Source organism: Streptomyces sp. NPDC058796 (assembly GCF_042745235.1).
Classification (GTDB): Bacteria; Actinomycetota; Actinomycetes; order Streptomycetales; family Streptomycetaceae; genus Streptomyces.
On the sequence record NZ_JBHYOP010000006.1, the window covers coordinates 1 to 55503 of the forward strand.

50 protein-coding genes and 1 pseudogene (1 of these 51 only partly in view) are annotated in these 55503 nt (G+C 74.7%); 18 read left to right on the plus strand and 33 right to left on the minus strand.

Annotated elements, in window-relative coordinates; genetic code table 11:
- Positions 1–427 precede the first annotated feature (427 nt).
- The 3 genes from ACFW47_RS16370 (at position 428) to ACFW47_RS16380 (ending at position 1956) form a co-directional block, all read left to right on the plus strand.
- Positions 428–1321 (plus strand): polysaccharide pyruvyl transferase family protein, encoded by an 894-nt coding sequence (locus tag ACFW47_RS16370; protein WP_386306116.1) that lies wholly within the window; start codon positions 428–430, stop codon positions 1319–1321.
- A gap of 58 nt (positions 1322–1379) precedes the next feature.
- The gene (locus ACFW47_RS16375; protein WP_386276347.1) at positions 1380–1688 is read left to right on the plus strand and encodes a DUF3040 domain-containing protein; all 309 of its coding nucleotides are present in this window, start codon (positions 1380–1382) and stop codon (positions 1686–1688) included.
- Positions 1689–1755: 67 nt separating this feature from the next.
- A complete protein-coding gene (locus ACFW47_RS16380) occupies positions 1756–1956 on the plus strand; it encodes a hypothetical protein (protein WP_272588314.1) in 201 nt (66 codons plus the stop codon).
- Between the two features lie 64 nt (positions 1957–2020).
- On the opposite strand, the gene ACFW47_RS16385 is transcribed toward ACFW47_RS16380, so the two are convergent.
- The 12 genes and pseudogenes from ACFW47_RS16385 to ACFW47_RS16440 form a co-directional block, all read right to left on the minus strand.
- The gene (locus ACFW47_RS16385; RefSeq protein ID WP_386306117.1) at positions 2021–2917 is read right to left on the minus strand and encodes a glycosyltransferase family 2 protein; all 897 of its coding nucleotides are present in this window, start codon (positions 2915–2917) and stop codon (positions 2021–2023) included.
- Positions 2914–3849: a glycosyltransferase family 2 protein gene (locus tag ACFW47_RS16390; RefSeq protein WP_386306118.1), complete on the minus strand. Its 936-nt coding sequence runs from the start codon at positions 3847–3849 to the stop codon at positions 2914–2916. The genes ACFW47_RS16385 and ACFW47_RS16390 overlap by 4 nt, the downstream gene beginning before the upstream one ends.
- Positions 3846–4880 (minus strand): glycosyltransferase family 9 protein, encoded by a 1035-nt coding sequence (locus tag ACFW47_RS16395; RefSeq protein WP_386276351.1) that lies wholly within the window; start codon positions 4878–4880, stop codon positions 3846–3848. Before ACFW47_RS16395 ends, ACFW47_RS16390 begins: the two co-directional genes overlap by 4 nt.
- The gene (gene rfaE2, locus ACFW47_RS16400) at positions 4877–6259 is read right to left on the minus strand and encodes a D-glycero-beta-D-manno-heptose 1-phosphate adenylyltransferase (protein WP_386306119.1); all 1383 of its coding nucleotides are present in this window, start codon (positions 6257–6259) and stop codon (positions 4877–4879) included. The genes ACFW47_RS16395 and rfaE2 overlap by 4 nt, the downstream gene beginning before the upstream one ends.
- Before the next feature lie 8 nt (positions 6260–6267).
- Positions 6268–6867 carry an SIS domain-containing protein gene (locus tag ACFW47_RS16405; RefSeq protein WP_386276355.1) on the minus strand — a complete coding sequence of 200 codons (600 nt, stop codon included), beginning with the start codon at positions 6865–6867 and terminating at the stop codon, positions 6268–6270.
- The gene (locus tag ACFW47_RS16410; RefSeq protein WP_386276356.1) at positions 6867–8084 is read right to left on the minus strand and encodes a glycosyltransferase family 4 protein; all 1218 of its coding nucleotides are present in this window, start codon (positions 8082–8084) and stop codon (positions 6867–6869) included. Before ACFW47_RS16410 ends, ACFW47_RS16405 begins: the two co-directional genes overlap by 1 nt.
- Complete coding sequence (locus ACFW47_RS16415) at positions 8081–9034, minus strand: glycosyltransferase (RefSeq protein WP_386276357.1); 954 nt, start codon at positions 9032–9034, stop codon at positions 8081–8083. The genes ACFW47_RS16410 and ACFW47_RS16415 overlap by 4 nt, the downstream gene beginning before the upstream one ends.
- A complete protein-coding gene (locus ACFW47_RS16420) occupies positions 9031–10020 on the minus strand; it encodes a glycosyltransferase family 9 protein (RefSeq protein WP_386306120.1) in 990 nt (329 codons plus the stop codon). Before ACFW47_RS16420 ends, ACFW47_RS16415 begins: the two co-directional genes overlap by 4 nt.
- A 464-nt stretch (positions 10021–10484) precedes the next feature.
- Positions 10485–11006, minus strand: a pseudogene (locus tag ACFW47_RS16425) (D-glycero-alpha-D-manno-heptose-1,7-bisphosphate 7-phosphatase); the annotation flags it as partial.
- Complete coding sequence (locus ACFW47_RS16430; RefSeq protein WP_386276359.1) at positions 11003–12037, minus strand: glycosyltransferase; 1035 nt, start codon at positions 12035–12037, stop codon at positions 11003–11005. The pseudogene ACFW47_RS16425 and the gene ACFW47_RS16430, both read right to left, overlap by 4 nt.
- On the minus strand, positions 12034–13674 hold the full coding sequence (locus ACFW47_RS16435; protein WP_386306121.1) for a carbamoyltransferase: 1641 nt from the start codon (positions 13672–13674) through the stop codon (positions 12034–12036). The genes ACFW47_RS16430 and ACFW47_RS16435 overlap by 4 nt, the downstream gene beginning before the upstream one ends.
- A gap of 169 nt (positions 13675–13843) precedes the next feature.
- Positions 13844–14836 carry a UDP-glucuronic acid decarboxylase family protein gene (locus ACFW47_RS16440; protein WP_386306122.1) on the minus strand — a complete coding sequence of 331 codons (993 nt, stop codon included), beginning with the start codon at positions 14834–14836 and terminating at the stop codon, positions 13844–13846.
- Between the two features lie 130 nt (positions 14837–14966).
- Here ACFW47_RS16440 and ACFW47_RS16445 point away from each other — a divergent pair, with 130 nt between their 5' ends.
- The 3 genes from ACFW47_RS16445 to ACFW47_RS16455 all read left to right on the plus strand — a co-directional run bounded on the left by ACFW47_RS16445 (position 14967) and on the right by ACFW47_RS16455 (position 17212).
- On the plus strand, positions 14967–15755 hold the full coding sequence (locus ACFW47_RS16445) for a polysaccharide deacetylase family protein (RefSeq protein ID WP_386306123.1): 789 nt from the start codon (positions 14967–14969) through the stop codon (positions 15753–15755).
- A 52-nt stretch (positions 15756–15807) separates the two neighbouring features.
- Positions 15808–16248 (plus strand): SRPBCC family protein, encoded by a 441-nt coding sequence (locus ACFW47_RS16450; protein ID WP_386276363.1) that lies wholly within the window; start codon positions 15808–15810, stop codon positions 16246–16248.
- 85 nt (positions 16249–16333) lie between these two features.
- Positions 16334–17212, plus strand: a complete 879-nt coding sequence (locus ACFW47_RS16455) for an endonuclease/exonuclease/phosphatase family protein (protein WP_386276364.1) — start codon at positions 16334–16336, stop codon at positions 17210–17212.
- Between the two features lie 10 nt (positions 17213–17222).
- On the opposite strand, the gene ACFW47_RS16460 is transcribed toward ACFW47_RS16455, so the two are convergent.
- The 5 genes from ACFW47_RS16460 to ACFW47_RS16480 all read right to left on the minus strand — a co-directional run bounded on the left by ACFW47_RS16460 (position 17223) and on the right by ACFW47_RS16480 (position 23880).
- A complete protein-coding gene (locus ACFW47_RS16460; RefSeq protein ID WP_386306124.1) occupies positions 17223–18374 on the minus strand; it encodes an XdhC family protein in 1152 nt (383 codons plus the stop codon).
- A gap of 75 nt (positions 18375–18449) precedes the next feature.
- On the minus strand, positions 18450–19907 hold the full coding sequence (locus tag ACFW47_RS16465; protein ID WP_386306125.1) for an NCS2 family permease: 1458 nt from the start codon (positions 19905–19907) through the stop codon (positions 18450–18452).
- Between the two features lie 201 nt (positions 19908–20108).
- Positions 20109–22493, minus strand: a complete 2385-nt coding sequence (locus ACFW47_RS16470; protein WP_386276369.1) for a xanthine dehydrogenase family protein molybdopterin-binding subunit — start codon at positions 22491–22493, stop codon at positions 20109–20111.
- Positions 22494–22495: 2 nt separating this feature from the next.
- A complete protein-coding gene (locus tag ACFW47_RS16475) occupies positions 22496–22990 on the minus strand; it encodes a (2Fe-2S)-binding protein (RefSeq protein WP_386276372.1) in 495 nt (164 codons plus the stop codon).
- Complete coding sequence (locus ACFW47_RS16480; RefSeq protein WP_386306126.1) at positions 22990–23880, minus strand: FAD binding domain-containing protein; 891 nt, start codon at positions 23878–23880, stop codon at positions 22990–22992. Before ACFW47_RS16480 ends, ACFW47_RS16475 begins: the two co-directional genes overlap by 1 nt.
- Positions 23881–24167: 287 nt before the next feature.
- Here ACFW47_RS16480 and ACFW47_RS16485 point away from each other — a divergent pair, with 287 nt between their 5' ends.
- Together ACFW47_RS16485 and ACFW47_RS16490 are read left to right on the plus strand one after the other, a co-directional pair.
- Positions 24168–25877, plus strand: a complete 1710-nt coding sequence (locus ACFW47_RS16485; RefSeq protein ID WP_386276376.1) for a PucR family transcriptional regulator — start codon at positions 24168–24170, stop codon at positions 25875–25877.
- A gap of 162 nt (positions 25878–26039) precedes the next feature.
- The gene (locus tag ACFW47_RS16490) at positions 26040–26828 is read left to right on the plus strand and encodes a hypothetical protein (RefSeq protein ID WP_386276378.1); all 789 of its coding nucleotides are present in this window, start codon (positions 26040–26042) and stop codon (positions 26826–26828) included.
- A gap of 126 nt (positions 26829–26954) precedes the next feature.
- Here ACFW47_RS16490 and ACFW47_RS16495 read toward each other — a convergent pair whose 3' ends face one another.
- The 4 genes from ACFW47_RS16495 to ACFW47_RS16510 form a co-directional block, all read right to left on the minus strand.
- Positions 26955–27593: a hypothetical protein gene (locus ACFW47_RS16495; protein ID WP_386276380.1), complete on the minus strand. Its 639-nt coding sequence runs from the start codon at positions 27591–27593 to the stop codon at positions 26955–26957.
- A gap of 381 nt (positions 27594–27974) precedes the next feature.
- Positions 27975–28799 carry a rod shape-determining protein gene (locus ACFW47_RS16500; protein ID WP_386306127.1) on the minus strand — a complete coding sequence of 275 codons (825 nt, stop codon included), beginning with the start codon at positions 28797–28799 and terminating at the stop codon, positions 27975–27977.
- On the minus strand, positions 28796–29164 hold the full coding sequence (locus tag ACFW47_RS16505) for a TraR/DksA family transcriptional regulator (RefSeq protein WP_386276384.1): 369 nt from the start codon (positions 29162–29164) through the stop codon (positions 28796–28798). The genes ACFW47_RS16500 and ACFW47_RS16505 overlap by 4 nt, the downstream gene beginning before the upstream one ends.
- Before the next feature lie 46 nt (positions 29165–29210).
- Complete coding sequence (locus tag ACFW47_RS16510) at positions 29211–29537, minus strand: TraR/DksA family transcriptional regulator (RefSeq protein ID WP_386306128.1); 327 nt, start codon at positions 29535–29537, stop codon at positions 29211–29213.
- A gap of 389 nt (positions 29538–29926) precedes the next feature.
- Here ACFW47_RS16510 and ACFW47_RS16515 point away from each other — a divergent pair, with 389 nt between their 5' ends.
- The 4 genes from ACFW47_RS16515 (at position 29927) to secD (ending at position 34531) form a co-directional block, all read left to right on the plus strand.
- A complete protein-coding gene (locus tag ACFW47_RS16515; protein ID WP_386277181.1) occupies positions 29927–30883 on the plus strand; it encodes a HAMP domain-containing sensor histidine kinase in 957 nt (318 codons plus the stop codon).
- A 2-nt stretch (positions 30884–30885) separates the two neighbouring features.
- On the plus strand, positions 30886–31614 hold the full coding sequence (locus ACFW47_RS16520) for a response regulator (RefSeq protein ID WP_386276388.1): 729 nt from the start codon (positions 30886–30888) through the stop codon (positions 31612–31614).
- A gap of 97 nt (positions 31615–31711) precedes the next feature.
- Complete coding sequence (locus tag ACFW47_RS16525) at positions 31712–32113, plus strand: hypothetical protein (protein WP_386306129.1); 402 nt, start codon at positions 31712–31714, stop codon at positions 32111–32113.
- A 78-nt stretch (positions 32114–32191) separates the two neighbouring features.
- Positions 32192–34531 (plus strand): protein translocase subunit SecD, encoded by a 2340-nt coding sequence (gene secD / locus ACFW47_RS16530; RefSeq protein WP_386276392.1) that lies wholly within the window; start codon positions 32192–32194, stop codon positions 34529–34531.
- Positions 34532–34578: 47 nt separating this feature from the next.
- Here secD and ACFW47_RS16535 read toward each other — a convergent pair whose 3' ends face one another.
- A complete protein-coding gene (locus tag ACFW47_RS16535) occupies positions 34579–35484 on the minus strand; it encodes a GntR family transcriptional regulator (protein ID WP_386276394.1) in 906 nt (301 codons plus the stop codon).
- Between the two features lie 168 nt (positions 35485–35652).
- Between ACFW47_RS16535 and ACFW47_RS16540 the strand changes: the two genes are divergently transcribed.
- Positions 35653–36498 (plus strand): (2Fe-2S)-binding protein, encoded by an 846-nt coding sequence (locus tag ACFW47_RS16540; RefSeq protein ID WP_386306130.1) that lies wholly within the window; start codon positions 35653–35655, stop codon positions 36496–36498.
- A gap of 256 nt (positions 36499–36754) precedes the next feature.
- The gene (locus tag ACFW47_RS16545) at positions 36755–37807 is read left to right on the plus strand and encodes a DUF2637 domain-containing protein (protein ID WP_386276400.1); all 1053 of its coding nucleotides are present in this window, start codon (positions 36755–36757) and stop codon (positions 37805–37807) included.
- A gap of 42 nt (positions 37808–37849) precedes the next feature.
- Here ACFW47_RS16545 and ACFW47_RS16550 read toward each other — a convergent pair whose 3' ends face one another.
- From ACFW47_RS16550 to ACFW47_RS16560, 3 genes are all read right to left on the minus strand, one after another.
- On the minus strand, positions 37850–38248 hold the full coding sequence (locus ACFW47_RS16550; RefSeq protein ID WP_386277183.1) for an ATP-binding protein: 399 nt from the start codon (positions 38246–38248) through the stop codon (positions 37850–37852).
- A 128-nt stretch (positions 38249–38376) separates the two neighbouring features.
- A complete protein-coding gene (locus ACFW47_RS16555) occupies positions 38377–40119 on the minus strand; it encodes a pyruvate dehydrogenase (protein ID WP_386276403.1) in 1743 nt (580 codons plus the stop codon).
- A gap of 28 nt (positions 40120–40147) precedes the next feature.
- Positions 40148–41872, minus strand: a complete 1725-nt coding sequence (locus ACFW47_RS16560) for a protein phosphatase 2C domain-containing protein (protein ID WP_386306131.1) — start codon at positions 41870–41872, stop codon at positions 40148–40150.
- 289 nt (positions 41873–42161) lie between these two features.
- Here ACFW47_RS16560 and ACFW47_RS16565 point away from each other — a divergent pair, with 289 nt between their 5' ends.
- Entirely contained in the window at positions 42162–43145 is a 984-nt protein-coding gene (locus ACFW47_RS16565) for a helix-turn-helix domain-containing protein (RefSeq protein WP_386306132.1), read from the plus strand.
- 62 nt (positions 43146–43207) lie between these two features.
- Positions 43208–43696 carry a DUF456 domain-containing protein gene (locus ACFW47_RS16570; protein WP_386306133.1) on the plus strand — a complete coding sequence of 163 codons (489 nt, stop codon included), beginning with the start codon at positions 43208–43210 and terminating at the stop codon, positions 43694–43696.
- On the opposite strand, the gene ACFW47_RS16575 is transcribed toward ACFW47_RS16570, so the two are convergent.
- The 5 genes from ACFW47_RS16575 to ACFW47_RS16595 form a co-directional block, all read right to left on the minus strand.
- Positions 43693–44202 (minus strand): methylated-DNA--[protein]-cysteine S-methyltransferase, encoded by a 510-nt coding sequence (locus ACFW47_RS16575; RefSeq protein WP_386306134.1) that lies wholly within the window; start codon positions 44200–44202, stop codon positions 43693–43695. The genes ACFW47_RS16570 and ACFW47_RS16575 overlap by 4 nt on opposite strands.
- Entirely contained in the window at positions 44199–45656 is a 1458-nt protein-coding gene (locus ACFW47_RS16580; protein WP_386306135.1) for an AlkA N-terminal domain-containing protein, read from the minus strand. Before ACFW47_RS16580 ends, ACFW47_RS16575 begins: the two co-directional genes overlap by 4 nt.
- A 60-nt stretch (positions 45657–45716) precedes the next feature.
- Entirely contained in the window at positions 45717–46829 is a 1113-nt protein-coding gene (gene rsgA, locus ACFW47_RS16585) for a ribosome small subunit-dependent GTPase A (protein WP_386306136.1), read from the minus strand.
- A 238-nt stretch (positions 46830–47067) separates the two neighbouring features.
- Positions 47068–48594: a cellulose binding domain-containing protein gene (locus ACFW47_RS16590; RefSeq protein ID WP_386306137.1), complete on the minus strand. Its 1527-nt coding sequence runs from the start codon at positions 48592–48594 to the stop codon at positions 47068–47070.
- A gap of 116 nt (positions 48595–48710) precedes the next feature.
- The gene (locus ACFW47_RS16595) at positions 48711–50030 is read right to left on the minus strand and encodes a radical SAM protein (RefSeq protein ID WP_386276420.1); all 1320 of its coding nucleotides are present in this window, start codon (positions 50028–50030) and stop codon (positions 48711–48713) included.
- A 107-nt stretch (positions 50031–50137) separates the two neighbouring features.
- Between ACFW47_RS16595 and ACFW47_RS16600 the strand changes: the two genes are divergently transcribed.
- A complete protein-coding gene (locus tag ACFW47_RS16600; RefSeq protein ID WP_386276422.1) occupies positions 50138–51394 on the plus strand; it encodes an FAD-binding protein in 1257 nt (418 codons plus the stop codon).
- Between the two features lie 17 nt (positions 51395–51411).
- On the opposite strand, the gene ACFW47_RS16605 is transcribed toward ACFW47_RS16600, so the two are convergent.
- The 3 genes from ACFW47_RS16605 to ACFW47_RS16615 form a co-directional block, all read right to left on the minus strand.
- Positions 51412–52680 carry an MFS transporter gene (locus ACFW47_RS16605; protein ID WP_386276424.1) on the minus strand — a complete coding sequence of 423 codons (1269 nt, stop codon included), beginning with the start codon at positions 52678–52680 and terminating at the stop codon, positions 51412–51414.
- 117 nt (positions 52681–52797) lie between these two features.
- Entirely contained in the window at positions 52798–53328 is a 531-nt protein-coding gene (locus ACFW47_RS16610; protein ID WP_386306138.1) for a hypothetical protein, read from the minus strand.
- On the minus strand, positions 53325–55010 hold the full coding sequence (locus tag ACFW47_RS16615; protein WP_386306139.1) for a PHP domain-containing protein: 1686 nt from the start codon (positions 55008–55010) through the stop codon (positions 53325–53327). Before ACFW47_RS16615 ends, ACFW47_RS16610 begins: the two co-directional genes overlap by 4 nt.
- Positions 55011–55162: 152 nt before the next feature.
- Here ACFW47_RS16615 and ACFW47_RS16620 point away from each other — a divergent pair, with 152 nt between their 5' ends.
- Positions 55163–55503, plus strand: partial view of a TetR/AcrR family transcriptional regulator gene (locus ACFW47_RS16620; protein WP_386306140.1) — the 5' portion only. It continues 244 nt past the right edge of the window; only the first 341 of its 585 coding nucleotides appear in the window; it begins with the start codon at positions 55163–55165; the stop codon falls past the right edge of the window.

The window sequence follows — 55503 nt, forward strand, 5'->3', positions numbered from 1 at the left end:
GCGGCCGTCCCGTTGGCCGGGGTGGGCCCCCCCGCTGGGCCCCCCCGGTCCAGCCCCCCTCAAACCCCCTGGGGCCGCCGGGGGGGGGGGGGGGGGGCCCCCCCCGCGCCCCCCCCCCCCCCCCCTCTCCATGTCTGCCGCGCACCGTCCCGCACGGTACGGCTCCCATCGCCCGGCTCAGCTCCACGGTGAGACGTGCGCCCGCCAGCAGGGACGGGTGGCGCGACCCACAGCCGGACCGGGAGGGCGACGACTCCGGCGAGGTAGCTCGTCACCCGCCAGAGCGCCCCGACGGCGCCGGCGCGCGGGTGACGGTCACCGTCACCGGCGCCGTGTGCACCCACCCGCGTGCGCCGGCTCCGCCGGTGATTGCCGCACCCGCCCCGGGGCACCCGTGCGCACTGTGCACGGACGAGACAGGATCCTGGTGACCGGCTGGTTCAGCTTCCTGCACGGGGAGGCGACCGCCGGGGACGTGCTGGCGCTGCGGCGGGTGGAGGAGGTGCTGGGGGGCGCCGGGCTCCCGTACGACGTCGTGTGGAGCCCCGGCTTCCGGGCAGCCGGACTGCACTTCGCGGACGTGGACCCGGCGGCGTACTCCCGGCTGGTCTTCGTGTGCGGGCCCGCGCACGGGCCGCAGGTCGAGGAGTTGCACCGGCGGTTCGCGCACTGCCTGCGGATCGCCGTCGGCGTCTCCGTGGTCGACCCCGGCTCCCCGGCCGTCACCGGCTTCCACCGGGTGCTGACCCGCGACGCCGCCGGCACCTCTCCGACCCTGGACCTGGCCGCCCGCGCGCCCGCCCTGCCCGCCCGGCCCGTGGTCGGGGTCGTCCTCACCCACGGCCAGCACGAGTACGGCGGTCAGCGGCGGCACGAGGAGGTCGCCGCCGGGCTGACCGGTTGGCTGGCCGGCAAGGACTGCGCCCGGCTGGAGCTGGAGACCCGGCTCGACGCGCACGACTGGCGGCTGTGCGGCACGCCGGCCCAGCTGGAGGCCGTACTGGCCCGGCTGGACCTGGTCGTCACCGACCGGCTGCACGGGCTGGTCCTCGCGCTGCGGGCCGGGACACCGGCGCTGGCCGTGGACCCCGTCCAGGGCGGGGCGAAGGTGACGGCGCAGGCCCGCGCCTGCGGCTGGCCGGCGCTGGTGGCCGCCGAAGGGCTGACGGACGGGGTGCTGGAGCACTGGTGGGACTGGTGCCTGACCGCCGGGCGGGAGGAGGCCGGGCGGATCGGCGCCGGATTCCGCGCGGCGGACGCGGCCGGGGACGCCGCGGACGGTCTCGTGACGGCGCTGGAGGCGGCGCCGCCGGCCGGTTAGCCACCGGTCCCCGGGGGGCACTCGGTGGACCGTCGGTCCGCCGCCGGGAGGAGACATCGTGAGCATCGGCCGACTCCCCGAGCACGAGCAACGCATACTCGACGAGGTGGAGCGGGCGCTCAGCCGCGACCGCCGGCTGGAGCGGCGCCTGCGCACCCTGCGGCTGAGCCGCCGCCCCGACCTCGCCCACCTGTTGTCCTACCGCCCGCGCACCCTCACCGTCCTCCTGCTTCTCGTCCTGTCGGTCACCTTGCTGGTCACCGGCATCGTCACGTCCGCGCCCGGCGTGATCTGGGCGTTCGCCGCGGTGTGGCCGGTGACGCTGTTCGCGTCGTTCCGGCTGCTGTGCAGGTGGACGGAGGGTTAGGGCCGGCCCCGCGGCGGTTTGTCTCGCCGCGGGGCCGGGGACCCGTGCGGCACAGGAGGTGATCGTCGTGCCCGAGCCCGGAAGCAAGAAGTACGACACCCGGCGGGCCCGGCTCCGCAAGGAGGCCGAGCGGTCGGGGATCTCGGATCAGGACGCCAACCGGGCGGCCAACGAGGAGCTCCAGGAGGGCGACGACTGGGGCAGCCGCGGACCGCGCACGGAACGCGGCCGGGGCCCGAAGGGCGAACGCCCGTCAGGCTCCGACTGACCCCCGGAACCGGCCCCGCGTCCCCTCGGCGCGGGGCCGGTCCGTGTGGTGGCCGGCGGGCGGGTCAGCCCGTGTAGCTGCGGGCCTTCGAGTCGCGCTGGGCGGGTTCCAGCGAGCGCAGGCGTGCCTCGACCTCGGGCGGCAGTACCCGGCGTTCGCGCAGCACCCACGGCAGGGCGGCCGTCGCCTCGGCGAAGGCGCGCAGGGAGGCGGCGTCGCGGGGGACGGTGCGGGCCAGGTGGAGGGTGCGGCGCAGGGCGGGACCGGCCGGGCGGCGCAGCCAGGTGAACCACAGGGTGTTGCGGATGCCGTGCGCCCTACGCAGGGTCGAGTCCCGCACGACGGAAGGGTGGTGGTGGATCGTCAGGTCGTCGGCGTACGTCAGCCACCAGCCGTCCGCCGCCAGGTCCGCGGCGAGCAGTTCCTCCTCGCCGCCCAGCCACAGCCGGGGGTGGAAGCCGCCCGCGGCCCGGAAGGCGTCGGTGCGCAGCACGGTCGCGGCGGCCAGGAACGACCCGAGGGCCGGTCCCGGAAGCCAGTCGGGGCGGGGCACGGGCGAGTCGCGCAGTTCCTTGACGATGGGATCCTCGGTGCCGTCCGGCTCGACGAGGATGCGGGCGGTGACCGAGCCGACCGCCGGATGCCGGTCGAGCAGGTCGGCGGCCCCGGACAGCGAGCCCGGCGCCCACCAGGAGTCGTCGTCGCAGAAGGCGACGTAGGGGGTGCGGACCTGTCGGACGGCCAGGTTGCGGCCCACGGCGCCGAGGTTGCGGCCGGGGCGCAGGAGTTTCACCCGCGGGTGGTGGCGGGCGACGGCGGAGGCGGTGCCGTCGGTGGAGGCGTTGTCGGTGACGATCACCGGGGGCCGCTCCGGGAGTCCGGCGAGGCGGTCCAGGGTGCGCAGGAGTTCGGGGCGCCGGTTGTGCGTGATGACGACGACGGTGGTGCGGGTGTCCGTCATGAGGTGGCTCCGTTCGCTCCGTCCAGCAGGCGGGCGGCGCGCTCCACGTGCGGGGGCAGGGGCCTGCGGGCGCGCAGGGCGGCGGGCAGGCGGGTGAGCGTCTCGCGCAGGGCGCGCCGGGCGTGCGGGTCGTGGCGGGCGTCGGCGGCGAGGTCGCGGGTGCGGGCCAGCGCGTGCGGGAGGGGACGGCGCAGCCAGGCCGTGAGCAGTTCGTTGCGCCGTACGGCGGCCGACCGGCCGGTACGGGGGCCGGGGTCGGGGTGGTGGTGGGCGGTGACGTCGGGGCAGTGGGTGACGCCCCAGCCGCGGGCGGCGAGGTCGTAGGCGAGGAGGGTCTCCTCGGCGCCGAAGAAGAGCAGCGGGTGGTAGCCGCCGGCGTCGAGGTAGGCGGTGCGGCGGGCGACGGCGGCGCAGCCGAGGAAGCCGAGCACCTGGGTGCCGGGCAGGTCGGTGGCCGTGCCGAGGGGGGAGTCGGCGAGCAGGTCGTTGAGGGGGTCCGCGTCGTCGCCGGGCCCGACCAGGGTGCGGGCGGAGAGCAGGCCGAGCCTCGGGTGGGCGTCGAAGTGCCGGACGGCGGCGGCGAGCGCGCCGGGCGCCCACCAGGAGTCGTCGTCGCTGAACGCCACGTACGGGGTGTCGAGGGCACGGACGCCGTGGGTGCGGGCGAGGGCGCCTCGGTTGAACGGCAGGGAGACCACCCGGACCTGCGGGAAGTCGCGGGCGAGCATGGCGGTGGTGCCGTCGGTGGAGGCGTTGTCGACGACGAGGACCTGGGGCCGCTCGGGCAGGGCGAGCAGGTTCCGCACGGTGACGGCGAGGCTCGCCGAGCGGTCGCGGGTGGCGATGACGACGCCGACGGGGGCGGTTTCGGCGCGGTCGGCGCGGGTTCGTTCACGGGTGGTCGAGGGGCCGTGGCCGGTGGCGTGGTTCATGGTGCCTCTCCCAGGGCGTCAAGGGCGTCGAGCGCGTCCAGGACGTCGTCGGTGCCGATCCGCAGCAGCGCGGGGTCGGCGTCGTGGCCGTGCGGGTCACCGTCGGGGCCCGGGTGCCACAGGGCGCGGTGACGGGGGTGGTCGGGCGGTCCCCAGCGGCGGGGCGGCACGGGGCCGAAGAGGGTGACGGAGGGGGTGGCGTGGGCGACGGCCAGGTGGGCGATGCCGGTGTCGCCGCTGACGACGGCGCGGGCGCCGGCCACGAGGGCGGAGAGCCGGTCGTAGGGCAGGCCGCCGCCGAACACGTCCGTGTCGGGCAGGCCGGCGCGCTTCGCCAGCCGGGCCACGAGGTCGCCCTCGTCCGCTCCCCCGGTGACGACGACCCGCCGTCCCCGTGCGCGCAGCGCTTGCGCCACTTCCGCGTACCGTTCCACGGGCCAGCAGCGGGAGGGGGCGCCGGCACCGGGGTGCAGGACGACGGCGCCGGGGGCGGGGGACGCCGCCTGCGGGCGGGGCAGGCGCAGGTCGGCCGGGTCGGCTTCGATGCCGTACGCCTCCAGCAGCCGGCACCACCGGTCCCGCTCGTGTTCCTCCGCGTACCAGGGCGGCCCGTCCACCTCCGGCGTCTGAGGGTGCGCGAAGGCCAGGAGTTTCCGCGGGCGCAGTGCCATGAGCAGGCGGTGGCTGGGCGGCCCGTTGCCGTGCAGGTCCACGGCGACGTCGGGCGGCGGGCCGGTCCAGTCGAGGGAGCGCGGGACGGCACGGCCGGGCTCGGCGGCGGGCAGCAGCCGGTCCACGGCGCCGGTCGCGGCGGCCACGGGCGCCAGCTCGGCGGGGGTGGCCAGCACCAGTTCGTGCGCGGGGTACGCGCGCCGCAGCGCACGGAGCGCCGGCACCCCGGCGAGCAGGTCCCCGAGCCCCAGGGCCCGCAGCACGAGCACCCGGGGCCGCGAGCCGCCACCGGGCTCGCCCGAGGCGGGGTGCGCCGGGCCGGCACCCGGTGCCCGCCGCCCCGGTGTGCCGCGGGTCATCGCACGCCCTCCGCCGCGCGTGCCATCAGGGCCGTCGAGGAGCGGCCGTCCAGGTAGGGCAGGAGGACCGCCTGGCCGCCCCATTCCTGGAGGAGGGCGGCCTCGGGGAGGTCCGCGCCGGCGTAGTCGCCGCCCTTGACCCACACGTCGGGGCGCAGGTCGCCCAGGAGGCGTTCGGGGGTGTCCTCGTCGAAGACGGCGACCGCGTCGACGCACGCGAGGGCGCGCAGGACGCGGACGCGGTCGGCGAGCGGGTTGACGGGGCGGCCGTCGCCCTTGCGGCGCTGGACGGAGGCGTCGGAGTTGACGCAGACGACCAGGCAGTCGCCCAGCCGCCGGGCGGCCTGGAGGAGGCCGACGTGTCCGGCGTGCAGCAGGTCGAAGCAGCCGCCAGCGGCGACCACCGTGCCGTGCTGGGCGCGGACACGGTCGGCCAGGGCGTGCGGGTCGTCGGTGTCGGGGGCGGCGGCGGTCGCCGGGCCGTCGGCGGCGGGGGGCAGGGCGCCCGCGCCGCCGGCGGCGACGAACGCCGTAGCGGCGGCGACCGCACCCTCCACGGCCTCCCCCACCAGCGCCCCGTCGGCGAGCAGCCCGGCGGCGGTGGCGGCGAAGCGGTCGCCGGCGCCGCAGGAGTCGCCGTGGTGGGCGGCCGGTGCGGGGACGAGGAGCGGGTGTTCGCCGTAGGAGAGGAGGGCGCCGCGGGAGCCGAGCGTCACCGTCACCGCGGCCACCCGCCATTCCCGTACGAGGGCGGCGGCGTGCTGCGCGGCGGCGCGCAGGCCGCCGCCGGGACGGCCGTCGCGGGGTGCGAAGCCGTGCGCCTCCTTCTCGGCGGGTGTCACCAGCCGGGTGCCGGGCACCGGCGGGCCCCCGCGCGGGTGCGGGTCCCAGACCAGTGGCGGGCGCTCGGCCAGTACGTCCCGCAGGGCGTCGGCGGCGCCGCGGCCGTAGTCGGAGACGAGGACGGCCCGGGCGGAGCGCAGCGCCGCGCGGGCCTCGTCGGTGGCCTCGTGCACCCGGCCGCCGCCGCGGTCGAGCCGGACGACGGGACGGTCCTGCGCGAGGACCCGGGTCTTCTCGGGCAGGGTGCCGGTCAGGGGCAGCGGGATCAGCGTCAGCCAGGGCTCCAGCAGTTCGCGCAGGGCCCGGCCGGCCGGGTCGTCGCCCAAGCCGGTGATCAGCGTGACGTCGCGGCCGTCGCGGGCGGCGAGGTAGGCGGCGAGGGCCGCGCCGCCCGGCCGTACGCGTTCCGCGCACTCGGCGACCACCGGGACCGGTGCGTCGGGGGCGAGCCGGTCGGCGGAGCCGGTCAGGTCGCGGTCGAGCAGGGCGTCGCCGACCACCACCAGGGGCGCCTTGCCGGTCGTGCGTCCCGTCATCCGTCGCGTCACCTTCCCGCCCCCTGTCCGTCCGCGCCCCGTTCCAGGGCCGCGTCGAAGGCCGCGCAGATCATGTGGACGGCGACCAGGTGGATCTCCTGGACGGTGGCCGTCGAGGCGGCGTCCACGCACAGCGACTCGTCGCTGCCCGCCATCAGCGGGTTGGGCGCGCAGCCGGTCAGCGCCCACACCCGTACGCCGGCCGCGCGGGCCGCGTCCGCCGCGGACAGCAGGTTGGCGCTGGCGCCGGACGTGGACAGCAGCATCAGGACGTCGCCCTCGCGGCCGTGCGCGCGGACCTGGCGGGCGAACACCTCGTCGACGCCGTAGTCGTTGGCGATGGCGGTGGTCGACGAGGTGTCGGCGTGGAGGGCGATGGCGGAGAACGGGGGCCGGTCGTCGCGGTAGCGGCCGACCAGTTCGGCGGTCAGGTGCTGGGCCTGGGCGGCGCTGCCGCCGTTGCCCGCGGCCAGCAGCCGGCCGCCGCCGCCGAGGACGGCCGCGAGCCGTTGGCCCCAGCGCTCGGTGACGTGCGCCGAGGCGCGGAACGCCCCCAGCGCGTCCTGGAGTTCGTCGCAGTGCCCCACGACGGGCGGGTGCACGGTCATCACGCCACCTCCTTCGACAGTGCGTGGTCGGCGAGGGTCAGGCGGTACACCTGTTCCGCGCCGTCGGCGACGCGTGCCCAGGTGTAGTGCCGAAGGACGCGTTCGCGGCCGTTCCTGCCGTACTGGCGGCGCAGCCGTTCGTCGGCGAGGAGTTCGCGGGCGGCTTCGGCGATGGCACCGGGGTCCTGCGGGGTGACGAGGCGGCCCGTGGTGCCGTCGGCGACGGAGTCGCGGTGACCGCCGACGTCGGTGGCGAGGACGGGCACGCCGCAGGCCATCGCCTCCAGCGGCACGATGCCGAAGGGCTCGTAGACCGGGGTGCACAGCACCAGGTCGGTGCTGCGGAGCAGGGCCGGCATGTCCTCGGGGTCGACGGCGCCGAGCAGCCGGACCCGGTCGGCGACGCCGGTGCGGTGCGCGAGCGCGGTCAGGCGCTGGGCCTCGGGGTCGGCGTCGAGGCCGCCGGCGGGCGGGCCGCCCGCGATGAGGAGTTCGGTGTCGGGTACGTCGGCCAGGGCGCGGATGGCCTGGTCGTAGCCCTTGCGCGGCACGAGCCGGCCGCAGGCGAGCAGCCGGTGCCGTTCCTTGCGGGCGGGGGTGCGGCCGGTGTCGGCGGTCGGGCTGAAGTGCTCGGCGTCCACGCCGCAGGGCACGACGGAGACCTGGCGGGGCGGTACGCCCATGTCGCCGAGTTCCACGACCTCGTCGGTGCAGGTGGCCAGTACCCGTTCGCAGGAGCGGCCGATCTGCCGCTCGATGCCGATGCGCTCGTAGGGGCTGGTGTCCCGCATGCCCTGGTGGCGCCGCTTGACGGTGCCGAGGGCGTGGAAGGTCTGCACGAGCGGGATGCCGAGGGGCCGGGCGCCGATCTGGGAGGCCATCCCGGACATCCAGAAGTGGGCGTGCACGACGTCGGGGCGCTCCCGCGCCCAGGCGCGGGCCAGGTGGGCACCGAAGGCGGGCATGTGCGGGAAGAGTTCGTCCTTGGGGACGGCCGCGGGCGGTCCGGCCGGCACGTGCTCGACGACCGCGCCGCCGGGCAGCGGCACCCGGTCGGGCAGGTCGGTGGCGTCGCGGCGGGTGTAGACCGTGACGTCGTGGCCGCGCTTGGCCAACTCCTCGGTGAGGCGGGCCACGTAGACGTTCTGTCCACCGGCGTCGACGCCGCCGAGCGCGGCGAGCGGGCTCGCGTGCTCGGACACCATGGCGATCCTCATCGGGTCACCTCCTTCAGCAGCCGCTCCCAGTCGTCCAGGAAGCGGGACAGCCCGTAGCGGGACAGGGCCGCCGCACGGGCCCCGTCGCCGACGGTCCGCGCGTGCAGCGGGTCGGCGAGGAAGTCGCGTACGGCGTCGGTCAGTACGTCGATGCGGTTGGAGACCACTCCGGCGCCCGGGGGCACGGCCTCGGTCACCTCGGTGGTGGCGAGGGCGACCACGGGCATGCCCAGGTGCATGGCCTCGAGCAGGGAGAGCCCGAGGGAGGTCCAGCGGACGGGGTGGACGTAGACCCGGCGGCGGGCGAGTTCGGTGTGCAGGTCGCTCTGGGGCACGTCCTGCGTGCGGCAGCGGTCGGGGGCGACGCCGATGTGCTCGGCGAGGCCTTCGGTGCGCATGCCGAACACGTCGAGCGGGGCGGCGCGGGCGAACTCGGGGAGCAGGTCGGTGCCGGTCGTGCGCCCGCGCCGGATCGGCTCGTTGACGACGACGGCGGCGCGTTCCAGCTCGCCGGTCCAGCGGTGGCCGGGGTCGACGATGCCGTGCTCGATGACAGCGGTGTCCACCGGCCCCGCGTCCCACATCAGCCGGTTGAAGTGGGTGACGTGGACGAGGGTGGTGACATCGGGGAGGTCCGCGGCGGGGTGGCGGGTGTCGGGCACGTCCCCGTCGGGGGCGTTGTGCTCCAGGTACACCAGCGGAGGGCGGCGGCCGAGCCACGCGTCGACCAGGGCGAGTTCGTGCGGTCGCTGGATGATCACGAGGTCGATGTCCTCGTCCCGCAGCCGCTCCGGCGGTACCTCGACCACGGAGTCGGGCCAGTCCCAGGTGCGGGCACGGCCGAGGCCGTCGGGTCCGCGGTCCGGGGTGACGGGGACGAGGTAGGTGTGCGGGCCCTGCACGAAGGCCGTGGTCCACGACCCGTGCACATGCCAGATGAGGATCCTCATGCCTCCCCCAGGAGTTTCTCTACGGCGGCCGCCACGTCGGTGGCCGTGACGGTGTTCAGGCAGGGGTGGCCGGGGACGGGGCAGTCCCGGGCCCGGGTGTCGGCGCAGGGTGCGTCCTGGTCGCCGAGCAGGAGGTACGGGACTCCGTACGGCCGCCAGCGCTCCGCCGGTACGACGGGGGCGAACAGGGACACGACCGGGGTGCCGACGGCCGCCGCGAGGTGGGCGGGCGCGGTGTTGCCGGTGACGACGACGGACGCGCCCGCGAGGACGCCGGACAGCTCCGGGGCCTGCGTGCGGCCGCCGAGGTCGGTGCCGTGGTCGCCGGCGACGTACGCGGTGAGGTCGCGTTCGTCGGGGCCGCCGGTGACCAGGACGCGGTGCCCGGCGGCGGCCAGTTCGCGTACCGCCTCGGCGCTGCGCTCGGCGCTCCAGGCGCGGGCGGGGACGCTGGCGCCCGGGTGCAGGACGACGTACGGCCCGGGGCCGGTCAGGTCGTCGGTGCGGGGCGGTGTGCGCACCCGCAGCCGCCCGTCGTCGGGCCGCGGGAAGCCCGCCGCCTCGGCGAGGTCCAGCGCCGCCTCGGCCTCGTGGGCGTGCGGGGCGCGCTGGTGGCGCAGGTCGAGCAGGGAGCCGGGGTAGTCCACGCTGTCCGCGGCGATGTGGCGGACCCCGGCGAGGCGCAGCACCAGGGCGGTGGGCAGCGGGGACTGGTGGAAGGAGGTGAGGACGAGTGCCGTGTCGGCGTCGATCCGTTCCACCAGCGCGTCGATGTCGGCCCGGTCGACGTCGGGCGGCCGGAACCCGCCCCACGGCGCGTCCCAGACCAGCACCTCGTCCACGCCGGGCAACAGGCGGGCGGCGGGCGCGCCGCGCGATCCGCACAGCATGGTGACGTGACCGGCGCGGGCGGCGACGGCGCGCACGGCGGGCCCGGCGAGCAGCACGTCGCCGAAGCTGTCGAGCCGGGTGACCAGTGCCTTCATCGCGGCCTCCCACGGGTGTCCACAGCGGTACGCGAGCGGGCCGCCCGGCGGGGGTGGTGAACGGAGCCCGGGGCGTCCGGGGTTCCGCCCCCGCCGGTGCCCGCCCTCTCGTCCGGCACGGTGACCGAGCGCTCCCCCGCGCCGTCGCGGCCGTCGGTTCCCGGGGCGGCCAGGCCGCCTCCCGCACGGTCACCGGGGCCTCGGCCGTTCCGGCCGTGCTCCGGCTCGCCCGAGGCGGCGGCCTGGCCACCCGGGCCGCCGGGGAACTCGCCGCCCGTGGCGGTGTTCGCGTCGTACTCGGCCCGGCCGGTGGCCGCTTGCCCCCTGCCGCCGACGGTCCCGCCCTCGGCCGGGCCGGCCGCCGGCTCGTCCGGCGCCGGGTCCCCGGAGGTCGTCGCCCCGCCGTCCGCGCCCGCGTCGTACGCCGCCTCGATGGGGCGCTCGTCCGCCAGGACGTGGCCCGTGGGCGGGCCGGCCAGTACCGCGCGTACCGCGGTCAGGAGGTCCGGGGCGACGTGGGCGGCGGCCCTCGTCTCCTCGGGACGGGTGCGGTCGTTGGGGACGAGGATGCCGTGGGCGCCGGCGCGTTCGGCGGCCTCCACGTCGGCGCCGATGTCGCCGATGACGACGCACTCGGCGGGGCCCGCGCAGACACGGCCGGCGGCCCAGAGGATCATGCCGGGCTGCGGCTTGCGGCAGTGGCAGCCGTCGTCGGGGCCGTGCGGGCAGACGGCCCACACGTCGAAGGGGCCGACGAGCTCGTCGATCCGCCGGTTGACGTGGCGGACGTCGGAGTCGGTGACGATGCCGCGGGCGACGCCGGACTGGTTGGTGACGACGCCGACGCGGATGCCGTGTTCGCGCAGCAGCGCCACCGCCTCGCGGGCGCCGTCGACGGGGCGGACCCGGTCGGGGTCGCCGTTGTAGGGCACGTCGTGGACGAGGGTGCCGTCGCGGTCGAAGAGGACGGCCTTGACGGGGCTCATGCCGCCACCTCCCGCCAGGCGGGGGCGGAGCGGTGCCGCCACTCGCCGGTCAGCCGGTGCCAGGTCGCGGCGGGCGGGATGAGGGCGCTGGTCGCCAGCATCGTGACGACCTCGTCGCGGGTGCGCGGTCCGGGGGCGATGCGGGCCCAGGCGAACTCGGCGGTGCCCGCGGCCCAGCCGAGCCCGGCGACCGCGGCGGCCCGGGGTCGGCCGGCGGCGGCGAGGGCGAGGGCGGCGAGTCCGGCGGCGGTGATCGCGGCGTGGCGGCGGATGCGGCCCCTGGGGGCCACCGCCTTGGCCCACCAGTCGGGGCCGTGCAGCCGGCGCATCAGCGCGTCGTCGGCGTTGCCGCGCTGCTGCTTGAGGGACGCCCAGCGGGAGGCGTCGCGCACGGGGTGGCGGGTGGTGCGGCGGCCCCGCCGGATGCGCCAGCCCGCGTCGAGGACGCGCAGCGCCAGGTCGGCGTCCTCGCGGAAGGCGCGGGGGAAGCGTTCGTCGAAGCCGTGGACCTGCTTCAGCACGTCGGTCCGGTAGGCCATGTCGGCGGTGATCCACTGCGCCCGTGCGAGCCCCGCGGTGCCGCGCTCCCAGTCGGTGGGGCGGCGTTCACCGGGCAGCGGCACGGCGATCACGCCCTGTACGGCACCGATGTCGGGGGCCGCCTCGGCGAGGTCCTGGACCAGCTGGTCGCACCAGTGCGGGCCGACCTGGACGTCGTCGTCGAGGAAGGCGGTCCAGGGTGAGGTCACCGCGCGGATTCCGGTGTTGCGGGCGGCGGCGGGACCGCGCCCCCCGCTGCGCAGCACCACCGTGCGCTCGCGCAGGTCGCCGAGGACGGTCAGGGGATGTTCCAGCGCCCGCGGGTCGGCGTCGGGATCCGGCCGGTCGTCGACGAGGACGATCTCGTCGGGGCCGGGCCCGGTCGCGGCGGCCAGCGCGGCCAGGCAGTCGGCCAGCGTCGCGCGGGCGAGCGTGGGGACGACCACGGCGTAGCCGGTCATGGCGCCGCCGGTCACGGGATCGCCGCTCATCCGAACGCCCTCCCCCGGCGCACCGCGAACGGACCGATGGCCAGCAGGTCGACGGGCGCGGAGCCGAAGCACTCCAGGGCGTCGCGCGGGTCGTCGACCATGGGCCGCCCGGCGGTGTTGAGGCTGGTGTTGACGACGACGGGCAGTCCGGTGCGCTTCTCGAAGGAGGCCAGCATCCGCGCGACCAGCGGCTCGCGACGCTCCTCGACGGTCTGGATGCGGGCGGTGCCGTCGACGTGCACGACGGCCGGGATGCGGTCCCGCCAGGCGGACGCGACGTCGTGCACGAAGAGCATGTACGGGCTGGGGACCGGGCCGGTGAAGATGTCGGCGGCGCGGTCGGCCAGCACCATCGGCGCCACGGGCCGGAACTCCTCGCGTCCCTTGACGTGGTTGAGGCGTTCGAGGTTCTCCGCGCGACCGGGGTGGGCCATCAGGGAGCGGTGCCCGAGGGCGCGCGGGCCGAACTCGCTGCGGCCCTGGAACCAGGCGACGACGCCGTCCCGGGCCAGCTCCTCGGCGACCGTCTCGGCGATGTCGTCCGGTTCCTCGTACGGGATCGCGGCCGTCTCCAGCCAGGCCCGGATCTCGTCGTCGCTCCAGCCGCGGCCGAGGTCGGCACCGGGCATGGGCTCGGGGGCCGCGCCCTCCTGGGCGGCGGCGACGTGCAGGGCGCCGCCGAGGGCGGTGCCGGCGTCACCGGCGGCGGGCTGCACCCACACGTGGCGGTACGGGCCGCGCGCGGCGATCTTCGAGTTGGCGACACAGTTCAGCGCGACGCCGCCCGCCATGGTGAGGGCCTGGCCGCCGGCCTCGCGGTGCAGCCAGTGGACGAGTTCGAGGAGCAGTTCCTCCAGGACGGCCTGGGTGCTCGCGGCGAGGTCGGCGTGGTCCTTGGTCCAGTCCTCACCCTTGGCGCGCGGCGGCGCGAGGGCCGCCCAGTCGACGCCGTGGGCGCGGAAGCCGCCGTCGCCGGTGGCGTGGACGTACTCGCGCAGTCGGTCCGCGAACCGGGGTTTCCCGTAGGAGGCGAGGGCCATCACCTTGTACTCGTCGCTGCTGCGCAGGAAGCCGAGGTGCTCGGTCAGTTCCTCGTAGACCAGGCCCAGCGAGTGCGGGAGCGCCTGCGTGGCGAGGGTGTCGAGCTTGCCGTCGCGGTAGCGGCCGGCCAGGTGGGAGGCGGACTCGCCGCGTCCGTCGAGGACGAGGACGTCGTTGTCGGGATGCGGTGAGGCCGGTCCTGCGGAGGCGGCGTGCGCCACGTGGTGCGGGACGAAGACCACCTGGTCGGGGTCGAGCCCGGGCAGCGCCTCGGCGAGGAACTCGGGCGCCCGGCGGGCGTACTCCAGCCGCAGCGGGTCCCAGGGGTCGTCGAGGCCCATCTCGCGGGCGGGCCGGGCGAGCTTCGGGTCGAAGGAGTACGCGACGGCGTCCAGCTCCTCGGGCCGCACCCCGGCGTGCTCCAGGCACCACCGTGCCGACAGCTCCGGCACCTCCCACGCCGAGAACGGCACCGGCCGCTTGCCGTGCTTGCGGCGGCTGAAACGCTCTTCCTCGGCGGCCGCGACGGTCCGGCCGTCGACGACGAGCGCGGCGGCCGGGTCGTGGAACAGGGCGTTGATACCAAGGATGCGCATGGGTGGTGCTCCGTCCCGGGCGACTGCTGGGGTCTCTCCGACTTCTGTGGTCTCTCCGGTCTCGCGGGTGCCGCGGTGCGGCTGGGTCAAACACTTGGAGACAACTCAGTTCCAGGAATGAGCCGACACATCACGGAATGTGATGATCTGCGGGTCCGCTCTCCGGGGTCTACGCGGCGACGGAGTGCGCGAACCAGCCGATGGTCCGCTCCAGCCCTTCGCTCCAGCCGACCCGCGGCTGCCAGCCGAGCCGTTCCCGGGCCAGGGTGGTGTCGGGCCTGCGGCGGCCGGGGTCGTCCACGGGGCGGTCGACGAAGCGGATGCGGGAGCCGGAGCCGGTGAGCTCGACGACGCGGCGGGCCAGCTCCAGCATGGTGATCTCGTCGGCGCCGCCGATGTTCACCGGCCCGGTCTCGCCGGACGCGGCGAGGGCCAGGACGCCCTCGACGGTGTCGTCGACGTAGCACAGGGAACGGGTCTGGCCGCCGTCGCCGGCGACGGTGAGCGGCATGCCGTCCAGGGCCTGGGCGATGAAGGTGGGCACGGCACGGCCGTCGCCGGTGCGCATGCGGGGGCCGTACGTGTTGAAGATCCGCACGATGGCGGCGTCGGTGCCGTGCACCTGGCGGTGGGCGGTGACCAGGGCCTCGGCGAAGCGCTTGGACTCGTCGTAGACGCTGCGCGGGCCGATCGGGTTGACGTTGCCCCAGTACGTCTCGCGCTGCGGGTGCTCCAGCGGGTCGCCGTAGACCTCGGAGGTGGAGGCGAGCAGGAAGCGGGCGCCGTCGGCGCGGGCCCGCTCCAGGGCGTTGCGGGTGCCGGTGCTGCCGACGTCGAGGGTCTCCAGCGGCAGCCGGAGGTAGTCGGCGGGCGAGGCCGGGCAGGCGAAGTGCAGGACCAGGTCGAAGCGTCCGGGCAGGCGGCGCAGGGCGGCCGGGTCGGTGGCGTCGGCGTGGACGAACCGGAAGCCTCGGTGCCGCTCCAGGTCGGCCACGTTGGCCCGGGAGCCGGTGGCCAGGTTGTCGAGGCACACGACGTCCGTGCCGGCGTCGAGCAGCCGGCCGCACAGGTGGGACCCCACGAATCCGGCGCCACCGGTCACCAGGGCCCGGCGCCAGACGCGTCCGTTCAGGGGGCTGTCGCCCACGGGGCTCTCGCTCACGGGGTCCTCCTCACTCTCAGCGTCACTTGCGTGTCGGCTGAGTAACCCGGTGAGGACCCCCACTACCTCGAACGTTCATTCGACACAGGAACTATAAACCGCGTATATACTCGCTGTGTATAGTCCTCGCATGCTTTCGCTGACCAGGAAGATGACGAAAACGGGGACCGGGTTGCGTGCCGCCGTAACCCTCGCGGCAGCCGCCTCACTGACGCTGGCGCTGAGCGGCTGCACGAAGCTGGAGACGACCTCGCCCAGCTCCGTCCGCGGCGCGGCGGGCCCTCAGGCGCGGGCGGCCGGCTTCGGCACCGTCGACTGCCGCCACACCAAGTGCATCGCGCTGACCTTCGACGCCGGACCGAGCGAGAACTCCGCCAGACTGCTCGACATACTCAAGGAGAAGCAGGTCCCGGCGACCTTCTTCCTGCTCGGCAAGCGGCACATCGACACCTATCCCGAACTTGTCAGGCGCATGGCTGACGAGGGTCACGAGGTGGCCAGCCACACCTGGACCCACAAGATCCTCACGGACGCCGAGCCGGACGAGATACGCGAGGAACTGGAGCGCCCGAACAAGGAGATAGAGCGCCTGACCGGGAAGCGCCCCACCCTGATGCGCCCGCCGCAGGGCCGCACGGACGACACGGTTCACGAGATCTGCCGCGAGCTGGGGCTGGCGGAGGTGCTGTGGAGCGTGACCGCGAAGGACTACAAGACGAACGACTCCGACCTGATCACGGAGCGCGTGCTGGACCAGTCGTCCCGGGACGGCATCATCCTGCTGCACGACATCTACGACGGCACCGTCCCGGCGGTGCCCGGGATCATCGACGCGCTCAAGGAGCGGGGGTACGTGTTCGTGACGGTTCCTCAGCTGCTGGCGCCGGGGAAGGCCGAACCGGGCCAGGTCTACCGCTAGGGCACGCCGGTCGGGGCCTGGTTTCGCCGGTCGCGGTCCTTACGATCGTCGCGTGGTCATCTTCTCGCTCGAACGCACCGCCCCGCTCCCCCTGGACGAGGCCTGGCGCAGGCTCACCGCGTGGCAGCGGCACGGCGACTCCGTGCCGCTGACCCGCGTCACCGTCGCCACTCCCGGCCCCACCCGAACGGGCACGGTGATCGTGGCCCGCACGGGCGCCGGCCCGCTCGCCTTCGACGACCGGATGGAGGTGACCGTCTGGGAGCCGCCGGAGGACGACTCCCCCGGCCGGTGCCGGCTGGACAAGCGCGGCCGGCTGGTCGGCGGCTGGGCGGAGATCGAGGTACGGCCGGGGCCCGGCGGCCGCAGCCGGGTGGTGTGGCGCGAGGAGCTGACGGTCCGTCTCCTTCCGCCCGCCTTCGACGGTCTCCTGGGCCGCGCGGGACGGTACGTCTTCGGCCGCACGGTCAACCGGCTGCTGCGGCACCCGTGAACCACCGGTGGCGCACGGGGGACGGGACGCCGTCGGACCGGCGCCGCACGTCCCGCGACGGCCGTTTCCCGCGTACCGTGCCGGCATGTCTCTCAGAGCGCGCACTTACGTCCAACTGTCTCTCTCGGGTGCCCTGTTGAGCCTGGCGGTGGCGGCGCCGCCCGCCTCGGCCGGGCAGGGGCACACCGTGCCGCTGCGCATCGCCACGTACAACGTCCACGCCGGAACGGGCTCGGACGGGGTCTTCGACCTCGACCGGCAGACCGCAGCACTGCGTGCCCTCGACGCGGACGTGATCGGCCTCCAGGAGGTCGACGTGCACTGGGGCGCGCGCAGTCAGGACCTCGACGTCGCCGAGGAGCTCGCGCGACGGCTCGGCATGCGGGTGTCGTTCGCACCGATCTACAGCCTCGACCCGGTGGAGGCGGGCGGCCCGCGGCGTGAGTACGGCGTGGCGGTGCTGTCCCGCTTCCCGGTCCGCTCGGAGACGAACCACGAGATCACCCGCCTGTCCACGCAGGACCAGAACCCGGTGCCGGCCCCGGCGCCCGGTTTCGGGGAGGTCACCCTCAAGGTGCGGGGAGTGCCGCTGCAGGTGTTCGTGACGCACCTCGACTACCGGGCCGACCCGGCGGTGCGGGTGGCTCAGGTCGCCGACACACGGCGGATCATGGCGCGGGAGCGGGCGGCCCTGCCCGGGGCCCGCCAGGTGCTGCTCGGCGACTTCAACGCCGAACCGTCGGCTCCGGAACTCCAGCCCCTGTGGCAGGAGCTGGACGACGCCGGGGCCGGAACCGGCGGCACGTATCCGGCCGCGGCCCCCGTGAAGCGGATCGACTACGTGGCGGTGGGCGAGGGCGTGCGGGTGCGGGGCGCCGCCGTGCCGGAGGAAGCGGTGGCCTCGGACCACCGGCCGGTGGTCGCGGACGTGTCCCTCACCAGGAAGGGACCGGGGCGGGACTGACGGGCCCGGCTCAGGCCACCGAGCCGATGCGGCCCGCCGGGGACGACGGACCGTCGTGGTGGATGGGGGTGCGGGCGCCGGTCAGCGAGGCGCCCGTGCCGCCTCGGCGGGCCGCGACGATCTCGGCGGCGATGGACAGGGCCGTCTCCTCCGGGGTGCGGGCGCCGAGGTCGAGGCCGATCGGGGACCTGAGGCGGGCCAGCTCCAGGTCGCTCACGCCGACCTCCCGCAGGCGTGCCTCCCGGTCCAGGTGGGTGCGGCGGGAGCCCATCGCGCCGACGTACGCCACCGGCAGCCGCAGCGCCAGCTTCAGCAGCGGTACGTCGAACTTGGCGTCGTGCGTCAGGACGCACAGCACCGTACGGGCGTCCACAGCGGTGCGCGCCAGGTACTCGTGCGGCCACTCGACGACGATCTCGTCCGCGTCCGGGAAGCGGGCCCGCGTCGCGAAGACGGGGCGGGCGTCGCACACCGTGACGTGGTGGCCGAGGAACTTGCCGGCCCGTACCAGGGCCGAGGCGAAGTCGATCGCACCGAAGACGATCATGCGGGGAGCGGGGACCGAGGACTCGACCAGCAGGGTGAGCGGAGCTCCGCAGCGCGAGCCCCGCTCACCGATGTCCAGCGTGCCGGTGCGGCCGGCGTCCAGGAAGGCGCCCGCCTCGGCGGCCACCGTGCGGTCCAGCTCCGGGTGGGCGCCGAAGCCGCCCTCGCGGGAGCCGTCCGGGCGGACGACGAGCGCGCGGCCCCTCAGCTCCGCCGGTCCGCTCACGATCCGCGCCAGCGCCGCCGCCTCTCCCCGGGCGGCGGCGGACAGCGCGGTCGCGAGCGCGGGCCGGGCGGGATCGTCCGCCCGCGCCGGCACGACCAGGATGTCGACGGCCCCACCGCAGGTCAGACCCACGGCGAAGGCGTCCTCGTCGCTGTATCCGAAACGCTCGAGCACGGTCCGGCCGTCCTGGAGCACCTGCCGGCACAGCTCGTACACGGCCCCCTCCACGCAGCCGCCGGAGACCGAGCCGACCGCCGTGCCCCCGGCGTCCACCGCGAGTGCGGCGCCGGGCAGGCGCGGGGCGCTGCCGTCTACGGCCACCACGGTGGCCACGGCGAAGTCGCGTCCCTGCTCGACCCACCGGTTCAGCTCTTCGGCGATGTCCAGCATCCGTCGGTCTCCTCGTACTGCTCGTACTGCTCGACTCCTCGTACGGCGGTGGTGGAAGGGTTCCCGCCGCGGCGGCTAGTGCACCCCCATCCAGCTCTCGATCGGGTTGAGGGCGAAGTAGACGATGAAGATCACCGTCAGGCCCCACATGAACGCGCCGATCTCGCGCGCCTTGCCCTGGGCGACCTTGATGGCGACGTACGAGATGACACCGGCGGCGACACCGGTCGTGATGGTGTACGTGAACGGCATCAGGACGACGGTCAGGAAGACCGGGATCGCGGTGGCACGGTCGGCCCAGTCCACGTGCCGGGCGTTCATCATCATCATCGCGCCGATGACGACCAGCGCGGCCGAGGCGACCTCCTGCGGCACGATCGCGGTGATCGGCGTGAAGAAGAGGCAGGCCGCGAAGAACAGGCCGGTGACCACCGAGGCGAGCCCGGTGCGGGCGCCCTCGCCGACGCCGGTCGCGGACTCCACGAAGACGGTCTGGCCGGAGCCGCCCGCGACACCCCCGATGGCACCGCCGGCGCCGTCGATGAACAGCGCCTTGGACAGGCCCGGCATGCGGCCCTTGTCGTCGGCGAGCTTGGCCTCGGTGCCGACGCCGATGATGGTGGCCATCGCGTCGAAGAACCCGGCCAGCACCAGCGTGAAGACGATCATGCCGACCGTCATCGCGCCGACGTCGCCCCAGCCGCTGAACTCCACCTCGCCGAAGAGCGAGAAGTCGGGCATGGAGACCGCGCTGCCGTGCAGCTCGGGGGCTCCGTTGGCCCACTGCTTGGGGTCGATGACGCCGGTGGCGTTGAGCAGGGCGGCGACGATGGTGCCGGTGACGATGCCGATCAGGATGGCGCCCGGGGTGTTGCGTGCCTGGAGCATGAAGATCAGGAGCAGGGTGCCCGCGAAGAGCAGCACGGGCCAGCCCGCGAGTTCACCGACGGGGCCGAGCTGGAGCGGGGTCGCCTTGCCGGCGTGGACGAAGCCGCCCTTCACGAAGCCGATGATGGCGATGAACAGGCCGATGCCCATGGTGATGCCGTGCTTGAGCGCCAGCGGGATCGCGTTCATGATCATCTCGCGCAGCCCGGTGACCACGAGCAGCATGATGACCACGCCGTACATCACGCACATGGCCATGGCCTGCCCCCAGCTCATCTGGGGAACGACCTGTCCGGCGAGCACTCCGGACACCGAGAGTCCGGCGGCCAGGGCGAGCGGCACCTTGCCGATGAAGCCCATGAGGAGCGTGGTGACCGCCGCGGCGAGCGCCGTCGCGGTGATCACGGCCTTCTGGCTGAGCGTGTTGCCCGCGACGTCCTCGCCGCCGAGCAGGATGGGGTTGAGCAGGACGATGTACGCCATCGCCATGAAGGTGGTGATGCCGCCGCGCACCTCACGCGCGACCGTCGATCCCCGGTGGGTTATGTGGAAGTACCGGTCGAGCCAAGACCGGCCGGAGGGGACGCGGGAACCCGCGCCCGCGTCCTCGGCGGTGGTCTTGGGCTCCACGGACTGCTGGGTCATGGGGCCGTCTCCCAAGGTTCATAGGGGCACCCGCGCGAGCCGCTGGGGCGGCCGCGGGATTTGGGATGTGCACGACCCGGGGGACGGCCCGAGACGAACGCATGGTGTGGTGCTGCTGGGTCCGCGAGCGGCGGGGACCCGGGTTGTGCTCCGGGCGGCGCGGAGTGTGTGACGTTCCGTGCGCCGCCCGGAGGGTCTGTTTCACGCCGTACCGGTGAGGTGTTCCGGCCGTACCGGCGTGCGGTCGAGCGCCAGCCCGGTCGCGTCCCTGACGGCCGCGAGGACCGCCGGGGTGGACGACAGGGTGGGGGCCTCGCCGACGCCGCGCAGCCCGTACGGCGCGTGGTCGTCGGCGAGTTCGAGCACGTCGACCGGGATCGTCGGCGTGTCGAGGATCGTGGGGAGCAGGTAGTCCGTGAAGGAGGGGTTCTTCACCTTGGCGGTCTTCGGGTCGACGACGATCTCCTCCATCACGGCGATGCCCAGGCCCTGGACGGTGCCGCCCTGGATCTGGCCGAGTACGGAGAGCGGGTTGAGCGCCTTGCCGACGTCCTGCGCGCAGGCCAGCTCGACCACCTTGACCAGGCCCAGCTCGGTGTCCACCTCGACGACGGCGCGGTGCGCGGCGAAGGAGTACTGGACGTGGCCGTTGCCCTGGCCGGTGCGCAGGTCGAAGGGTTCGGTCGGGCGGTGCCGCCACTCCTCCTCGACCTCGACCGCCTCGTCCTCCAGGACGTCCGCGAGGTCGGCCAGGGCCTCGCCGCCGTCGGTGACGACCTTGCCGCCCTCCAGGAGGAGTTCGGCGCTCGCCCAGGCCGGGTGGTAGGTGCCGAACTTGCGGCGGCCGAGCTCCAGGACCTTCTCGCGGACCAGCTCGCAGGCGTTCTTCACGGCACCGCCCGTGACGTACGTCTGCCGGGAGGCCGAGGTGGAGCCGGCCGAGCCGACCTGGGTGTCGGCCGGGTGGATGGTCACCCGGGTGACGCCCAGCTCGGTGCGGGCGATCTGCGCGTGGACGGTGACGCCGCCCTGGCCGACCTCCGCCATGGCGGTGTGCACGGTGGCGACCGGCTCGCCGCCGACGACCTCCACGCGGACCTTGGCGGTGGAGTAGTCGTCGAAGCCCTCGGAGAAGCCGACGTTCTTGATGCCGACCGCGTAGCCGACGCCGCGTACGACGCCCTCGCCGTGCGTGGTGTTGGACAGGCCGCCGGGCAGCTGCCGTACGTCGGCGCCCTCGCTGGACTCCCACTGGCGCTCCGGCGGCATCGGCATCGCCTTGACGCGGCGCAGGAGTTCGGCGACCGGGGCCGGCGAGTCGACCGGCTGGCCGGTCGGCATGAGCGTGCCCTGCTCCATGGCGTTGATCCGGCGGAACTCCACGGGGTCCATGCCGAGTTCCCCCGCGACCTTGTCCATCTGCGCCTCGTAGGCGAAGCACGCCTGGACCGCGCCGAAGCCGCGCATCGCGCCGCAGGGCGGGTTGTTGGAGTAGAGGGCGAGCGCCTCGATGTCCACGTCGTCGATCACGTACGGGCCGGCCGACAGCGAGGCCGCGTTGCCGACGACCGCCGGGGAGGCGGAGGCGTAGGCGCCGCCGTCCAGGACGATCCGGCACTTCATGTGCGTGAGCCTGCCGTCGCTGGTGGCGCCGTGCTCGTAGTGGAGCCTGGCCGGGTGGCGGTGGACGTGGCCGAAGAAGGACTCGAAACGGTTGTAGACGATCTTGACGGGCTTGCCGGTGCGCAGGGCCAGCAGGCAGGCGTGGATCTGCATGGACAGGTCCTCGCGCCCGCCGAAGGCGCCGCCGACACCGGACAACGTCATCCGCACCTTCTCCTCGGGCAGGCCGAGCACGGGGGCGATCTGTCGCAGGTCGGAGTGGAGCCACTGGGTGGCGATGTAGAGGTCGACGCCACCGTCCTCGGCGGGGACCGCGAGGCCGGACTCGGGGCCGAGGAAGGCCTGGTCCTGCATGCCGAAGCAGTAGTCGCCCTCGACGATCACGTCGGCGCGCTTCGCGGCCGCGTCGGCGTCGCCCCGCACGATCGGCTGGCGGTGCACGATGTTCGGGTGCGGAACGTGGGCCATGTGGTGGTCGGCGCGGTTCTCGTGGACGAGGATCGCGTCGGCGGCGGTCGCGGAGGCCTCGTCGGTGACGACGGGCAGTTCCCGGTACTCCACCTTGATCTTGGCGGCGGCGCGGCGGGCGGTCTCCGGGTGGTCGGCGGCGACGATCGCCACCGGCTCGCCGTGGTGGCGGACCTTGCCGTGGGCGAGGACCGGGGTGTCCTGGATCTCCAGGCCGTAGTGGCGCACGTCGGTCGGCAGGTCGTCGTACGTCATGACGGCGTACACGCCGGGCGTGGCGAGCGCCTCGCTCGTGTCGAGGGAGACGATCTCGGCGTGCGCGACGGTGGAGCGCAGGATCTGGCCCCAGAGCATGTCCTCGTGCCACATGTCGGACGAGTACGCGAACTCGCCGGTGACCTTGAGGACGCCGTCCGGGCGGAGCGTGGACTCGCCGACGCCGCCCCTGGTCTGCGACCCCTGGGTGAGTTTGCCGGGCACGCCGTTGGCAGCCATGCTCAGACCCCCTCGGAGCGGCGGGCGGCGGCCAGACGGACCGCGTCCATGATCTTCTCGTAGCCCGTGCAGCGGCAGAGGTTGCCCGAGAGCGCCTCACGGATGTCCGCGTCGGACGGGCTCGGGTTGCGCTCCAGCATCTCGTCGGCGGCGACCAGCAGACCCGGCGTGCAGAAACCGCACTGGACCGCGCCCGCGTCGATGAACGCCTGCTGGACGGGGGCCAGTCCGGTGCCCTCGGCGCGCTGCCCGGCGTGGTCCGCCAGGCCCTCGACGGTGACGACCTCTCGGCCCTCGGCCTGGCCGGCGGCGACCAGGCAGGCACAGACCGGGACGCCGTCCAGGCGGACCGTGCAGGAGCCGCACTCGCCCTGTTCGCAGGCGTTCTTGGAGCCGGGCAGGCCGAGCCGCTCGCGCAGCACGTACAGCAGGGACTCGCCCTCCCACACGTCGTCGGCTTCGTGCGGGCGTCCGTTGACGGTGAGGTTCACGCGCATCACGCGGCTCCTTCCGTGGTGCGGCCGGTGGAGCGGTACGACTCCCAGGTCCAGGTGAGCGTCCGGCGGGCCATGACGCCGACCGCGTGGCGGCGGTAGGCCGCGGTGCCGCGGACGTCGTCGATCGGGCTGCAGGCGGCTGCGCACAGATCGGCGAACTGCTTGGCGACGGCCGGGGCGATGACCTTCCCGCTGCCCCAGAGGCCGCCTTCGTCGAGCGCCGCGGTCAGGAACTCCTCGGCGGCCGTCGCCCGGATGGGGGTGGGCGCCGCCGAGCCGATGCCGGTACGCACGGTGCGGCTCTCCGGGTGCAGGGCGAGGCCGAAGGCGCACACGGCGATGACCATGGCGTTGCGGGTGCCGGCCTTGGAGAACTGCTGCGGCCCGTCGGCCTTCCGCACGTGCACCGCGCGGATCAGCTCGTCGGGCTCCAGAGCGTTGCGCTTCACGCCGGTGTAGAACGCGTCGATCGGGATCATGCGCCTGCCGCGCACCGACTCCGCCTCCACCTCCGCCCCGGCGGCGAGCAGCGCGGGGTGGGCGTCGCCGGCCGGGGAGGCGGTGCCGAGGTTCCCGCCCACGCCGCCGCGGTTACGGATCTGCGGGGAGGCGACCGTGTGCGAGGCGAGGGCGAGACCCGGCAGCTCGGCGCGCAGCTCCTCCATGATCCTGGTGTAGGGCACGGAGGCGCCGAGCCGTACGGAGTCCTCGCCGACCTCCCACTCGAAGAGGTCGCCGACGCGATTCAGGTCCATCAGGTACTCGGGCCGGCGGTGGTCGAAGTTGATCTCCACCATCACGTCGGTGCCACCCGCGATCGGCACAGCGGTGGGGTGCTCGGCCTTCGCGGCGAGCGCCTCCTCCCAGCTGGCGGGGCGAAGGAAGTCCATGACCGGCTCTCTTCATCGTCGTCTGGCGGGCCGTACGGAACAAGCCAGTCCGTGTGCTGCGGGCCCGGCTCGTTCATGTGCTGTTCACGTGGAGTGGGCCCAGTACACCGCCCGCTGCTCCACCAGGGTCAGTCGCAGAAACACCGAAGGAGTTGGCTGGCCAGGGAGGTCATCTTGTAGATTCGTATGAACGGAGGCTCTCGGTAACCTCCTCGCTTTCCTCCGGAAACGGGCGACACAGCCGCGTGACCTGGAACACTTCGAGACAAAGAACGGCGGCGACGAGAATGCGGCTGCGCGCACTGCTGGACACCGACGCGCTGGGCCTCAAGCTGCTCGGCGGCGAGGGCGAGCTGGACCGCTCCGTGCGGGGCGTGATGACCACCGACCTGCGGGACCCCAGCCGCTACCTGTCGGGCGGCGAGCTGGTCCTGTCCGGCCTGGCCTGGCGCCGGGACGCCGACGACTCCGAACCGTTCGTGCGCATCCTGGTGCAGGCCGGCGTCGCCGCGCTCGCCGCCGGTGAGGCGGAGCTGGGGAGCGTGCCCGAGGACCTGGTGGTGGCGTGCGCGCGGCACCGGCTGCCGCTGTTCGCGGTGAACGAGTCGGTTGCCTTCGCGACCATCACCGAGCACGTGGTCCGGCAGGTCTCGGGCGAGCGGGCCGGGGACCTGGCGGCCGTGGTGGACCGGCACCGCCGGATGATGACCTCGGGCCCGGCGGGCGGCGGCCCGGACGTGGTGCTGGACCTGCTCGGCTCCGACCTGGACCTGCGCGCCTGGGTGCTGTCGCCGACCGGGCGGCCGGTCGCCGGACCGAAGGACGCGGGCCCCGCCCTCCCCGCCGAGGTGTGCGCGAAGCTGGCGGCGGAGCATCTCGCCGCCACCCGTGCGGGCCGGCGCGCGCCGCACCGGGTGCCGCTGGGCGGGACGACGTACAGCGTCTTCCCGGTACGCGGCTCGGGGCACCCTCCGGCGACGGCCGCCGCTGCGCGCGCGCCGCAGGCGGCCGTGCCCGGACGGGACGTGCGCGAGACGGTGCTCTCCGACTGGCTGCTGGCGGTGGAGGCGGACGCCGGGGACTGGGCCGAGGAACGGCTCGACCTGCTGTACGGCGTCACCCAGCTGATCGCCGTCGAGCGGGACCGGCGGGACGCGGCGCGCACGGTGCGGCGGCGGCTCGCGCAGGAGGTGCTGGAGCTGGTGCAGACGGGCGCGGCACCGGCCGAGATCGCGGCCCGGCTGCGGGTGGCGGCGCCGGTGCTGCTGCCGGGCCTGGGCGCGGCCCCCCACTGGCAGGTGGTCGTGGCCCGCGTCGAGTGGGAGGAGGAGGACGCGGAGACCGGGGCGGTCGCCCAGACGCTGCTGGAGGAGATCCTCGTCGACCCGCTCGCCACCGGCCCCGAGCACTCCGACCGGATCGCGGTGGCGCACACCGGAGGCGAGGCCGTCGCCCTGGTGCCGCTGCCGGCGGTCTCCACGGCGCACGACGGCTCGGAGACCGGCATCCTCGCGGACGCGCTGCTGGAGTCCGTGCGGGAACCGCTGTCGGCCGGGCTGGACGGCGACGGGCGGGTCACCCTCGGTGTCAGCGCGGCCGTGCACTCGGCGGAGGGGCTCCGCGGCGCGCTGGAGGAGGCCCGGCACGCGCGCCGGGTCGCCGCGGCGCGCCCCGGCCGGGTCTGCGCGGCCGGCCACCAGGAACTGGCGTCGCACGTCCTGCTCCTGCCCTTCGTCCCCGACGACGTCCGCCGGGCCTTCACCGCCCGGCTGCTGGACCCGCTGCGGGACTACGACCGCCGCCACCGCGCCGAACTGATCCCGACGCTGGAGGCCTTCCTCGACAGCGACGGCTCCTGGACGCGCTGCGCCACCCGGCTCCACCTGCACGTCAACACGTTGCGCTACCGCGTCGGCCGGATCGAGCAGTTGACGGGGCGTGACCTGTCGCGCCTGGAGGACAAGCTGGATTTCTTCCTGGCCCTGCGCATGAGCTGAGGCGCGAGCCGCGTGCGGCCCCTTCCCGGCGCCAAACCCCGGCGCCGGGAAGTCCCACGACTTTGTGAAATCTTTCACCCACCCCCTTGGCCGGGCCGCCGTATCCGTGCTGAGATGCCGCCACCACTCGAGAGCTCGATGGCGTGCTAAGGGGAGGGCGACGTGGCGCATTCCGCCATGGCTGGTTCTGGTTGGGGAACGACCGAAGGTGACGATCCGCTCCAGACGGCCGTGTGGCGGTTGCGTTCGCGCGCCTGCTGGGCCGATGCGGCGGCGCTGCTGGAGCCGGTGACGGCGGCGACCGCGCTGCAGCGGACGGCGCTGCTGGTGGAGCGGTGCCTGTACACCGAGCAGGGCTGGGCGGACGCCGAGGACGCGCTGCGCACCGCAGAGGCGCTGGCCCACAGCGACGACGAACGCGGCGCCGCCGCCTGCGAACGCGGTCAGCTCGCGTACGCCGCGACCGTGCACGGGGTGCGCGACCGCTCCGACGAGGCGCGGGCCGCGCTGGGCCGGGCAGCGGCGCTGATCCCGCCGGGGGTCGCGGGGCGGGCGCTGCTGGACTTCCGGCGCGGGCTGCTCGCGGAGAATCTGACCCGGTCGCCGCAGGCCGCCCGCGCGGCGTACCGGCGGGCCCACGCCGGCGCGACCGCGCACGCCGACCCGCTGCTGCAGTCCTTCACCTGGCGGCACCTGGCAGGCCTCGCCCTGCGGGAAGGGGAGTTGGCGGAGGCACGGCACGGGTTCGCCGAGTCGCTGCGGATCCGCGAGGAGCTGGGGTACCTCGTCGGTACGGCACCGGCACTGGTGTCGCTCGCCGACGCGGAGTCCGAACCGGAGGCGTCGCGACTGCGAGAGGAGGCACGACGCCTGTTCCGGCTGCTGGGCGGGGTACCGACGTGGCTGGCCAGGCACCTGACACCCCCCGCGACCGGCGCGGCGACGGCCTGACCGAGGTGGTGGTGACGGGGTGGGCCGGGAGCGGCCGGCTCCATCGTGGGCACGGGAAGGTCCAGCCCATGGCGCGACGGGCGGGGGGCCGCGCGGGGTGGTCGCGGGGGCGGATTCGACGCGCCGTCAGGGTGTGCTGCTCCAGCGCGGGGCGGTGTCGGCCCAGGCGGCGTCCCACTCGACGAGGTTGCGGCGGTGCAGCACCAGCCCGGTGACGCCGTGGACCGCGAGGCCGGTGATCACGACGCCCAGGAAGGCGAGGATGGCCCAGCCCATCGTGCGGCTGCGGATCTGGCCGGTGGTGAGCGGCGGCTCGGTGAGCTCGCCGGCCGCGTCCACCCAGACCAGGACGGTGCTGTCCGCGGGCAGTCCCGGCTCGACGTCCGTCTTCCCGGTCCTGGTCGTCCCGTCGGGGCCGGTGTACCGGACCTTGACCGGGTACCGGGTCTCCCTGGCCTCGTCCGACCCGGGCTCCGGGTGGCGCGGGGCGTCGTGAACCAGGACCGCCGGACGGTGGTCCCGGGTCCGGGCCTCGTGCTCGGCGGTGCTCCGGTAGTGACGGTGGGCGGTGTCACCGGCCGCGTACATCGCCCCCGGTGCCGCGAGCAGCACGGCGAGCACCAGCCCGAGGCCGATCCAGGCGCGCATGCGGTCGGTGCGGCGCCGGAGGGGGTTGCGGCGCCACCGCCAGAGCAGTAGGCGCGGGTCCCCTCCAGGGACGGGATCGGGCGGCGGTGGCTGGGCGCGAGGTGTCTCACCGGCCACGGTGGTGCCTCCTTCCGGGCTCGGGGCAGCCGGATCGGGCCGTCGGTGCGGGTGCGCCGGCCGACCGGCGGCGGGTGAAAGAACGGTTCGGGACGAGGCCGGGGCGCGGAAGTGCCGGGGCGGGCGTACGAGCCGGCAGCCGGCCGGTGGCCGACCCGGCGGGCGCCGGTCCCGGGAGTGTGACCGGCGCCCGCGCGGGCGCTGAGGGGGACGCGGTCGCGGGTTCGACGCGGACGACCGGCCCGGTGGTGTGGCTCCGCGGCGCGCAGCGGTGGCTGCGGCGCTCGGCCGCCGCACCGGTCCGCGGCCGGGAGACACCCGCGCGAAGCGCCGGGCCCGGTTCCGTCGCCGGGCAGAACACGCCGGCGTCCGCCGCGCCGGTCAGTGCGGGTGTTCGTCCGGTGGGTCCGTGCCCGCGGTGGACGGGTGGGAGTGCGCCGCCCCCAGCAGCTTGGCGGCGCCGCGGACGGCGGCCGTGTGCGGGGCCGGTACGGCCCGCAGGGGGACGTGCAGTCTGCGGGTGAGGTCGCAGGTGATCTCGGGGCGCAGGGCGCCCCCGCCGGCCAGCAGCGGTCCCCTGCCCAGGGCGTCGACGGTGAGGGACGTACGGTTCTGGCGCAGCATCGAGGTCGTCATGTCGGCCACCGCCTCCCCGATCAGCGCGGCCGGCGTGGACTCGCCGAGGTCGCCCGTGCCCAGGGCGGTGCGGCGCGCGTCGAAGACGGCGCCGTCCACCAGGAGCACCACCTCGGTGAGGTGCGCCCCGATGTCGATCACGAGCAGCGGCCGCGCCAGGTCCGCGCCCGCCGCGAGGGCCACGGCCCGCGCGCTGGGCACGGTCAGCACGCTGCGCGGACGCAGCACCTCCACGGCCGTACGGGCCTCGTTGCGGTAGGCGTACCCGTCCAGCACCGGGGCGGTGACCACGACCAGGGGACGGGTGAAGCGGGGCAGCCGGTGGCCCAGCAGCCGGTCGAGCATCCGGGCGGTGCCCGGGGTGTCGACGATGGAGCCGCGCTGGATGGGATAGACCGCGCCGGCCCCCGGGAAGGTCACGGTCGGCACGTCGAGGATCATGCCCCGCCCGGCGACCCAGGCGCGGGTACGGGCGCTGCCCATGTCGAGGGCGACGCCGGTGCAGTGCCGGCACATCGGCCAGGGCCGGTGCGGGGCGCGGGCGGTACGGGACCGCCGGACCACGGTCATCGTCCCGCCTCCCGCACCTGCTGGCAACGAGCGCAGTAGCGGGCCTGCGGCACGATCATCAGGCGCTCCCGGTCGACGGGACGCCGGCACAGGTGGCAGTGCCCGTAGCGGCCCTCCGCCATGCGGGCGAGGGCCGCCTCGACGTCGGCGAGCACCATGCGGGCGGAGGCCGCGAGCTTGACCCGGACCTCGGTCCGCGCGGCGCTCGGCCGGCCCGGCTCGCCGGCGCGGGACGGGGCGGCCGCGATCTGCCGCAGCTGCTCCTCGCGGAACCTGCGCTGCTCGTGGAGGCTCTCCTCGAGCGCGGCGAGGTCCGCGGGCGACAGGTACGTGTCGCGGTCGTCGATGATCTGCTTGTTCACCACTTCACCCCTTGGGCAGGGCGGGAGACGAAGACTGGACGGACGACGGTCAGGCGGCGGCGCGGCGCTGGCAGGCGACGCAGTACCGCGTGTAGGGGAGGATCTCCAGCCGCTCCCCCGGCACCGGCTTGCCACAGCCCAGGCAGGCGCCGTAGGTGCCGGCGTCGATACGGGCGAAGGCCTCGTCGATCTCCTTGAGCACCCGCGCGATCGCGTCCTGCTGCGCGGACATCAGCTGGTCGTCCGCCTGGCCGCTCTCCTCCAGGGCCTGAAGCTGGGTCATGCGGGTGCTGCGGGCGTGCTCGAGGCGCTGGCGTGCCTCGTGAGCGGTCAGCCGCTCGGGGCGGGGTTCGATGCGGGAGGCGTCGAGCGACACGGTGCGTCCTTTTCTCGCAAGGTTCTGCGGATACTTCTCGGAAGGTTCTGCGGGTACGGCGAGAGCCGGGCCGATCGGACCCGGTCAGCCTCAACTCTGGCCCCGGCGGCCGGGGAAACCCATCGGGCGCAGACCCCATTTGCCGGGGGCCGCGGGATCCACTCGGCGACGTGCCGTGACCCCCGTATGGGTGTGCCGCCGCCGGGAAATGGGGGTCGGACCCCATCGACCCGGCGGCGCCCGGCGAGGCACGCTGGTCGCTTGCTCGGTCGCGACCAGGGTCTGCTTCGCCGGACGGGCCCCGGGACCGCGGCTCCCACCGAGGGTGCGCGATGACCGACAGTGGAGGCGTACCAGTCGACGCGTCGCAGAAGGAGGCGTACCCCCCGGTGTCCCTGTTCTGGCGGATCTTCGGGCTCAACTCGGTGGTGCTGGGCTTCGCCACGGCACTGCTGCTGTGGGCACCCGTGACCGTCTCCGTGCCGGTGCTGCTGACCGAGGCGGTCGTCCTCGTGGGCGGCATGGCCGTCATGCTGGTGGCCAACGGCGCCCTGCTGCGCTGGGGCCTGGCGCCCCTGGACCGGCTCACGAAGCTGATGACCACCGTCGACCTGCTGCGTCCCGGCCAGCGGCTGCCGGTGTCCGGCGGCGGTGACGTGCCCGAGCTGATCCGCACCTTCAACGCGATGCTCGACCGGCTGGAGCACGAACGGGCCACGAGCAGCGCCCGAGTGCTGCTGGCCCAGGAGGCGGAGCGCCGCCGTATCGCCCAGGAGCTGCACGACGAGGTCGGGCAGAGCATGACCGCGATCCTGCTGGTGCTCGGCCGCGCCGCGGACGACGCCGCCGAGCCGCTGCGCGCGGAGCTCCAGCAGGCGCAGGAGATCACCCGGGAGAGCCTGGACGAGGTACGCCGGCTGGTGCGCCGCCTGCGGCCCGGCGTCCTGGACGACCTCGGCCTGATCAGCGCCCTGTCCTCGCTCACCCACGACTTCGCCACCCACACCGGGCTGCGCGTCGTCCGCCGCTTCGACGCCGACCTGCCCGCCCTGGACCAGGAGACCGAGCTGGTCCTCTACCGCGTGGCGCAGGAGAGCCTGACCAACGCGGCCCGCCACGCGGACGCCGAACGCGTCGAGGTGAGCCTCGGCCGGGCCGACGGCGCGGTCGCCCTCACCATCACCGACGACGGCCGGGGCACCGCGGAGGCGCTCTGCGAGGGCGCCGGCATCCGCGGGATGCGGGAGCGGGCCCTGCTCATCGGCGCCGCCCTCGACATCACCTCGGCAACCGGCGCCGGCACCAGCATCCGGCTCACCGCACCCGTCCCCAGGAAGCAGCCCTGACCATGTCCGACCCCTCCCTGCCCGACCCGTCCCTGCCGGAGCCCGCCCCGCCGGTCCCCTCCGCCGCGCCCTCGTCGGGCCCGTCCAGGATCCGCATCCTGCTGGCCGACGACCACGCGCTGGTGCGGCGCGGGGTGCGGCTCATCCTCGACCGGGAACCGGACCTGGAGGTCGTCGCCGAGGCCGGGGACGGGGCGGAGGCCATCGACATGGCGCGGGCGCACGCCGTGGACCTCGCGGTCCTGGACATCGCGATGCCCCGCCTGACCGGCCTGCAGGCGGCCCGTGAGCTGGCCGCGCTGAAACCGGGGCTGCGCATCCTGATGCTGACGATGCACGACAACGAGCAGTACCTCTTCCAGGCGCTGAAGTCGGGCGCCTGCGGGTACGTCCTGAAGTCCGTCGCCGACCGTGATCTGGTCGCCGCCTGCCGGGCCGCGATGCGGGACGAGCCGTTCCTGTACCCGGGTGCGGTGACCGCCCTGATCCGCAACTACCTGGACCGGGTCCGGCACGGCGAGGAGAACGCCGACCACATCCTCACCCCCCGGGAGGAGGAGGTCCTCAAGCTCGTCGCCGAGGGCCACTCCTCGAAGGAGATCGCGGAGATCCTCTTCATCAGCGTCAAGACCGTCCAGCGGCACCGGGCGAACCTCCTCCAGAAGCTCGGCCTGCGCGACCGACTGGAACTGACCCGGTACGCCATCCGCGCCGGGCTCATCGAGCCCTGACCCGCCCAGCCGACCGCCAACCCGCCAACCCGCCAACCCGCCAACCCGCCAACCCGCCAACCCGCCAACCCGCCAACCACACGAAAAGGGACGGTGCATGCGCCCCACACCTCGCACCGCCCCCAGTCACCGCCTCGCGGCGACGCTCACCGCGCTGCTGGCCGTCCTGCTGACCCTGGCCCCGGCCGGGCCGCTGGCCGGGGCGGGCCTCGCCCTGCCGGGGACGGTCCCCTCGGCGACGACCGTCCCCCGCCCGGACACCGGTTTCCACGCCGACGACGGCTGCGCCACCACCTGTGCCACCCAGGCCAGGGCACGGCACGACCACCTCGGTGAGCGTCCGGCGCCCCTGGACCGCCTCGCCACGGCCACGCGCCCCACGGGCGCCGCCCCCGCAGCTCACCGGCGGGCCACGGCGCCGTCCGGCTCCGTACCCGTCTCCCCCGGCCGCACGAGCCACGACCGCGGACGGGCGCCTCCCGCCTCCTCCGGCACCTGAGGCACCCGTACTTCCCATTCCTTCTCTCGCCGCGGCCGCGCTGGGCCGCTGTCGTGGCGTGCCTGCCGGAGGCCCGTGTTGAAACGTTCCCGTCCCCGCTCGCGCCCCAACTCCCTGAGGGGCCGGGCGCTCGTCGCCCTCCTCGTGATGGCCGGCGCCGTGGCCATCGCCCTGACCATGCCGGTCCGCCTCGGGCTCGACCTGCGCGGCGGCACCCAGATCGTGCTGGAGACCAAGTCCACCGAGACCACCAAGGCCGACCGCGAGGCCACCGACCGCACCGTGGAGGTGCTGCGCGGCCGCATCGACGCGCTCGGCGTCGCCGAACCGACCATCGTCCGCTCCGGTGACAACCGGATCGTCGTCGAACTGCCCGGCGTCCAGGACCCGAAGCAGGCCGCCGACGTGCTGGGCCGCACCGCCCAGCTCACCGTCCACTCGGTGCTCGGTGCGGCCGAGAGCACCGAGCAGGACGCCGGGCCGGAGTCCGGTACGGAAGGCGAGCGCCTCCTGCCCGACGAGGACGGACAGCCACTGCGGCTGAAGTCCGCCTCGCTCACCGGCGAGGACGTCAAGGGCGCCGACGCCCGCTTCGACCAGCAGGGCGGAGCCGGCTGGCACGTCACCGTGGACTTCAAGGACTCGGGCGGCGACCGCTGGGCCAAGGTGACCGGCGAGGCCGCCTGTCACCCGGCCGGCGACCCGCAGCGCCGGGTCGCCATCGTGCTCGACGACAAGATCATCTCTTCGCCGCAGGTCGACCCGTCGGTGGCCTGCGGGGCGGGCATCACCGGTGGCTCCACCCAGATCACCGGCTCCTTCGACGACGCCGAGGCGCGCGAACTGGCGCTGCTCGTCAAGGGCGGTGCCCTGCCCGTGCCGGTCGAGACCATCGAGCAGCGCACCATCGGCGCGACGCTGGGCGACGAGGCCATCTCGGCCGGTGCGTGGGCCGCCGTCATCGGCACCGCGCTCACCGCGCTGTTCATCATCGTCGTCTACCGCCTCATGGGCGCGCTGGCGACCGTGGCCCTGCTCTGCTACGGCCTGATCTCCTACGCCGCGCTGGCCGCGGTCGGCGCCACCCTCACCCTGCCCGGCCTGGCGGGCTTCGTGCTGGCCATCGGCATGGCGGTGGACGCCAACGTCCTCGTCTTCGAACGCGCCCGCGAGGAACAGGCCTCCCGGACCCGCCCGAGCACCCGCTCCTCGCTGACCGCCGGTTTCCGCAGCGCCTTCAGCGCGATCGCCGACTCCAACATCACCACGCTGATCGCCGCCGCCCTGCTCTTCTTCCTGGCCTCCGGCCCGGTGAAGGGCTTCGGCGTCACCCTGGGCATCGGTGTCCTCGCCTCCATGCTCAGCGCCCTGGTGATCACCCGGGTGCTCGCCGAGTTCGCCGCGAGCCGTCCGGCGGTCTTCCGCCGGCCCCACATCACCGGCATCTCGACCACCGGCCCGGTCCGGGACGCGCTGCTGCGCCGCGACCCCTTCCTGATGCGCCGGCCGCGCCGCTGGCTGGCCGTGTCCGCCCTGGTCATGGTGGTGGCCGGCTCGGGCATCCTGGTCCGCGGGCTCGACTTCGGCATCGAGTTCACCGGCGGACGGCTGATCGAGTACTCCACGGCCACCCAGGTCGACGCCGACCGGGCGCGGGACGCCCTCGCCGACGCGGGCTTCCCCCGCGCCGTCGTCCAGTCCTCCGGAGACGGCGACCTCACGGTACGCACCGAGGAGCTGACCGACGCCGAGGCGGAGAAGGTCACCGAGACCGTCGGCGAGCTGGGCGGTGACACCGAGAAGGTCCGCGACGAGCTGATCGGCCCCAGTCTCGGCGAGGAGCTGCGGCGGGACGCCTTGATCGCCCTGGGTCTGGCCCTCGGCGCGCAGCTGCTGTACCTCGCCGTCCGTTTCCGGCTGCTGTTCGGCACGGCGGCGGTGAGCGCGCTCGCCCACGACGTGGTCATCCTGGTCGGCGTCTTCGCGTGGCTGGGCAAGCCGATCGACGGGGTGTTCCTGGCCGCGCTGCTGACGGTGATCGGCTACTCGGTCAACGACTCGGTGGTCCTCTTCGACCGCATCCGGGAGCTGCTCGCCGGCAAGGACCGCAGGACGCCGTTCGCCCGGCTCACCAACCGGGCGATCCTGCAGACCCTGCCGCGCACGGTCAACACGGGCATGGGCGCGGTGCTCATCCTCGCCTCGCTGGCCCTCCTGGCCGAGGACTCGCTGACGGACTTCGCGCTCGCGCTGCTGATCGGCGTGGGGGTCGGGACGTACTCCTCGGTGTTCACCGCGTCCCCGCTGGCCATCGAGATGCACGACCGCGGCAGCGGGTCCCGTCGCACCCGCCGCAAGGGGCGGATCACGGAGAAGACGGTGCCGGCGAGCCGCACGGAACGGCAGGAGGTGTCGTAGGCGGCCCGCCCTTCCCATGGGAGGTCCGCCCTTCCCTGGGGGAGCGCTCAGGGCGCCGCGCCGAAGTGCTCCCCCACCAGGGCCCGCACCAGGTCCTGGTCGCCGGCGATCAGCGCGTCCAGCAGTGCCGTGTGTTCGTGCGCGTCGGAGATCAGGTCGGCCCGCCCCCGCCCCGCGGGGGTCCCGGCCCGCGGCCACTGGGCGCGACGGTGCAGGTCGCCGGCGACGCCGACGAGCTGTTCGTTGCCGGCGAGCGAGAGCACCGCGCGGTGGAAGGCGCGGTCCGCCTCGGCGTAGGTGGCCGGGCAGCCGGAGGACGCGGCCCGGACGGCGGCCTCGGCGAGGGGCCGCAGCCGCGCCCACCGCTCGGCGGGCACCGTACGGGCCAGGCGCAGCCAGACCGGGGCCTCCAGCAGCGCCCGGACCTCGGCGAGCTCGGCCCGTTCCCGGTCGCCGCGCCGGACGACGCGGAAGCCGCGGTTGGGGACGACCTCGACGGCGCCCTCCACGGCCAGCTGCTGCATGGCCTCGCGCACGGGCGTGGCCGAGACGCCGAACCGTTCCCCGAGCGCGGGCGCCGAGTAGACCTCGCCGGGCCGCAGCTCGCCGGCCATCAGCGCGTTGCGCAGGGCGTCGAGTATCTGACCGCGCACGGAGGAGCGCTGGACGAGGACGCGCGGCCGGGGCGCGGGGGGTTCGCTGTGCGTGTGCTCACCGCGCACGGCCCCGCCCGGCTCCCCAACGCCGCGGTCCCGCCCGTCTCCGCCGTCCCGGCGCTCACTGCCGTCCCGGTCCTCGCCCCGGCCCGGATTCCGCTGCTCCCGGTTCACGTCCGCGGCACCGGGCTGCGCCGGGACCCGCGCCGCTCCGGACGCTCCCGGCGTTCCGGCCGGTCCGGCGACCCGCAGGCGCTCCGTCCCCGTCCCCCCGGGCCCCTGCGCGCTCGGCTCCACGGGTCCTCCTGAGGGACGTGTCGGTACTTGAGGTCATTACGACGGGTTGTCACTTGTCCGTCAAGCACCATAAAGGCACGGGCCGCCAGTTCAAATCCCGGGGATCTTCGGTAAGGTAAGGCTTACCTCAAGCTGTCCTTCGTTTCCGACGTGGATCGGTGGTCCCGCATGCCTGTCACCCGCACGGCCCTCACGGACGCCTACGCGCGCCTGACCGAGGTCCTTCCGGGGCTGGGCGTCACCGAGCTGGACCCGGCCGGCGAGGTCCCGGCCGGCGGCGGCTGGGTCGCGGCCGGCTCGCTCGCCTCGGGCGGCGCGGAGCTGGAGGCGTTCCTAGCCTGGGACGACGCCCAGGTGCTGCGGGACTACGGGCAGCGGGCCCGCCCGGACGTCGTGGCGAGTTTCGGTCTGCACCGGTACGCGTGGCCGGCCTGTCTGCTGATCACCGTGCCGTGGTTCCTGCACCGCCGGGTCCCCCGCTACCCCGCCACCCAGGTCGCCTACGACCGCTCCGCCGCGGGCCTCCCCCTCGGCCGGATGGCCGTGCGCGCCGCCGGCTTCGCCTGCCTGCCCGGCGACCCGGCCGCCGCTCTGCCCGGCGCCCGCGTGGTCGCCGACGAGGAGGCACTGCGGGTGGAGGTGCGGGCGGCGGTCGCCGAGCACCTGGAGCCGGTACTGGCCGGATTCGGCCCCCGGATGCGGCGGCGCGGACGCGCCCTGTGGGGCATGGCGACCGACGAGGTCGTCGAGGGCCTCTGGTACGTCGCCCATCTGCTCGGCGAGCAGGAGCGGGCCCGGCGAGAGCTGGAGCTGCTGCTGCCGGGCGCGACCAAGCCGTACGTCGGCGACGCGGCGTTCCGCGAGCTGACCGGACCGGACGGCGAACCGCTGCACACCCGGGACCGCGCGAGCTGCTGCATGTTCTACACGGTGCGCCCCGAGGACACCTGCGCGACCTGCCCGCGCACCTGCGACGCGGACCGCGTCGGGAAGCTGCTCGCCGCGGCGGGCTGAGCCGCCCCCGGCCGAGAACCCGGGCCCCGTTTCACAGCCCCCTCAGGCGGCACGGCGGTTTCCCTTGGAACCACCCGCACGGGTGGTCTTAATCGAACTCATCTGCCACCCCACGCAAGGCAGTTCGAGCAGAACACCGCCCCGGGCGCCCCCTCTCACTCCCATGGCGGTCTCTTGCCGCGAAACCCCCTGAGGCCCGCCGGGTTTGGGCCACCATGGCGGGCGTTACGCCCTATCCCAAGGCAAGGGACCCCAGATGAGATTGACCGACATATCGCTGAACTGGCTGCTTCCGGGCGCCGTGCTGCTCCTGGGCATGCTGGCGGCGGTGGCGGTGCTCGCGCGAGGCAAGCGTTCCTCGGGGAAGGACGAGGGCGCGGACGACTCGTGGGAGCGCATGGAGGAGCGGCGCAGGCGCAAGGAAGCCCTCTACGGCAGCGTCTCCTATGTCCTGCTCTTCTGCTGTGCCGCGGTCGCCGCGGCGCTCTCCTTCCACGGTCTGGTCGGCTTCGGCGAGCAGAACCTCGGTCTGAGCGGCGGCTGGCAGTACCTGGTCCCGTTCGGGCTCGACGGGGCGGCGATGTTCTGCTCCGTCCTCGCGGTGCGCGAGGCCAGCCACGGTGACGCGGCGCTCGGCTCCCGCATACTCGTGTGGACCTTCGCGTTCGCGGCGGCGTGGTTCAACTGGGTGCACGCGCCCCGCGGCATCGGTCACGCGGGTGCCCCGCACTTCTTCGCGGGCATGTCCCTGTCGGCGGCGGTCCTGTTCGACCGCGCCCTGAAGCAGACCCGCCGGGCCGCGCTGCGCGAGCAGGGCCTGGTGCCCCGCCCGCTGCCGCAGATCCGCATGGTGCGCTGGCTGCGGGCCCCCCGGGAGACGTACCGCGCCTGGTCGCTGATGCTCCTGGAAGGCGTGCGCAGCCTCGACGAGGCCGTCGAGGAGGTGCGCGACGACATGCGCAAGAAGGAGGAGGCCAGGCAGCGCCGGCGCGAGCAGGAGCGTCTGGAGCGGGCCCAGCTCAAGGCGATCAGCCGGGGCCACGGCCACCGGGGCTTCCCCGGGCGCGGCGGCCGGCAGGTCGAGGTCGAGGTGCAGCAGGTGGAGCGCGGCACCGAACGGGCCACCGCGGAGCCTGCCATATCGACCCCGGAGCCCCTGCCCGTACGCCGGCGGCCCTCCTTGCAGCCCGTGCGGAACGGAGCTGACCCGGTCACCGTCGACCTCACCGCGGAGGACGACACGCAGGCCCTGCCGCGGCTGGACTCCCTGGAGCGCAAGCTCAAGGACCTCGAGCAGCAGTTCGGTTAGGTGCGGCCGGAGCTGACGGGTCGCCGGGACCCCGGCTGCCCGTCACGCCGTCTCGGCGTCCAGTTCGAACCAGACCGACTTGCCCGTCCCGCAGGCCCGCACGCCCCAGTCGTCGGCGAGGGACTGCACGAGGAGCAGGCCCCTGCCGCCGGTGCTCTCCTCCGGGCTCGGCGTGCGCGGCCGGGGCAGGCCGTCGGCGCGGTCCCGCACCTCGACCCGCAGCGCCCGCGGTCCGACCGTGGCGGTCAGGACCGCGCCCTCGTCGGTGTGGACGAGGGCGTTGGTGACGAGCTCGCTGGTGAGCAGCTCCGCGATCTCCGACCGTCCCGGACCGCCCCAGTGCCGCAGCAGCTCACGCAGGGCCCGCCGGGCCTCGGGCACCGCCCGCAGGTCCGCCCGTCCGAGTCGTTGCCTGAGCTCCGGCACCGCCTTCCTTTCCATGTCCCCCGTCGACGTGCTGATGTCGTTCCCTCCCTGTTCGAACAACTTCACGGGGGAAGCCTTGCCCGTTCGGACCCCGGGCAGTCATGTCGATTCGCCGACGTCCCCCACAAGGGCCGTGCCGTCGGTCACGGGCGCGGCACGTTCCGCAGGTTCGAGCGGGCCATCTGGAGCATCCGCCCGACACCGCCGTCCAGCACGATCTTGGAGGCGGACAGCGCGAAGCCGGTGACCATGTCGGCGCTGATCTTCGGCGGGATGGACAGGGCGTTGGGGTCGGTGACGACGTCGACCAGGGCCGGTCCCTTGTGCTTGAACGCGGCCTTCAGCGCCCCGGCCAGGTCCTTCGGCTTCTCCACCCGCACCCCGAAGGCGCCGCAGGCCTCGGCGACGGCGGCGAAGTCGGGGTTGGCGTTGGCCACGCCGTGCGAGGGCAGGCCCGCGACCAGCATCTCCAGCTCGACCATGCCGAGCGAGGAGTTGTTGAAGAGCACGACCTTCACGGGCAGGTCGTGCTGGACGAGGGTGAGGAAGTCGCCCATCAGCATCGTGAACCCGCCGTCGCCGGACATCGACACGACCTGCCGGCGCCGGTCGGTGAACTGGGCGCCGATCGCCATCGGCAGCGCGTTCGCCATCGAGCCGTGCGAGAAGGAGCCGATGACGCGGCGCTTGCCGTTGGGCTGGATGTAGCGGGCCGCCCAGACGTTGCACATGCCGGTGTCGACGGTGAACACGGCGTCGTCGTCGGCCATCTCGTCGAGCACGGCGGCGACGTACTCGGGGTGGATCGGGACGTGCTTGTCGACCTTGCGGGTGTACGCCTTGACCACGCCCTCCAGCGCGTCCGCGTGCTTCTTCAGCATCCGGTCGAGGAAGCGGCGGCTCTTCTTCTCCTTCACCCGCGGGATCAGGCAGCGCAGGGTCTCCTTCGCGTCGCCCCACACCGCGAGGTCCAGCTTGGAGCGGCGGCCCAGGTGCTCGGGCCGGACGTCGATCTGGGCGATCTTCACGTCGTCGGGCAGGAAGGCGTTGTACGGGAAGTCCGTGCCGAGCAGGATCAGCAGGTCGCACTCGTGGGTGGCCTCGTATGCGGCGCCGTAGCCGAGCAGGCCGCTCATCCCCACGTCGTACGGGTTGTCGTACTGGATCCACTCCTTGCCCCGCAGGGCGTGCCCCACCGGGGACTTGATCTTCCCGGCGAACTCCATCACCTCGGCGTGCGCGCCCGCCGTGCCGGCGCCGCAGAACAGGGTGACCCGGTCTGCGTCGTCGATCAGCCGCACCAGCCGGTCGATCTCCTCGTCGCCGGGGCGGACGGTCGGCCGGGAGGTGACGAGTGCCGTCTCGGCGGCCTTCTCCGGCGCGGGCTCGTCGGCGATGTCACCGGGCAGCGAGACGACGCTGACGCCGCCCTGGCCGACGGCGTGCTGGATGGCGGTCTGGAGCAGCCGGGGCATCTGCTTGGGGCTGGAGATCAGCTCGCTGTAGTGGCTGCACTCGCGGAAGAGCTGGTCGGGGTGGGTCTCCTGGAAGAAGCCGAGGCCGATCTCGCTGGAGGGGATCTGCGAGGCGAGGGCGAGGACGGGGGCCGCGGAGCGGTGGGCGTCGTAGAGGCCGTTGATGAGGTGGAGGTTGCCGGGGCCGCAGGAGCCGGCGCAGGCCGTGAGCTTGCCGGTGATCTGGGCCTCCGCCCCGGCGGCGAAGGCGGCGGTCTCCTCGTGCCGCACGTGCACCCACTCGATGCCGGAGTGGCGGCGCACGGCGTCCACGACCGGGTTGAGGCTGTCGCCGACGACTCCGTAGAGGCGCTTGACTCCGGCACGGGTGAGGATGTCGACGAACTGTTCCGCGACGTTCTGTTTGGCCATGGCTCCAGCTATGGCACACCGAGCGGCGTCACGCCTCCCAAACGGCGGCGGCCGTACGGTCGTCGGCGTAACCCTTGACCCGGACGCGGCTGTCGGCGAGGAACTCCGCGAGGCCGGGCGGGGTGCGGCCGGACCACCGCCGGGCGAGGAGTCCGCCCAGTTCGGGCTGGCTGAGCAGCGGCTCGGCGAGGCCCGCGGTACACATCAGCAGCACATCACCCGGGCGGGCTACGGAGGCGCGGAAGCGGAAGGGTTCGCGGGGCGGGCCGGCGGGCGGGACGTGGTGGGGCCCGGGCGGGGCGGTGACGCCGAGGTCCATGGTGAGCCGGTCCCCCTCCGGCGTCTCGGCGGGCGGCGACCCGAACCCGACGACGGGTTCACCGGTGACCTCGCCGACGCTCGGCTCCATGTTCTGCCAGGCGCCGTCCCGCAGCCGCAGCAGTCCGCCCGCGCCGACGCCGAAGTACACCCGCGTACGGCACCCGGGGTCGGCGGGCAGCAGCAGGCAGCGCAGGGTGGCCGCGTACTCGTCGGGGCTCAGGCCCTGGTCGGCGGCGCCCGCGCGGAGCCGGCCGAGGCTGCGGTCGGTGAGCCGGTGCAGCCCGGACTTCAGCTCGCCGCGGCGCCCGGCCCGCAGGTCCTCCCCGAGCCGGTCGTGGCTGCGGCCCACGGCCCGCCCGATCCACCGGCACACCTCGGCCGCCGCCCGGTGCGCTCCGGCGCTCGCGCGGGCCCCGGTGGCCATCGCGACCAGCACCAGCGCCTGCTCCCCCGCGCCGAAGCGGGCGACGAGCAGCGCGTCGCGGCGCGGGTCGCCCCGGTAGCGCGCGGAGTCGCCCCGCACGGAGACGGCCCGCAGGGTGCAGCTCCCGTACCGGGCGCCGTCCAGCACCGTGTCCGCCACCAGCCCGTCCAGCCCGTCGGGGTCGGCGGGCGGCAACGCGGTGGGCTCGGGGTCGTAGGTGGGCGGCCCGGAGCCGACGTAGTCACGGTCGGCGGGCGCGGGCGGGACCGAGGGGAGGAACGGGGGCGGCAGCGGCGGCAGCACGGGAGCGCCCCCGGCCGGCGGCGGTGGCGCGAACTCGCCGGAGCCCGGCACGGAGGCGCCGGCGGGCGGCTCCGAGAGATCGGCGTCCCCGGTCCCCGAGGTCGTACGCCCACGAGTCCACACCCGACGCCCGCCGCCGGGCGGAGCCAACGGCGCGGCGGACGACGCGGTGCCGTCGGCCGCCGGGACCGGCGGGGGCTGCGCAAGACCGGAAGGCGGTTCGGCCGCGGACCGCGTGGGGCCGGGCTGTGCGCTCTCCGGGGAGGACGGGGCGGGCTGTCCGGCCCGCCGCCCGGTCGCGGCGGCCGGGAAGTTCGCCGGTCCGGTGGGTACGGCGGGCGGAGGCTCCCACGGGGCCCGGGGCGGGGGTGGGCCGGGGCGGCTCGGTGCGGTGTCGGCGAGGGGAGGCGGCCCGGTGCGGGGTGCGGGGACGCCGGGGGGCGCGGGCGGCGCCCACCCCGGCGGGGCCGGGCCGGGCTCACGGCCGGCCGGCGGCGGGGAGTCCGCCCGCGGCGGAGGCGGTGGCGTCGGCCCGCCCCGTGTGCCGTGGTCCGAGCCTCGGGCCACCGTCCCCGCCGCCGAGGTGAAGCGGTCGTCCAGGGAATCGGGCGCGGCCGTGGGGCCGGTGTCGTCGGCGGAGTCGTCGTACAGCTGCGCCCACCAGTCGTCGTCATGACCGGCGGGACTTCCCCCCTGCTGACTCATGCTCCTGATTGTCCACCGACGGAGCCGGATGAGAACGGGGCATCGGGAAAATCCGGCGCACCGGCGTGCGCCGGGACGGCGTGTCGGGGGACGGGTCGAACGGTATTGCGAGGCGGGGTGGCCGAGCGGTCCCACCCCCCACGGGAGAACCGCCCGGCGACGCCACCTTGGCAGAGTGACCGGCGGTACGGCGATGATGTCCCGAGGCGGGTTTGCGCCGTGGCCGTTTTCCGCCACGGCGGCACCGCGGGCGTTGGTGAGGTTTGTGCTCGGGGAGGGGCGAGGGCTGATGCTGGGAGTGCTGGGGCTGGAGGACACGCACGAGTCGGCGTACCGGGCGCTGGTGTCCGTGGGCGCGGCCGACGTGCCCGATCTGGCCCGCCGGCTGGCGCTCGGCGAGCAGGACACGGAGCGTGCGCTGCGCCGGCTGGAACAGAACGGTCTCGCGGCCCAGTCCTCGGCCCGGCCGGGCCGCTGGGTCGCCGCGCCTCCGGGGGTGGCGCTGGGCGCGCTGCTCGCCCAGCAGCGGCACGAGCTGGAGCGGGCGGAGCTGGCGGCGGCGCTGCTGGCCGAGGAGTACCGCGCGGCGGCGGCCGAACCCGCGGTGCACGACCTGGTGGAGGTGGTGACCGGCGCCGCGGCGGTCGCCCAGCGCTTCCTCCAGCTCCAGCTCGGGGCGAGCGAGGAGGTGTGCGCGCTGGTCACCGGCAATCCGGTCGCCGTGACCGGCATGGAGAACGACGCCGAGGAGCAGGCCACCGGACGCGGCGTCCGCTACCGCGTGGTCGTGGAGCGGGCGGTCCTGGACCTGCCGACCGGCATCACCGAACTGACCGCCGCGCTCGGCCGCGACGAACAGGTGCGGGTGGTGGACCGGGTGCCGACCAAGCTGGTCGTCGCCGACCGGTCCCTCGCCCTGGTCCCGCTCACCGCGCGCTCCTCGGAGCCCGCCGCGCTGGTCGTGCACGCCAGCGGCCTGCTGGAGCTGCTGTCGGGTCTGTTCGAGGCGGTGTGGCGGGAGGCGCTGCCGCTCAGGCTGGGCGCCTCGGGGGTGTCCGAGCGCGGACCGGACGGTCCCGACGCCACCGACCTGGAGATCCTCTCCCTGCTGCTGGCCGGCCTGACCGACGCGAGCGTCGCCAAGCAGCTCGACCTCGGGCTGCGGACCGTGCAGCGCCGGGTGAAGCGGCTGATGGAGCTGACCGGCGTCACCACCCGGCTCCAGCTGGGCTGGCACGCCTACGAACGGGAGTGGGTGTCCAGGAAGCGCTGACCGGCGCCTGCCGCACCGCCCGCACTTCTGCGGACCGCGCCCGGCTCCGGCACCCTGGACAGATGGGAGCGTGGGACCTCCTGCTGTCCGGGCTGGTGATACTGCTCGGACTGTACGGGGTGCTGTTCCCCGGCATGCCCGGGTCGTGGCTGGTGTGGGCCGGGGTCCTGTGGTGGGCGCTGGAGGACCCGCGGCCGCTGGCGTGGGCCGTGCTCGTCGGCGCCACCGTCGTCCTGCTCCTGTCCCTGGCGGTGCGCTGGTCGCTGCCGTCCCGGCGCCGGCGGTTGCGCGCGGACGACGCCACCCGACGGCTGACGCTGTACGGGGGCGCGGGCGCGGTCCTCGGCTTCGTCCTGATACCGGTGGTCGGCGCGGTCCCCGGTTTCATGGGCGGCATCTACCTCGCCGAACGGCTGCGGCTGGGCCGGCACGGCGAGGCGAGGGCGGCGCTGCGGACGGCGATGCGGGCGGGCGGTTACAGCGTGCTGACGGAGTTCTTCGCCTGCCTGCTGATCACCGGAGCCTGGCTGGGAGCGGTACTGGCCGGCTAGCGCGGCGCCGGCAGGGTGCCCTCCAGGGCCAGCAGCCGCGTCTTGCGCTCCAGGCCGCCCGCGTACCCGGTGAGGGAGCCGTCGGCGCCGATCACCCGGTGGCAGGGGCGCAGGATCAGCAGCGGGTTGGCGCCGATCGCGCCGCCGACGGCGCGGACCGCGGGCCGGGAGGCCCCGATGCGGGCGGCGATCTCGCCGTACGTCGTGGTCGACCCGTAGGGCACGTCGTCCAGGGCGGCCCACACCCGCTCCCGGAAGGCGGTGCCCTCGGCCCGCAGCGGCAGCCGGAACTCGGTCAGCTCCCCGGCGAAGTAGGCGGCGAGCTGCTCGACGGCGGCCCGGAAGGGCCCGGCGTCCCGCCGCCACCCCTCCTGGACGGCCCGGCCGCCCTTCTGTCCGGCCACGGACAGGGAGGTGAGCGCGCCGTCCGTGTCCGCGGTGAGGAGCAGCGGGCCGACGGGGCTGGGCAGCTCACTCCAGAGGGTGTCGGTGGTCGTGGTCGTCATCGGTCGTTCTCCCACTCTCCTGCTGCACGCAGGTGGTTCAGGGCGTACGAGCGCCAGGGGCGCCAGGTGTCGGGTACGGCCGCGCCGGGCGGGGCGACGTCCGGGTCGCCGAGGGCGCGGGCCCGGACGACGGCCGCGGTGGCGGCGTCCACGCCGGGTACGGCGAGCAGCGCGCGTTCGGCCTCGTCCCGGTCGGCGCCGGGGTCGAGGCGGACGGCGCCGTCGGCGAGGGCGGCGGCGAGGGCGCCCGGGGTGCCGTGCGGCTCCGCCTCGGCGAGGACGCCCGGTTCCGGGAAGAGGTGGGTGAGGGTGCCGCACGGCGCGTCCAGCGTCTTGCCGTACCGCTGGACCAGCCGCTCGGCCTCCGCCCGTCCCGCCAGCGCCCGGACGGCGAACTCGTCGGGATCGGCGGTGCCCGGCGAGCGCAGTCCTGGGCGGGCGGCGACCAGCGGGGCGAGACGGGGGTCGGCCCCGAGGCGTTCGTCGACCGCGTACGGGTCGGCGTCGAGGTCGAACAGCCTCCGCAGCCGCTGTACGGCGGTGGTCAGGTCGCGCAGGTCGGTCAGGTGGAGGCGGGCGTCGAGCCAGCCGCCGCCGGTGCGCGCCCCGCCCGGGCGCTCGTCGACGGCGACGATCCCGGTGCCGTAGGGCAGGCGCAGGGCGCGCCGGTACACGCGGCGGCCGGTGGGGCCGCTCACCTCCTCGACCCCGGCGACGGCCTCCCGCCGGAGCAGGTCGAAGACCGGACCGGCCAGGTAGGGCCCTCGGTGGGCGAGGCGCAGCGGGATGCCGGCGGAGGGAGCGCCGGTGCGTGAGCGGGCGGGCGCGGCGGCGCGCAGCTCGCTCGGGGTGGCCGCGTACACGGCCCGGATCGTCTCGTTGAACTGCCGCACGCTGGCGAATCCGGAGGCGAACGCGATCTCGGTGACCGGCAGGGCGGTGGTCTGCAGCAGGACCCGTGCGGTGTGCGACCGCTGGGCGCGGGCCAGGGCCACGGGCCCGGCTCCGAGCTCGGCGGTGAGCTGGCGCTGCACCTGGCGGGCGCTGTAGCCGAGCCGGCCGGCGAGTCCGGCGACGCCCTCGCGGTCGACGACGCCGTCGCCGATCAGCCGCATGGCCCGGCCCACGACGTCGGCGCGGACGTTCCAGTCGGCCGAGCCCGGCACGGCGTCCGGGCGACACCGCCGGCAGGCCCGGAACCCCGAGCCCTGCGCGGCGGCGGCCGTCGCGAAGAACCGCACGTTGCTCCGCTTCGGCGTGACCGCCGGGCAGCTGGGCCGGCAGTAGATGCCGGTCGTCTCGACGGCGAAGAAGAACACCCCGTCGAACCGGGCGTCCCGGCTGCGTACGGCCTCGTACCTGCTGTCCCGCGCCTTCTCGTGCGCCACGTCGTCCGTCTTCACGCCGTCCAGTCTCCGCCGGCCCGGGGGCCCGGGCTGGCGGAAATCGGACATCGCGTCGGCGAATGTGGCGCAGGTCGCCGACCTGTCGGCCGGTCCCGCCGCCCGGGTCCGCTACCGCAGACGCCCCCGCTTGGCCTCCATCGCCGCCTTCCCGACGGCGCCCCGGCGCTTCCACTCCTTGCGGATCTCGGCGCGCAGCCGGGCGTCGGTCTTGGCCACGATGCGCTGGTTCTCCCGCATGAGCTTGCGGTAGCTCTCCAGCCGCCGTTCGGGCAGTTCGCCGCTGTCGATGGCGGCGAGGACGGCGCAACCGGGCTCGCTCTCGTGGGCGCAGTCGTGGAACCGGCAGTCACCGGCCAGCTCCTCGATCTCGGCGAACACCTGGCCGACGCCGCTGCCCGCGTCCCAGAGGCCGACGCCCCGCAGCCCGGGGGTGTCGATCAGCACTCCCCCGCCCGGCATCACGAGGAGGTTGCGGGTGGTGGTGGTGTGCCGGCCCTTGCCGTCCATGTCCCGGGTGGCCCGGACGTCCATGACGTCCTCGCCGAGCAGCGCGTTGGCGAGGGTGGACTTGCCCGCGCCGGACTGCCCGAGCAGTACCGCCGTACCGCCGCCGACCACGGCGGCCAGGACGTCCAGCCCTTCCCCGAGCGCGGCGCTGACGGGCAGCACCGGCACGCCGGGCGCGGAGGTCTCCACGTCCTGGACGAGGTGGGCGAGCGTCACCGGGTCGGGCACCAGGTCGGCCTTGGTGAGGACGACCAGGGGCTGCGCCCCGGACTCCCAGGCCAGCGCGAGGAACCGTTCGATCCGGGCGAGGTCGAGTTCGACGGCCATCGACACGGCGACGATCGCGTGGTCGACGTTGGCCGCGAGGATCTGCCCCTCGGACCGCTTGGAGGAGGTGGAGCGCACGAAGGCCGTACGGCGCGGCAGGTACGTGCATACGTAGCGCGGGGTGCCGCCCGGTTCGACGGCGACCCAGTCGCCGGTGCAGACGGTGCGCAGGGGGTCGTGCGGGGTGACGAACGCGGTGTCGGCCCGCAGGACGCCGTCTGCGGTGACGACGTCGCACTGGCCGCGGTCGACCCGCACGACGCGGCCGGGCAGCAGCCCTTCGGCGGCGTGCGGCGCGAACGCGTCGGCCCAGTCCTCGTCCCAGCCGTAGGGGGCGAGGGCGGAGTGGGCGGTGAAGACGGAGGTGGAACGGGACGTGGAAGTCAAGGGTTGGCCCTTCAGAGGGGCGGCCCCGGCGACAGGACTCAGCTGGCTGAGGTCAGCCGGTGGCCAAGGAGGTGGACGTGATGGGTTCCTGGATGCGGGCAGCGCCCGTCGCGATGACAGCCATCGGTCGACACCTCCTCACTCCTGTGTTCCGCGCCCACGGCGATCACCGTGTGACGTGCGTCAGATTAGCCCGTGGGTACCTCCGCCCGTCAACGCCTTTTTGGCCGGCCTGTCGTCAGGCCCGTTCGCACTCCCGGCCGTTCAGCGTGAAGGCGTACGGCGGGGAGTTCCTGCCCCGCCAGGAGGCGACGAAGCCGAGGGCGATCCGGCCGCCGGCGGGGACGGCCTTGTTGTAGTCGGCGGCACCGGCGGTGACGCGGGCCCCTTCCTGGACCTGCCGTGCGTCCCACATCCGCTCGACGCGCTGGCCGTCGGGGAAGGTCCAGGCGACCTGCCAGGAGTCGAGGGCACTGCCGGTCGTGACGGTGACGGTGGCCTGGAAGCCGTCGGGCCACTGGTTGACCAGGTCGTACCGGACGCGGCAGGGAGACGGGGCGCGGCCGGGTTCCGCCGGACCGTCGGCCCGCGCGGTGGGTGTGGCGGGTGTGGTTGGTGTGGCGGTGCCCTGGGGTTCCGGGTCGGGGTTCTCGCTCTGCGGGGGCCGGTCCGGTGCGGCCGCCGGGTCCTCGGCGGGGGACAGTGACGCCTCCGGCGGCTCGGTGGCCTCCGTCGCCGGTGCGGAGCCGGGGACGGCGGCCGGGCGGCGGTCCACGGTGCCGGTGGGCACCGCGGTGGCCGTGGGCGCGGCGCTGTCCTCGGCGGTGGTGCCGAAGGGGTGCAGGGAGACGGTGAGCGCCAGCAGGGACACCGCGACGGCGGTGCCGAGGAGGCCGCCGCGGACGACGCGGGCCCGGTGGCCGGCGTCCGCGGCCCGGTCGCTGTGGTCGTCGTCCGCCGCCGGGTGGGCGGCGCCGAGCCGCGCCTCGGCGGCGCGGCGCCGGTGCTCCAGGTAGGCGAGGCCGCCCCAGCCGATCACGCCCGCGGCGAGGGCCGCGGGCAGCCCGGCGCCGTGCGGGCGCAGGCATCCGGCGGCCTCCGCGCAGTCGGGGCAGGTGGCCAGGTGGTGGGAGAGGTCTTCGGGGACGTCGGCGGCCGGTGACCTGGTGACCGCGTCCAGGAGCCGGGCGTACGCGCGGCAGCCGGTGTCCGGGGTCGCGTCGAGGTGGCCCCGGCGGCAGCGGTCCCGGAACAGTTCCCGGGCCCGGGCGAGTTCGCCGGAGACGGTGGCCGGGTCGAGACCGAGCCGGCGGGCCACCACGGACGGCGGCAGGGCCTCCACGTCGGCCAGCCACAGCAGTTCCGCGTCGGGTGCCTGCATGTCCTTGAGGCCGCGCAGCGCGAGCGGACGGCGCGGCGGGGGGCCGGTGTAGCGGGCGGCCCGGGCGGAGTTCAGCCACAGCCGCAGGCCGGGGTCGAGTCCGTGGCCCCGTCCCGCCGTCTCCCAGGCGGCGGCCGTGGCGCGCACGGCGGTCAGCAGCAGCGGGACGCGCGGCAGCCGGGAGGGGCTGCGGGCGGCGCTCCGGGCCACCGCGGCGTCGGCGGCCCGTACCTCGCGCATACCGTGCCCGAACGCCTCGGTGGCCAGCCGGACGGCCTCCGGTGATCCCGCCGTGCACAGACGGGCGTACGACAGCACCGTGTCCCAGCACTCGGCGAACAGCGCGGCCTCGGCGGCGTCCTGCGGGCTCGGCGGGTCGGACATCGGACTCCTGCATCCACGGGCGAGGCCAACTCGTCACGCGATCGGCGGAGTTGGCGACCGGTGTCGCGGCAAGCGCAGAGCTTGGCACGTCCGCGGCAGGGCTGACAAGCGCCCGGTCACACCTCCACAGGCGCGTCCTCCGGGAGGCTGTCCATGAAGGAGCTGACGGAGAAGACCGCGTTGCCGGCACCGGGCGGGCCGTAGCCGGGGGGCGAGGAGAGGCCGAAGTCCTCCATGGTCTGCCGGTAGGCCTGGAGCAGGCGGATGTGGTACTCCAGCGGCGCGCCCTGCGGGTTGGCCTTGCCCAGCGGGGTGGTGGGCTCGGGGCACCAGGTGGTGAAGCGGGGCGTGATGCCGTGCGACATGAAGAAGCGCAGGCCCTCGGTGGTGGAGTCGATGGCCTCGTCGACCGTCTTGAAGCCGAACGGCTCGGCCATCTCCACGCCCGCGACGAAGTTGGGGATGACGTTGCGCGCGCCGAAGACCTCGGTGGAGTCCAGGATGCGCTTGTGCCACTCGTCGCGGCCGACGTAGCGCTCCTTGCCGGGGCAGTACATCTTGAACAGGTACTCGTCCCACACCTCGAAGTTGGGGTGGTAGATCTGCACGCCGTAGTCCTTGAAGCGCTGGACGTCCGGCTTGGGCAGGGCCTGGGCGACGACCTTGCCGATCCAGCGGCCGGGGAAGTGCTCCTCGATGGCCTTGGCGTACCGCCCGTAGAAGTCGGCCTCGTCCAGACCCTGCACCTTCGACGTGATCGCGCCGCCGGTGAGCGTGTACGCGGTGGAGATCCTGGCGGTGTCGTACTTGTTGATGATCTCCAGCGCCTCGAGGACCTCGTCGACGTCCTTCACGCCGGTGTACGGCCGCCCGGCCGCCTTGTGCTGGCGCCAGTTGTGGTTGATGTCGCAGTACTGGCACTCTTCCTTGGCGCCGAAGTACTGGCAGACGCGGAACGCGGTCAGGTAGATCAAGTAGCCCCACTGGATGGTCGGGGCCACCTCCATGACCGACTTGCCGTTGGAGAGCTTGTGCCGGTAGTACTCCGGCATGGGCGGCACGCCGACGTCGGAGATCCGCTTGCCGTCGAGGTAGAGGCCGAGCTGGTTGTGCTCGTCGGCCGCGACCCGGTAGGGCGAGGACGGGTTCACCCGTACGGAGACGACGGTGCGGCGCAGGTCGTAGGGGCCGCCGGTGAGGATGATCTCCTCGGGCGGCCGGCGCAGCGCGGCCTCGCCCAGCTCGGGCAGGGTGCCGTGGTCGAAGGAGAAGATGAAGTACGACTTCGGCTTGACCTCGCCGTCCTCGTTGTCGCTCAGCGCGGAGGGGTCGAAGGCCACCCCGCCGCGGAGCAGGTCCTCCTTGAAGACGGCTTCCCGCGGTACGTGCGGAAAGCGCTCCATCAGATCCTCGACCAGCGCGGTACGGCTGCCCATCCCGTTGTCTCCTCCCGGCTCAGGCGTTCGACTTCTCACGGTATGCCCCCGCCGGTGCGGCTTCCCGCGCGGGGGCCCTCCAGACGCGCCGGGTAGGTTTCCGCGGTATGACCGACATCACCGTGACCAATTGGGCCGGCAACATCACCTACACGGCCAAGGAACTGCTCCGGCCGCACACCCTGGCCGCGCTGCGGGCCCTGGTGGCGGACAGCGCGCGGGTGCGGGTGCTGGGCAGCGGGCACTCCTTCAACGAGATCGCGGAGCCGGGCGCCGAGGGGGTCCTGCTGTCGCTTGCGGACCTGCCGTCGGAGGTGGACGTCGACTCGGCGGCCCGCACGGTGCGGGTGGGCGGCGGGGTCCGGTACGCGGAGCTGGCCCGGGTGGTGCACGGGCGGGGGCTGGCGCTGGCGAACATGGCGTCGCTGCCGCACATCTCCGTCGCCGGGTCGGTGGCGACCGGCACGCACGGTTCGGGGGTCGGCAACGGCCCGCTCTCCTCGTCCGTGCGCGAGGTGGAACTGGTGACGGCGGACGGCTCGGCGGTGACCGTGGCGCGCGGCGACGAACGCTTCGGGGGCGCGGTGACCTCGCTCGGCGCGCTGGGCGTCGTGACGGCCCTCACTCTCGACCTCGAGCCGGCCTACGAGGTCGAGCAGCACGTCTTCACCGAGCTGCCGCTGGAAGGGCTGGACGCGGCGACGTTCGACGCGGTTGTGTCGGCGGCGTACAGCGTGAGCCTGTTCACGGACTGGCGGGCGTCCGGCTTCCGGCAGGTGTGGCTGAAGCGGCGCACCGACCGGCCGCTGCCCGACTTCCCGTACGCCGCGCCGGCCGCCGAGAAGAAGCACCCGGTGCCGGGCATGCCCGCGGTCAACTGCACGGAGCAGTTCGGTGTGCCGGGGCCCTGGCACGAGCGGCTGCCGCACTTCCGTGCCGAGTTCACGCCCAGCAGCGGCGCCGAGCTGCAGTCGGAGTACCTGATGCCGCGCCGGCACGCCCTGGCCGCCCTGCGCGCGATGGACGCGATACGGGAGGTCCTCGCGCCGGTGCTGCAGACCTGTGAGATCCGCACGGTCGCCGCCGACGGGCAGTGGCTGAGCCCCTCCTACGGGCGGGACACCGTGGCCGCGCACTTCACCTGGGTCGAGGACACGGCGGCGGTGCTGCCGGTGGTGCGGCGGCTGGAGGAGGCGCTGGCCCCGTTCGCGGCCCGCCCGCACTGGGGGAAGGTGTTCACGACCCCGTCCGGCGAACTGCGCGGGCTCTACCCGAGGCTGGACGACTTCCGCGCGCTGACGCGGGACCTGGACCCGGCGGGGAAGTTCACCAACGCCTTCGTGCGCGGGGTGCTGGCCGGCTGAGTGCGTCCCGGCGGCGCTCAGGTCCGTCCGGCCCGGCGTACGGGTGTGAAGAGCGCGGCCGCTGCGATGAGGACGCAGCAGGCGCCGGCCGCCAGGGCGACCGGGGCGGTGCCGCGCCGCTCCGCCGCCCAGGTCAGGACGGCCGCGCCGATGGGGGCCACCGAGTACTGCAGGGTCCAGAAGGCGGAGGTGACCCGGCCGAGCAGGTGCTCGGGGGTCACCTCCTGGCGCAGGGACATCGAGCAGGTGCCCGCCATGCCGACGCAGGCCAGGAAGGCGGCGCTCAGCAGGGCCACGGTGGCCACGTCGGTGGCCCGGCCCATCCCCGCGAACGCCAGTCCGCACACGGCGACCGCGCCGGTCCAGGTCGGGCCGAAGCCCAGCCGGCGGCGCACCCGGGCCACCAGCAGCGCGCCGGTGATGGTGCCGAGGGCGCCGACCGCCATGACCGTGCCGACCGTGCCGTCGTCGTGGCCGAGATCGTGCTTGAGGTGGTAGATGATCAGGTCGTTGAGACCGAGGGTGAGGAAGCTGAAGCAGCACAGCAGGACGGTGAGCGCGCGCAGCACCGGGTGCCGGTAGAGGAAGGCCACGCCGGTGCGCAGGTCTTGGCGCAGCCCGGGGCGCTCCCCCTCGTCCTGGGGCCGGTCGTCGGCCGGGCGGGGCCGGAAGCGGACGATTGCGACGAGGGCGGCCGAGACTCCGAAGCTGGCCGCGTTCACGCCGACGGCGGCGGCCGGGCCGGACCAGGCGGCCACCACGCCCGCGCACAGCGGCCCGAGGACACCGGCCGCGGCGGCGGTGGCGTTGAGGCGTCCGTTGGCCTCGGTGAGCTGCTCGGTGCCGACCAGGGAGCGCACGACGGTGACGTAGCCGACGGCGAAGAACATGCCGACGGCCTCGCACAGCGGCAGGACGACGTAGAGGAGCCAGACCTGCGGGCCGAGCAGCCACACCAGGGGGATCAGCCCGTACAGGACCATCCGTACGAGGTCGCAGCCGATGAGCAGCCTGCGGCGGTCCACCCGGTCGACCACGGTCCCCGCGAACACGGCCGCGAGGACCGCGGCGGCGCCGCCGACGGCCGTCAGCAGCCCCATCCGCGCGATCGACCCGGTCGCCTCCAGCACCAGCAGCGGCAGGGCGATCAGCGCGAAGGAGTCGCCGAGGACGGAGAGGGTCTGCGCGGCCCAGAAGACGCCGAAGTCCCGTTGCCGCCACAGCGGGCGGCTCTCCCCGGAGGAACGCCGGGCCGCTCGTCCCGTGTCCCGTGCCCCGTGGGTCACCGGGCCGCCGCCGTCCGCCGCCGCCACCCCATGCCGGTCGCCCCCCCGCCGCCCGCCGCCAGGTCCGCGACCACCTTACGGAGCTGTCGTGCTCCGTGCTCGAGGGTTACGGAACCGTCAGTGGTCGGCGCAGCACGGTGTCGGGTCCGGGTCCTCGAACGGTACGAGTGTGCCGCCCGCGGCGGGCATGGCGGCCAGGACGAGGCGGCCGTCCTGCCACTGGGGGCGCACGTGGTCCCGGGTCACCAGCGGGGTCCGCGGGGCCGGTTCGCCCGGCGTGCCCAGTACCGTCACACGGTCGATCGCGGAGTGCGCCAGCAGCTCGGCGACGGTCACCGTGCCGGTCAGCGCGTCCGCGCCCGGGTAGAGGACGGCCCGGCCCACGGCGTCCCAGGCGCCGTCGCGGACCTCGTGCCCCTGCTCGGTGAGCCGGTCTCGGGCGGCGCGCAGGACCGGCTCCTCGGCGGCGGCCAGCGACAGGGCGACGCGCGGGCGGCCGTCCCGCACCAGGTGCGTGCAGCCGAAGATCCCGTCCGGGAGCCCGAGTTCGGCCACGCATGCCCGGAGCAGGTGGTCGGCCTCGCGCAGCGTCGTCGCGTCGGTGTCGACGCCGATGGCGTGCGGCAGGGGGGCGGCGGACGGTGTCATGACGGCAGGATCCACACCGGGTTGGAGTAGAACCACAGGTCGCGCCACGGGTCGGCGTCGCCGACGACGTCGATGGCGGGGCCCGCCGGATCGACCTGGGCGCCCAGCGCGCCGACGGCGGAGCGGTTGCCGTCGGTGCCGCGGGTACGGAGGTAGACGGGGCGGTCGACGCGGCCGAGGTCGTAGGTGAGGCGGACGGTGCCGGTGTCCTTGTTCACCTCGTACGACTTGACGACGCGGGCGGTCGGCGCGGTGAAGGTGTCCTGGTCGGCGACCGGTCCGGTCACGTCGCCCTGGATGACGTCGACGCGGGCGAGCTTCGGGGTGAACCCGGCCCAGTTGGGGCCGCCGGCCAGGGCGACGTCCACGGTCAGGGTGACGCGGGTGCCCTTGCGGACGTGCAGGGCGCCGCCGAGGGTGGCCCAGCGGCCGCCGCCGGAGACGCGGACGTCGAGGCCGCTGACGAGCTGCCCGTGGTCGACCCAGATGCGGCCGGCGCGGATGCCGTCCATGACGGCGGCGTAGGAGAAGCCGTCGGAGCCGACGTGGGTGCGGCTGTACTGGCCCGGCCAGTAGTCGCCCTGGGTGACGTCGATCTGCCCGGCGTAGACCGGGTCGTCGTAGCGGCCGTTGGCGTTGAAGTCACCGCCGCCGCGGGCCGCGGTGTCGGCGTACACCTGGTGGGAGTCGGAGTTGGCGGTGATCCACCAGGGGCGGCCCTCGGCGATGAGGCTGTCCCACAGGCCGCCGACGGTGGCGGTCATCCAGTCGAAGCCGCCCCAGGTGCGGTAGCTCTCCAGCGGGTAGCCGGGGAAGCTGTTGGCGCCGGGGCTGCCGTCGTAGATGCCGCGGGCTCGGCCCATGCCGAGCGGCTTCGGGAGGCCGGCGGCCTGGTGGCCGGGGGCGCCCTCGAAGCCGACGGCGATCTGGTGGTGGCGGGGGGTGGCGTCGCGCCAGGCGCGGATCTCGTGCGGGGAGTCGATGCCCTTGCGCGCCGGGTGGTTGGCGAGCATCAGGGCGTCCTTGACCTTGCGCCGCTTGACCTGGTCGGCGAGGAAGGAGAGCCCGGCCACGGCGAGGGACTCGTTGGCGGGCGTGGAGTCGGTCGCGCCCTTCACACCGCCGTCGTAGCCGGTCTCGAACTGCTTGAGGACGGAGACCTCGTTGCGGCCGGGGTGGACGAAGACGGTGCCGTGCTCGGCGGCCGGGATGTTCCACTCCAGGCCCTGGAAGACGAGGGTGTCCTCGTAGGCGTCGCGGGCCTCGCGGATGTCCGGGTTGACCTTCTCCACGCCGATCTTGGCGTGGGTGACGCTGCCGTGGTCGGTGATGACCAGCCAGTCCATGCCGTGCCGGGCGCCCTGGCGGACCTGGTCGACGACGCGGTACTTGCCGTCGCTGCTGTACTGGGTGTGGATGTGATGGTCCCCGGCCAGCCAGAGAAATCCCTTCCCGCGGCGTCCGTGGCTCGCGGCCTGTGCGGGGGCCGCGGTGGCGGTCTGGGCGAGGACGGTGCCGGCGGCGAGTCCGGCGCCGAGCAGTCCGGCGCGGCGCAACAGGCCCCGGCGCGACTGCTGTTCGGGGCTGAGGGCCTCGTCGGGGACGGACGCGTCGAAGGCGGCGGGCAGGGCCGGTGCGGCCTCGTGGTCGTGATCGTGGTCGTGGGTGTGTGCGTGCCCCATGGAAGCCCCTCCTGGATACCGCCGCCGTGCGCGGCTCCGAGGAGGATCGAGGCGGAAGATGAACGTTGAACGACTCGGAGGTGAGCCTCGCGTGCCACCACGCCTGCCCTAGCATGAAACCTAGGAGCCCTAGGAAGCAGGGAAGGTGGCACATGCCCCGAGCGGGTCTTACCACCGACCGCGTGGTCGCGGCCGCCGCAGACCTCGCCGACGCGTCCGGATTCGAGAACGTCACGGTCTCCGCGCTCGCCCGGCACTTCGGGGTGAAGGACGCGAGCCTGTACGCGCACGTGCGGAACCTCCGGGACCTGCGCGTCCGGGTCGCGCTGCTGGCCGGCGGCGAGCTGATCGACGAGATCGCGGCGGCGGTGGCCGGGCGGGCCGGCAAGGAGGCGCTGGCCGCCTTCGCCGACGCCTACCGCTCCTACGCCCTGCGCCACCCCGGCCGCTACGCCGCGACCCAGACCCGCGTCGACCAGTCCGTGATCGCCGG

Bases quoted from the DNA above. Each gene is read 5' to 3' on its own strand.
- ACFW47_RS16385 (WP_386306117.1), bottom strand. From the start codon at position 2,917: ATGACGGACACCCGCACCACCGTCGTCGTCATCACGCACAACCGGCGC.
- ACFW47_RS16390 (WP_386306118.1), bottom strand. From the start codon at position 3,849: ATGAACCACGCCACCGGCCACGGCCCCTCGACCACCCGTGAACGAACC.
- ACFW47_RS16395 (WP_386276351.1), bottom strand. From the start codon at position 4,880: ATGACCCGCGGCACACCGGGGCGGCGGGCACCGGGTGCCGGCCCGGCG.
- rfaE2 (WP_386306119.1), bottom strand. From the start codon at position 6,259: ATGACGGGACGCACGACCGGCAAGGCGCCCCTGGTGGTGGTCGGCGAC.
- ACFW47_RS16405 (WP_386276355.1), bottom strand. From the start codon at position 6,867: ATGACCGTGCACCCGCCCGTCGTGGGGCACTGCGACGAACTCCAGGAC.
- ACFW47_RS16410 (WP_386276356.1), bottom strand. From the start codon at position 8,084: ATGAGGATCGCCATGGTGTCCGAGCACGCGAGCCCGCTCGCCGCGCTC.
- ACFW47_RS16415 (WP_386276357.1), bottom strand. From the start codon at position 9,034: ATGAGGATCCTCATCTGGCATGTGCACGGGTCGTGGACCACGGCCTTC.
- ACFW47_RS16420 (WP_386306120.1), bottom strand. From the start codon at position 10,020: ATGAAGGCACTGGTCACCCGGCTCGACAGCTTCGGCGACGTGCTGCTC.
- ACFW47_RS16430 (WP_386276359.1), bottom strand. From the start codon at position 12,037: ATGAGCGGCGATCCCGTGACCGGCGGCGCCATGACCGGCTACGCCGTG.
- ACFW47_RS16435 (WP_386306121.1), bottom strand. From the start codon at position 13,674: ATGCGCATCCTTGGTATCAACGCCCTGTTCCACGACCCGGCCGCCGCG.
- ACFW47_RS16445 (WP_386306123.1), top strand. From the start codon at position 14,967: ATGCTTTCGCTGACCAGGAAGATGACGAAAACGGGGACCGGGTTGCGT.
- ACFW47_RS16455 (WP_386276364.1), top strand. From the start codon at position 16,334: ATGTCTCTCAGAGCGCGCACTTACGTCCAACTGTCTCTCTCGGGTGCC.
- ACFW47_RS16460 (WP_386306124.1), bottom strand. From the start codon at position 18,374: ATGCTGGACATCGCCGAAGAGCTGAACCGGTGGGTCGAGCAGGGACGC.
- ACFW47_RS16465 (WP_386306125.1), bottom strand. From the start codon at position 19,907: ATGACCCAGCAGTCCGTGGAGCCCAAGACCACCGCCGAGGACGCGGGC.
- ACFW47_RS16470 (WP_386276369.1), bottom strand. From the start codon at position 22,493: ATGGCTGCCAACGGCGTGCCCGGCAAACTCACCCAGGGGTCGCAGACC.
- ACFW47_RS16475 (WP_386276372.1), bottom strand. From the start codon at position 22,990: ATGCGCGTGAACCTCACCGTCAACGGACGCCCGCACGAAGCCGACGAC.
- ACFW47_RS16480 (WP_386306126.1), bottom strand. From the start codon at position 23,880: ATGGACTTCCTTCGCCCCGCCAGCTGGGAGGAGGCGCTCGCCGCGAAG.
- ACFW47_RS16485 (WP_386276376.1), top strand. From the start codon at position 24,168: ATGCGGCTGCGCGCACTGCTGGACACCGACGCGCTGGGCCTCAAGCTG.
- ACFW47_RS16500 (WP_386306127.1), bottom strand. From the start codon at position 28,799: ATGACCGTGGTCCGGCGGTCCCGTACCGCCCGCGCCCCGCACCGGCCC.
- ACFW47_RS16520 (WP_386276388.1), top strand. From the start codon at position 30,886: ATGTCCGACCCCTCCCTGCCCGACCCGTCCCTGCCGGAGCCCGCCCCG.
- ACFW47_RS16525 (WP_386306129.1), top strand. From the start codon at position 31,712: ATGCGCCCCACACCTCGCACCGCCCCCAGTCACCGCCTCGCGGCGACG.
- ACFW47_RS16540 (WP_386306130.1), top strand. From the start codon at position 35,653: ATGCCTGTCACCCGCACGGCCCTCACGGACGCCTACGCGCGCCTGACC.
- ACFW47_RS16545 (WP_386276400.1), top strand. From the start codon at position 36,755: ATGAGATTGACCGACATATCGCTGAACTGGCTGCTTCCGGGCGCCGTG.
- ACFW47_RS16550 (WP_386277183.1), bottom strand. From the start codon at position 38,248: ATGGAAAGGAAGGCGGTGCCGGAGCTCAGGCAACGACTCGGACGGGCG.
- ACFW47_RS16555 (WP_386276403.1), bottom strand. From the start codon at position 40,119: ATGGCCAAACAGAACGTCGCGGAACAGTTCGTCGACATCCTCACCCGT.
- ACFW47_RS16560 (WP_386306131.1), bottom strand. From the start codon at position 41,872: ATGAGTCAGCAGGGGGGAAGTCCCGCCGGTCATGACGACGACTGGTGG.
- ACFW47_RS16565 (WP_386306132.1), top strand. From the start codon at position 42,162: ATGCTGGGAGTGCTGGGGCTGGAGGACACGCACGAGTCGGCGTACCGG.
- ACFW47_RS16570 (WP_386306133.1), top strand. From the start codon at position 43,208: ATGGGAGCGTGGGACCTCCTGCTGTCCGGGCTGGTGATACTGCTCGGA.
- ACFW47_RS16575 (WP_386306134.1), bottom strand. From the start codon at position 44,202: ATGACGACCACGACCACCGACACCCTCTGGAGTGAGCTGCCCAGCCCC.
- ACFW47_RS16580 (WP_386306135.1), bottom strand. From the start codon at position 45,656: ATGTCCGATTTCCGCCAGCCCGGGCCCCCGGGCCGGCGGAGACTGGAC.
- ACFW47_RS16590 (WP_386306137.1), bottom strand. From the start codon at position 48,594: ATGTCCGACCCGCCGAGCCCGCAGGACGCCGCCGAGGCCGCGCTGTTC.
- ACFW47_RS16595 (WP_386276420.1), bottom strand. From the start codon at position 50,030: ATGGGCAGCCGTACCGCGCTGGTCGAGGATCTGATGGAGCGCTTTCCG.
- ACFW47_RS16600 (WP_386276422.1), top strand. From the start codon at position 50,138: ATGACCGACATCACCGTGACCAATTGGGCCGGCAACATCACCTACACG.
- ACFW47_RS16610 (WP_386306138.1), bottom strand. From the start codon at position 53,328: ATGACACCGTCCGCCGCCCCCCTGCCGCACGCCATCGGCGTCGACACC.
- ACFW47_RS16615 (WP_386306139.1), bottom strand. From the start codon at position 55,010: ATGGGGCACGCACACACCCACGACCACGATCACGACCACGAGGCCGCA.